The sequence below is a fragment of the Streptomyces sp. C10-9-1 genome, from assembly GCF_024497955.1.
Taxonomy (GTDB): domain Bacteria; phylum Actinomycetota; class Actinomycetes; order Streptomycetales; family Streptomycetaceae; genus Streptomyces; species Streptomyces sanyensis.
Genome location: NZ_JANHKP010000011.1, coordinates 115,343 through 173,013 on the forward strand (window position 1 = coordinate 115,343; position 57,671 = coordinate 173,013).

The 57,671-nt window shown below is 72.3% G+C and carries 41 protein-coding genes and 4 pseudogenes (2 of these 45 running past the window's edge); 20 read left to right on the forward strand and 25 right to left on the reverse strand.

The genetic code is table 11. From position 1 onward, the window contains the following. The 8 genes from NPS70_RS17465 to NPS70_RS17500 form a co-directional block, all read left to right on the forward strand. A protein-coding gene (locus tag NPS70_RS17465) for an ABC transporter ATP-binding protein (RefSeq protein WP_256525210.1) crosses the window boundary here: on the forward strand, window positions 1-498 show its 3' portion. Its footprint begins 324 nt before the window's first position; only the last 498 of its 822 coding nucleotides appear in the window; its start codon lies beyond the left edge, outside the window; it ends in the stop codon at window positions 496-498. Window positions 499-556: 58 nt separating this feature from the next. Continuing rightward, window positions 557-670 (forward strand): streptamidine family RiPP, encoded by a 114-nt coding sequence (amiA, locus tag NPS70_RS17470; RefSeq protein WP_256525211.1) that lies wholly within the window; start codon window positions 557-559, stop codon window positions 668-670. A 94-nt stretch (window positions 671-764) separates the two neighbouring features. Further along, window positions 765-1,619 carry a hypothetical protein gene (locus tag NPS70_RS17475; RefSeq protein ID WP_256525212.1) on the forward strand — a complete coding sequence of 285 codons (855 nt, stop codon included), beginning with the start codon at window positions 765-767 and terminating at the stop codon, window positions 1,617-1,619. Further along, window positions 1,616-3,097, forward strand: coding sequence for a CocE/NonD family hydrolase (locus NPS70_RS17480; RefSeq protein WP_256525213.1), 1,482 nt, complete (start codon window positions 1,616-1,618; stop codon window positions 3,095-3,097). Before NPS70_RS17475 ends, NPS70_RS17480 begins: the two co-directional genes overlap by 4 nt. Then, complete coding sequence (locus NPS70_RS17485) at window positions 3,094-4,473, forward strand: YcaO-like family protein (protein WP_256525214.1); 1,380 nt, start codon at window positions 3,094-3,096, stop codon at window positions 4,471-4,473. The genes NPS70_RS17480 and NPS70_RS17485 overlap by 4 nt, the downstream gene beginning before the upstream one ends. A 152-nt stretch (window positions 4,474-4,625) precedes the next feature. Beyond that, window positions 4,626-5,795 carry a SagB/ThcOx family dehydrogenase gene (locus NPS70_RS17490; protein ID WP_256525215.1) on the forward strand — a complete coding sequence of 390 codons (1,170 nt, stop codon included), beginning with the start codon at window positions 4,626-4,628 and terminating at the stop codon, window positions 5,793-5,795. Further along, window positions 5,792-7,531 carry an ABC transporter ATP-binding protein/permease gene (locus tag NPS70_RS17495; RefSeq protein ID WP_256525216.1) on the forward strand — a complete coding sequence of 580 codons (1,740 nt, stop codon included), beginning with the start codon at window positions 5,792-5,794 and terminating at the stop codon, window positions 7,529-7,531. Before NPS70_RS17490 ends, NPS70_RS17495 begins: the two co-directional genes overlap by 4 nt. Continuing rightward, a complete protein-coding gene (locus NPS70_RS17500; protein WP_256525217.1) occupies window positions 7,528-9,291 on the forward strand; it encodes an ABC transporter ATP-binding protein in 1,764 nt (587 codons plus the stop codon). The genes NPS70_RS17495 and NPS70_RS17500 overlap by 4 nt, the downstream gene beginning before the upstream one ends. Before the next feature lie 34 nt (window positions 9,292-9,325). Here the strand turns inward: NPS70_RS17500 and NPS70_RS17505 are convergent, their stop codons facing one another. From NPS70_RS17505 to NPS70_RS17540, 8 genes and pseudogenes are all read right to left on the reverse strand, one after another. Beyond that, complete coding sequence (locus NPS70_RS17505) at window positions 9,326-10,237, reverse strand: M56 family metallopeptidase (protein ID WP_256525218.1); 912 nt, start codon at window positions 10,235-10,237, stop codon at window positions 9,326-9,328. Then, window positions 10,234-10,602: a BlaI/MecI/CopY family transcriptional regulator gene (locus tag NPS70_RS17510; RefSeq protein WP_256525343.1), complete on the reverse strand. Its 369-nt coding sequence runs from the start codon at window positions 10,600-10,602 to the stop codon at window positions 10,234-10,236. Before NPS70_RS17510 ends, NPS70_RS17505 begins: the two co-directional genes overlap by 4 nt. 317 nt (window positions 10,603-10,919) lie before the next feature. Continuing rightward, the gene (locus NPS70_RS17515) at window positions 10,920-12,152 is read right to left on the reverse strand and encodes a DUF1015 domain-containing protein (RefSeq protein ID WP_256525219.1); all 1,233 of its coding nucleotides are present in this window, start codon (window positions 12,150-12,152) and stop codon (window positions 10,920-10,922) included. A gap of 69 nt (window positions 12,153-12,221) precedes the next feature. Next, window positions 12,222-13,517 carry an MFS transporter gene (locus NPS70_RS17520; protein ID WP_256525220.1) on the reverse strand — a complete coding sequence of 432 codons (1,296 nt, stop codon included), beginning with the start codon at window positions 13,515-13,517 and terminating at the stop codon, window positions 12,222-12,224. After that, window positions 13,517-14,647, reverse strand: coding sequence for a PLP-dependent cysteine synthase family protein (locus NPS70_RS17525; protein ID WP_256525221.1), 1,131 nt, complete (start codon window positions 14,645-14,647; stop codon window positions 13,517-13,519). The genes NPS70_RS17520 and NPS70_RS17525 overlap by 1 nt, the downstream gene beginning before the upstream one ends. Before the next feature lie 81 nt (window positions 14,648-14,728). Beyond that, window positions 14,729-15,121, reverse strand: a complete 393-nt coding sequence (locus NPS70_RS17530; RefSeq protein WP_256525223.1) for a hypothetical protein — start codon at window positions 15,119-15,121, stop codon at window positions 14,729-14,731. A 1,061-nt stretch (window positions 15,122-16,182) separates the two neighbouring features. Next, window positions 16,183-16,611: pseudogene (locus NPS70_RS17535) on the reverse strand (C40 family peptidase); the annotation flags it as partial. Window positions 16,612-16,754: 143 nt separating this feature from the next. Further along, window positions 16,755-17,138 carry a helix-turn-helix transcriptional regulator gene (locus NPS70_RS17540; protein WP_256525224.1) on the reverse strand — a complete coding sequence of 128 codons (384 nt, stop codon included), beginning with the start codon at window positions 17,136-17,138 and terminating at the stop codon, window positions 16,755-16,757. A 92-nt stretch (window positions 17,139-17,230) separates the two neighbouring features. Between NPS70_RS17540 and NPS70_RS17545 the strand changes: the two genes are divergently transcribed. Beyond that, window positions 17,231-19,213 (forward strand): heavy metal translocating P-type ATPase, encoded by a 1,983-nt coding sequence (locus NPS70_RS17545; RefSeq protein WP_256525225.1) that lies wholly within the window; start codon window positions 17,231-17,233, stop codon window positions 19,211-19,213. A gap of 397 nt (window positions 19,214-19,610) precedes the next feature. Here the strand turns inward: NPS70_RS17545 and NPS70_RS17550 are convergent, their stop codons facing one another. Beyond that, window positions 19,611-20,681 (reverse strand): DUF4765 family protein, encoded by a 1,071-nt coding sequence (locus NPS70_RS17550; RefSeq protein WP_256525226.1) that lies wholly within the window; start codon window positions 20,679-20,681, stop codon window positions 19,611-19,613. A 666-nt stretch (window positions 20,682-21,347) separates the two neighbouring features. On the opposite strand from NPS70_RS17550, the gene NPS70_RS17555 reads away from it, so the two are divergent. Both NPS70_RS17555 and NPS70_RS17560 read left to right on the forward strand, forming a co-directional pair. Next, complete coding sequence (locus NPS70_RS17555) at window positions 21,348-22,052, forward strand: hypothetical protein (protein WP_256525227.1); 705 nt, start codon at window positions 21,348-21,350, stop codon at window positions 22,050-22,052. Between the two features lie 1,070 nt (window positions 22,053-23,122). After that, entirely contained in the window at window positions 23,123-23,563 is a 441-nt protein-coding gene (locus NPS70_RS17560; RefSeq protein ID WP_256525228.1) for a peptidoglycan-binding protein, read from the forward strand. 658 nt (window positions 23,564-24,221) lie between these two features. Here NPS70_RS17560 and NPS70_RS17565 read toward each other — a convergent pair. The 6 genes from NPS70_RS17565 to NPS70_RS17590 all read right to left on the reverse strand — a co-directional run bounded on the left by NPS70_RS17565 (window position 24,222) and on the right by NPS70_RS17590 (window position 32,969). Next, entirely contained in the window at window positions 24,222-25,379 is a 1,158-nt protein-coding gene (locus tag NPS70_RS17565) for an RNA polymerase sigma factor (RefSeq protein WP_256525229.1), read from the reverse strand. A 328-nt stretch (window positions 25,380-25,707) separates the two neighbouring features. Then, a complete protein-coding gene (locus tag NPS70_RS17570; protein WP_256525230.1) occupies window positions 25,708-26,652 on the reverse strand; it encodes a hypothetical protein in 945 nt (314 codons plus the stop codon). Window positions 26,653-27,226: 574 nt separating this feature from the next. Next, the gene (locus tag NPS70_RS17575; RefSeq protein WP_374212018.1) at window positions 27,227-28,426 is read right to left on the reverse strand and encodes a sugar ABC transporter permease; all 1,200 of its coding nucleotides are present in this window, start codon (window positions 28,424-28,426) and stop codon (window positions 27,227-27,229) included. Further along, window positions 28,423-29,202, reverse strand: coding sequence for an ATP-binding cassette domain-containing protein (locus NPS70_RS17580; RefSeq protein ID WP_256525231.1), 780 nt, complete (start codon window positions 29,200-29,202; stop codon window positions 28,423-28,425). The genes NPS70_RS17575 and NPS70_RS17580 overlap by 4 nt, the downstream gene beginning before the upstream one ends. Window positions 29,203-29,227: 25 nt before the next feature. Beyond that, on the reverse strand, window positions 29,228-30,352 hold the full coding sequence (locus NPS70_RS17585; RefSeq protein ID WP_256525232.1) for a sugar ABC transporter substrate-binding protein: 1,125 nt from the start codon (window positions 30,350-30,352) through the stop codon (window positions 29,228-29,230). Between the two features lie 13 nt (window positions 30,353-30,365). Then, a complete protein-coding gene (locus tag NPS70_RS17590; RefSeq protein WP_256525233.1) occupies window positions 30,366-32,969 on the reverse strand; it encodes a SpoIIE family protein phosphatase in 2,604 nt (867 codons plus the stop codon). 303 nt (window positions 32,970-33,272) lie between these two features. Here NPS70_RS17590 and NPS70_RS17595 point away from each other — a divergent pair, with 303 nt between their 5' ends. Continuing rightward, window positions 33,273-34,433 (forward strand): PP2C family protein-serine/threonine phosphatase, encoded by a 1,161-nt coding sequence (locus NPS70_RS17595; RefSeq protein WP_256525234.1) that lies wholly within the window; start codon window positions 33,273-33,275, stop codon window positions 34,431-34,433. A gap of 300 nt (window positions 34,434-34,733) precedes the next feature. Here NPS70_RS17595 and NPS70_RS17600 read toward each other — a convergent pair whose 3' ends face one another. Together NPS70_RS17600 and NPS70_RS17605 are read right to left on the reverse strand one after the other, a co-directional pair. Further along, window positions 34,734-35,843: an SPFH domain-containing protein gene (locus tag NPS70_RS17600; protein ID WP_256525235.1), complete on the reverse strand. Its 1,110-nt coding sequence runs from the start codon at window positions 35,841-35,843 to the stop codon at window positions 34,734-34,736. Between the two features lie 28 nt (window positions 35,844-35,871). Further along, the gene (locus NPS70_RS17605; protein WP_256525236.1) at window positions 35,872-36,309 is read right to left on the reverse strand and encodes an NfeD family protein; all 438 of its coding nucleotides are present in this window, start codon (window positions 36,307-36,309) and stop codon (window positions 35,872-35,874) included. Between the two features lie 368 nt (window positions 36,310-36,677). Between NPS70_RS17605 and NPS70_RS28730 the strand changes: the two genes are divergently transcribed. After that, window positions 36,678-36,902 carry a transposase gene (locus NPS70_RS28730; RefSeq protein ID WP_256525237.1) on the forward strand — a complete coding sequence of 75 codons (225 nt, stop codon included), beginning with the start codon at window positions 36,678-36,680 and terminating at the stop codon, window positions 36,900-36,902. An 86-nt stretch (window positions 36,903-36,988) separates the two neighbouring features. Here the strand turns inward: NPS70_RS28730 and NPS70_RS17615 are convergent, their stop codons facing one another. Both NPS70_RS17615 and NPS70_RS17620 read right to left on the reverse strand, forming a co-directional pair. Continuing rightward, window positions 36,989-37,312 (reverse strand): hypothetical protein, encoded by a 324-nt coding sequence (locus NPS70_RS17615; RefSeq protein WP_256525238.1) that lies wholly within the window; start codon window positions 37,310-37,312, stop codon window positions 36,989-36,991. Between the two features lie 211 nt (window positions 37,313-37,523). After that, window positions 37,524-38,177 (reverse strand): hypothetical protein, encoded by a 654-nt coding sequence (locus NPS70_RS17620; protein ID WP_256525239.1) that lies wholly within the window; start codon window positions 38,175-38,177, stop codon window positions 37,524-37,526. 106 nt (window positions 38,178-38,283) lie between these two features. On the opposite strand from NPS70_RS17620, the pseudogene NPS70_RS17625 reads away from it, so the two are divergent. Continuing rightward, a pseudogene (locus NPS70_RS17625) lies at window positions 38,284-38,765 on the forward strand (transposase family protein); the annotation flags it as partial. A 1,179-nt stretch (window positions 38,766-39,944) separates the two neighbouring features. Here the strand turns inward: NPS70_RS17625 and NPS70_RS17630 are convergent. The 4 genes from NPS70_RS17630 to NPS70_RS28735 all read right to left on the reverse strand — a co-directional run bounded on the left by NPS70_RS17630 (window position 39,945) and on the right by NPS70_RS28735 (window position 44,137). Beyond that, window positions 39,945-40,844, reverse strand: coding sequence for a DUF4765 family protein (locus NPS70_RS17630; protein WP_256525240.1), 900 nt, complete (start codon window positions 40,842-40,844; stop codon window positions 39,945-39,947). Between the two features lie 827 nt (window positions 40,845-41,671). Further along, the gene (locus NPS70_RS17635; RefSeq protein ID WP_256525241.1) at window positions 41,672-42,193 is read right to left on the reverse strand and encodes a hypothetical protein; all 522 of its coding nucleotides are present in this window, start codon (window positions 42,191-42,193) and stop codon (window positions 41,672-41,674) included. Between the two features lie 130 nt (window positions 42,194-42,323). Further along, window positions 42,324-42,770, reverse strand: coding sequence for a MarR family transcriptional regulator (locus NPS70_RS17640; RefSeq protein WP_256525242.1), 447 nt, complete (start codon window positions 42,768-42,770; stop codon window positions 42,324-42,326). Between the two features lie 1,034 nt (window positions 42,771-43,804). Further along, the gene (locus tag NPS70_RS28735; protein ID WP_308315023.1) at window positions 43,805-44,137 is read right to left on the reverse strand and encodes a transposase; all 333 of its coding nucleotides are present in this window, start codon (window positions 44,135-44,137) and stop codon (window positions 43,805-43,807) included. 191 nt (window positions 44,138-44,328) lie between these two features. Between NPS70_RS28735 and NPS70_RS17650 the strand changes: the two genes are divergently transcribed. Beyond that, entirely contained in the window at window positions 44,329-48,210 is a 3,882-nt protein-coding gene (locus tag NPS70_RS17650) for a response regulator (RefSeq protein WP_256525244.1), read from the forward strand. A gap of 23 nt (window positions 48,211-48,233) precedes the next feature. Continuing rightward, window positions 48,234-48,761, forward strand: coding sequence for a response regulator (locus tag NPS70_RS17655; protein ID WP_256525245.1), 528 nt, complete (start codon window positions 48,234-48,236; stop codon window positions 48,759-48,761). Window positions 48,762-48,882: 121 nt separating this feature from the next. Here the strand turns inward: NPS70_RS17655 and NPS70_RS17660 are convergent, their stop codons facing one another. Continuing rightward, a complete protein-coding gene (locus NPS70_RS17660; RefSeq protein WP_256525246.1) occupies window positions 48,883-51,744 on the reverse strand; it encodes an AAA family ATPase in 2,862 nt (953 codons plus the stop codon). A 264-nt stretch (window positions 51,745-52,008) separates the two neighbouring features. Here NPS70_RS17660 and NPS70_RS17665 point away from each other — a divergent pair. The 4 genes and pseudogenes from NPS70_RS17665 to NPS70_RS28565 form a co-directional block, all read left to right on the forward strand. After that, a pseudogene (locus NPS70_RS17665) lies at window positions 52,009-52,179 on the forward strand (transposase family protein); the annotation flags it as partial. A 188-nt stretch (window positions 52,180-52,367) separates the two neighbouring features. Next, window positions 52,368-52,940, forward strand: a complete 573-nt coding sequence (locus tag NPS70_RS17670) for an ATP-binding protein (RefSeq protein ID WP_256525247.1) — start codon at window positions 52,368-52,370, stop codon at window positions 52,938-52,940. Window positions 52,941-53,296: 356 nt separating this feature from the next. Continuing rightward, window positions 53,297-53,785: a hypothetical protein gene (locus tag NPS70_RS17675; RefSeq protein WP_256525248.1), complete on the forward strand. Its 489-nt coding sequence runs from the start codon at window positions 53,297-53,299 to the stop codon at window positions 53,783-53,785. A gap of 548 nt (window positions 53,786-54,333) precedes the next feature. Continuing rightward, on the forward strand, window positions 54,334-56,886 hold the full coding sequence (locus NPS70_RS28565; RefSeq protein ID WP_305886002.1) for a LuxR C-terminal-related transcriptional regulator: 2,553 nt from the start codon (window positions 54,334-54,336) through the stop codon (window positions 56,884-56,886). 383 nt (window positions 56,887-57,269) lie between these two features. Here NPS70_RS28565 and NPS70_RS28915 read toward each other — a convergent pair. Then, a pseudogene (locus NPS70_RS28915) lies at window positions 57,270-57,671 on the reverse strand (DDE-type integrase/transposase/recombinase); its annotated part runs 153 nt beyond the window's last position; the annotation flags it as partial.

A 57,671-nucleotide genomic window follows, 5' to 3' on the forward strand; every position in this document is an offset into this window, starting at 1 on the left:
CGCGGCCCGCTGGGCATGCTGCGCGAGGGCGACGATGCGGTCGTGCGCCGGGCGCTGCGCGACGTCGGGGTCGGGCACTGGGCCGACCGGGACGTCGACGCGCTGTCCGGCGGCGAACGGCAGCGGGTGCGGCTGGCGATGGCGCTCGCCCAGGACACCCGCGTCCTGCTGCTCGACGAGCCGACCACCTATCTGGACCTGCACCACCAGCTCGACGTGCTGCGGACGGTGGTGCGCCTGCGCGAGGAGCGCGGACTCACGGTGGTGATGGTGCTGCACGACCTTGCGCACGCCGCCCGTTTCGCCGAGCGGATCGTCGCCCTGCGCGAAGGCACCGTGGTGGCGGACGGATCGCCGAAGGAGGTCGTCACGCCCGGCCTGCTGGCCGACGTGCTGAAGGTGGCCGGCCGCGTCGGTGCGGACCCCGAGCGTGGCTGGCCGGTGTGTTACCCGGATCACCCCCTCCCCGAACTAGAAAATGAAAACCAGTTCCATTAGTGTTCGGTTCGGGGCGCTCACCCGAACGCCCCATCTCCCTTACGAACAAGGAGAGTTCATGGACAACGAGCAGATCTTCACTCCGATCGCCGACCCGGGCCAGCTGGCACACGCCTCGGCCACCCACTCCAACGCCCTCGTCGAGAACCCCTTCGAGGACACCGAGGAGTAAGCGAGGGCCCCACGCCCTCGACCGTGGGCCCGCCCGTCGCCTGGCGGGCGGGCCCACGCCCGTATCCAGCCCCACTTCCGTCAGGAGGACCGCCGTGTCCCGCAGCCGGCTCGTACCCGGTGTCGACGTCGTCGCCGTGCCCGGGCGGGGTCTCGCCGTCCGCACCGCCGCCGGGGAGTACCTCCGCGTCAGGACACCCGAGGCGCACCAGGAGACCCTGCTCTCCGTACTGACCGGGGCGGACCCCGCCCCGCCGGACGGCGAGGTGCACCGCGTCGCGGCGGCCTTCGAGGCTGCGGGCTACCTGGCGGCCGAGTCGCGGCCCCCGCAGTGGCCCGCGGAGCGTCGGGACGTCCGCCTCCTCGGCGACCCGGTGCTGACCCGCCCGCTGGCCGCGCAGCTGGCCGCCCTGGGAGCCGAGCCCCGGACCGCACCGGCCGGGACCGACCCCGCCGCGTCGCCGCCGGAGATCGAGGACCTGCTCGACGGAGACCCCGCCGCCGTCGTGTGGTGCCTGGACGGCCCCGTACCCGACGGCCTCTGGGCAGCCGCCGACAGGCTCCCCGAGCACGGAGTCGCCTGGCTTCGCTGCCACCGTGAAGGGTGGCAGGCCTACGTCGAGCCCCTCGCCGCCGCCCCCGGAGACGTCACCGCGGCCCACGTCCGGGCACGCCGACTCGCCGCCACCCCCGCCCACCGCGAACTGGCCGCCTACTGGAGCGGCCCCCGTGCGTCGGGTGCGCCGGTCCGCCTCACGGTTCCCGCCGCCGCGCTGCTCGCCGCCCTGCTGGCCGACGACCTCGGCCGGTGGGCCACCGACACCGCCGACCCGGCCGGGTTCCCGGCACGGCGCCGGCTCCGGCACGTGGACCTGCGGACGCTGACCGTCACCGAGCACCCTGTCCTTCCGGTGCCCGTCGTCGCGTCGATACCGGGGCAGGACGGATGACGTCGTTCCCCGCGACGGTCGGCGGCCTCGCCACGGAGGTGCGCCTCCCCGCCGGCGCCGGCCCCTTCCCCGCCGTCCTCATCCGTACCCCGTACGACCGCGCCCGGCACCGGGCCGAGGCGGAGGGCTGGGCCCGGTGCGGGTTCGCCGCCGTCGTCCAGGACGTCCGGGGCCGCTTCGCCTCACCGGGAGCATGGCACCCGTACCGGAACGAGGCCGCCGACGGGGCGGCGGCGGCCCGGTGGATCCGGCGACAGCCCTGGAACGACGGGCGGTTCGTCGCCGCCGGTGCCTCCTACGCCGCCCACTGCGCCCTCGTCCTCGCCCTCGAAGCGCTCCCGGAGGCCCGACCGGACGCCGTGATCGCCGCCGTGCCCGCGCTCGGGGCGGCCGAGACCGCGCGCGAACCCTCCGGCGTGGAAAGGCTGCTGGCCCGTGCCGGATGGTGGGCCGCCCACGGCGACCGGCCGGACTCCGACGAGGCGGCACTGGACAGAGCCCTCGCCGCGGATCCCGGCCTGCTCACCCACCTGCCCCTCACCGGCCTCCCCGAGCGGATCGGCCGGGACCTGCCCTCCTGGACGGGCCTGTGGCGCCACCGGGAGCGCGGCCGGCTCTCCTCGCGCGCGCCGCACGCCGGCATGCCCTTGCTCGCCGTCGGCGGCCACCACGACCACTTCACCGAGGACACCGTCGCCCTCTGGCGCACGTGGGGCGGCCCCTCGGCCCGCCTCCTCCTCGGCCCCTGGGGGCACGGCCTCGTCGCCGCGCCCGGGGCCGACGCCGGACCATCCCACCGGGTCGCCCTCGGCGCGCTGTACGCGCGCTGGGCACGTCGCGCCCTGACCCGTGACCTGGCCCCCGGCCGCCACGGCGCACTGGCGCTGGGCGGCGGCGACCTGTGGCTGCCGGCGGGCACCGAAGGCGAACCGCGCAGGCTGCGGCCGCGGCTGCTGCACGGCACCGCCTTCACCGCCGACCCCGACCGGCCCGTCCGCTCCGACGGCCTCACCGTACCCACCGGGGGAGCCCCCGACCGCTGCGTGCTGGCCACGCCGCCGCTCCCGCGCCCGCTCGACGCCGTCGGGCCGGTGCGGATACGCCTGCGGGCCACGGCCGACACCCCGTCCGCCGACTGGGCCGCCCGCCTCGTCGCCCTCCCACCGGACGCCCCCGCCGAGCGGCTGGCCGTCGGGGTCCTGCGGCGCGGGGAAACGGACGACCGCCGGGCGGAGTTCACCGTCGAACTGGGTCGGCTTGCGCGCCGGCTCCGGGCCGGCACGCGGCTGCGGCTTGAGATCGCCGGCCACCACTTCCCGGCCCACGCCCGCAACCCCCACACGGGGGACGACCCGGTCACGGCCGACCGGCTGCTCGCCTCCCGGCGGGACGTCGACCCGGCGAGCGTGACGCTGACCCTGCACGTCCTCACCGCCCGCCCCACTTCCACCGACCCTGCCAAGGAGCTCCTGCGATGACGGCGCTGCCGCCGGAAGCACTCGTCGACCCCGTCTGCGGCATCGTCCGCGCCGTCGGGCCCGTCGACCACCCCGCGGGCGCCCCGCCCCGCTACACGGCGTTCACCGCCGAGGTGTCCGACGCCCGCCGGCTCGGCCTGTGGCCCGCCGACCGTGTCTCCCTCGGTACCTCCTTCGGCGACCCGGAGCAGGCCCGGGTGGCCGCGATAGCCGAGGGGGTCGAGCGGTACTGCGGAAACCGCGTGCCGCCGGCCGGCCACCCCGACGCCCCGCTGCGCGCCACCGCCGCCGAGCTGGAGGCGAGGGGCCTGCGGCTCTACGGCCCCGACGACCTGCCCTCGTACGCGACGTGGCAGTACGGCCGGGACGGGTTCCCCTACCGGCGCCTCACCGCCGACACCCCGTCCCTGTGGACGCGGGGCACCGAGCACCTGCCCGGCGGTGGCACCACGGAGGTCCGGGCACCCGTCGCCCTCACCCACCTCAACTGGCGCCAGGGCGATCTGCGCGACCTGCCGCGCACCCACCACCTCAACTACGCCGGAATAGCCACCGGCCGGGGCTTCGAGGACGCCGTCGAACGCGGCCTGCTGGAGACCGTCGAGCGCGACGCCCTGGAACTGTGGTGGCACCTCGACGGACCCACCCGCGGCATCGACCCGGCCAGCGTTCCCGGCCTCACGGACGACCTCGCCGGAACCGCGCTCGACGTCCACCTCGTCGAGATGCCCTCCGAGTTCGCCCCGTGCGTGGCCGCGCTCGTGCACGACCCCCGGAGCGGTCTCCACGCCGCCGGCTTCGCCTGCAAGTACGACCCGGCCGAAGCCGCCCGCAAGGCGGTCCTCGAAGCAGTCCACACCTGGATCTTCACCCAGGGCCTGACCGGCCCCGACGGCTGGGTCTTCCAGGCCGTCGAGGCCGGCCTCCTCGCCCGCGGCCTCTACCTGGAGCACCGCGCCGACGGCCGGTACCTCGACGCGTGCGGCGAGCAGTTCGCACACGTACGGGACCTGGGCGCGCACCCGCAGGTGTGGCTCGACGAACGGATGGCGGCCGAGGCCCGCCGGTTCACCGCCCCGGCCCACGGGACGGTGCCCGTCGACGCGGTCGGGCCGGGCAGCCGGGAGCGGCTGGAGAAGGCGCTGCACGCGGGCGGCCACCGCCTCATGACCTTCGACCTCACCACCGAGGACGTGGCCGAGACGACCCTGCGGGTGGCGCGGGTCCTCGTGTCCGGCCTTCTTCCGAACGCCCCCGCCGCCTTCGGCTACTTCGGCTGCCCGCGGCTCGCCGAGGCCGCCGTGCGACGGGGCTGGCGCACGACCGCACCACACGCGCCCGAGGATTTCACCCTGGCGCCTCCGCCGCACATGTGAGGGCGGCAGTGGAACCTCTCGACCACCACCCCCCGACGGCCGGAGACCACCGCTCCGGGAGCCACCGCCCCGAGATCCCGCGAGGCCCCGGCGGCGGCCCGGGGCATGCGGACCGTCTCCGGGACGCCCGTCCGGCGGGCCCGGCACGCCCCGTGGACGGCGGCCGCCCGGCGGATGCGGACCACCCGGGGGAGGAGGACCCCCGGGTCGGCCTCGCCGCCGCTCTGCGCGCCGCCCGCTCCGCGCGGTGCCCCGGCCCCGACACACCCGCGGGCCCGGCGGTACCGGACTGGGCGGGACCGCGGCTGCCGATCCCGCACGCCGGCCCGGCCCAGCTCGACCTGCGGGCTCTGCTCCGGCTCTCCCTCGCCGCCTCGGACGGCTCGGGGCGGCTGCGCCCGGCCCCCTCCGCCGGTGCGCTGCACCCGGTGGACACCGCACTCGTCGTCGGCTCCGGCTGCTCCCTGCCCCCCGGCCGCTACGGCTACGACCCGCTGCGCCACCGGGTCCACCGCCTCGGCCGGCAACCCGCAGCCACGCCACCGGGCGTGACCGTCGAACTCTCCGTCACCGCACGCCGTACCGCCTCCCACTACGGTCACCGTGCCTGGCCGCTGCTGCTGCTCGACACCGGGCACGCCGTCGGGGCACTGCTCCTCGCGGCCCGTGCCCTGGGCTGCGAGGAGCCCGAACTCCGGCTGGAGGGAGAGGCCCGGAGCCCGCTCGCCGCCGTACGCATCCGCCCGACCGGCCCCGCACAGCGCCTCCAGGCCCCCCGGAGCGCCCCGCCGTCTGCGGGCACGCCCACGCCCGGTGAACTGCTGGCCCGCCGCAGCACCCCGCCGCCGCTGCCCGGGACCCCGCCCCCGTACGCCCTGCGGGCGGTCCTCCGCCGCGCCTCGCGGGCGGGGGGCGGCGACCTGCGCTGGGCGGCGGCCGTCGGCCCCCCGCGCCCCGGCCTGACGGAGCTGACTCCGGACGGCACGGCGCTGCGCAGGTGTGCCGCGGGCGAGACCCGCCCGACACTCGCCGCCTGGGCGGCGGGACAGGCGTGGATCGCGGACGCGGGCGCCGTCCTGCTCGCCCGGGGCTGCCCCGGGGACGCCGGTGCGGCGCACATCCGCCGCACCCACCTGCGGGCCGGACTCGCCGTCCACCTGGCCCACGTCACGGCACTCCGCCACGGCCTGACCGCCCGGCCGGTGGGCTCCTGGCAGCAGGCGGACCTCGGCGCCGCCGTCGGCGGCGCGCCCGACCGGGACTGGATCGTCCACGGGCTGGCCCTCGGGACCCTTCACGCCGCAGAGGAGAACACCGCATGATCGTCCACCCCGAGCTGCGCCGGGCCGCGCGCCGCGCGCGCCGTCCCCTGCTCACGGCCACCCTCCTGCACGCCGCGGTCACCCTCACCCACCTGGCACAGGCCGCGCTCCTGGCCCTCGCCCTGGCCGACCTGTCCCGGGGCCGCGCGGGGCACCTGCCGTGGCTGATCGCCGGGGTGCTCGCCGTGGTCCTCGCCCGCGCGGGGCTCGGCGCATGGCAGCGGCGGACCGCGACCCGCGCCGGGGCCCACGTGAGGGTCGCACTGCGGGACGAACTCCTCGCCCACCTCGGGCGCCTGGGGCCCGCGCACCTGGACACCGCGCGGGCCGGGGCCGTCCGCACCACGCTCGTCGACGGCGTCGAGGGCGTCGACGCCTACGTCTCCCGCTACCTGCCCCAGCTCCTGGTCACCCTGGCCGTGCCGCCCCTGGTGCTCGCCGCCCTGGCCGCCGTGGAACCGGCGGTGCTGCTCGGCCTGGTCCCCGCCCTCCTCCTCGCCCTGTTCGGCCCGCGTGCCTGGGACCGGCTCCTCGCCGCCCGCGGCAGGGCGCACTGGGACACCTACGAAGCGCTGGGCGCCGACTACCTGGAAGCCCTGCAGGGCATGCCCGCTCTCCGGGCCGCCGGTGCGGTCGGCCGCACCCGCGCACGCCTGGAGAGGCGCTCGGCGGCGCTGCACCGGGCAACCGTGGCCAAACTCCGTGTCTCCCTGGTCGACACCGGCATCACCGACCTCGCCGTCCAGGGCGGCACCGCCGCCGCCGCGCTCCTCGCCGGCTGGTCCGCCGTCGGCGGAGCCACGACGGCGACCGGCACGTACCTGGCGCTGCTGCTCGCCTCCGAGTGCTTCCGGCCGGTCCGCGACCTCGCCCGCGAGTGGCACGCCGGATACCTCGGCGTGTCCGCCGCGGACGGCATCGCGGCGCTGCGCACCGCCGCACCCGCGGTCCAGGACACGGGCACGGCGCCCGCGGACTGGCCCCACCCCCCGGAACTGCGGTTCGAGAAGGTGCGGTTCGCCTACCACGGCGCCCGGGCGTCCGTCCTCGACGGCGTCTCCTTCACCGCTCCCGCGGGACGCACCACCGCCATCGTCGGTCCGTCCGGCGCGGGCAAGTCCACGCTGCTCGCGCTGCTCCTGCGCCACCACGACCCGGACGAAGGCCGGATCACCCTCGACGGGCGCCCCACCACCGGGTACCGCCTCGACGCACTGCGGCGGGGCGTCGCCGTGGTGTCGCAGGACACGTACCTGTTCCACGCCACCATCGCCGACAACCTGCGCATGGCCCGCCCCCAGGCCACGGACGCCGACCTGGCGGCGGCGGCGCGCGCGGCCGGCATCCACGACGAGATCGCCGCCCTTCCCGACGGCTACGCCACGGTCCTCGGCGAACGGGGCGCCACCCTGTCCGGAGGGCAGCGGCAGCGGCTCGCGCTCGCCCGGGCCCTGCTGGCGGACGCCCCGGTGCTCGTCCTCGACGAGGCGACGAGCTCGGTCGACGAGCGCCGCGAGGCGGACATCGTCCGCGAACTGGTGAACGCCGCAGGCGGCCGCACCGTCCTGGTGATAGCCCACCGGCTCGCCGCCGTCCGGCACGCCGACCACATCGTCGTCCTCGACGGGGGACGGGTCGAAGGCATCGGGGAACACACCCGGCTGGTCGAGGCCGGCGGCGTCTACGCCCGGCTGGTCGAGGCGGGCCGGACCCACCGGGGAGAGAGCGCCGCATGAGCCCTGCCACCGACACCCCCACCGGCACGGCCGGGGAGAGCGTGCCCGAGCGGGGATCGCTGCGCGCCCTGCTGCCGGTCCTCGCCGGCCACCGAGCCATGACACTGCGCACCTGCGCCGCCGCACTCCTCGAACAGGGCTCCCTCGTCGCGCTGGTCACACTGGCCGCCCACACCGTCGGCACGGCCGTCGTCGAGTCGACGGCACCCTCCTTCGGAACCGTCGGCGCACTGGCCGCCCTGGTCCTCGTACGGGCACTGACGACCTGGCGCGAGATGGACCTCTCGCACGATCTGGCCTACCGGGTCCTCGCCGCGCTGCGGGTCCGCGTCTTCGACGGTCTCGCCCGCAGCGCGCCCGCCCGCGTGGCCGGCCGCCGCAGCGGGGACCTCGCCGCCACCGCCATGGCCGACGTGGAGGCGCTGGAGTTCTTCTACGCCCACACCACCGCCCAACTCCTGGCAGCGGGGGCCGTCTTCACCGGCGGCGCGACGGTCCTCGCCGCGGTGGAGCCGTGGCTGCTCGCCGCCGTGCTGCCGGTCGCGGCCCTGCTCGCGGCCGCTCCCTTCGCCGACGCGCGCGGACGTGCGGTACGCGGCGCACGGACCCGTACGGCCGTCGCCGCTCTGTCCGCCGACACGGTGGAGACGGTCGACGGACTGCGCGAGCTGCTCGCCTTCGGCACCCTCGCCGGACGCCGGGACCGGCTGGCCCGACGCGGACGCGACGTCGGCCAGGCCCAGCGCGCCGAAGCCACCTGGGAGGCCCTCACCGCCGGGGTCCGCGACCTCCTCATCGTCTCGGCCGTCCTCGGCGTGGTGACCGCGGCGGCACAGGCCACGGCCTCCGGGCGGCTGCACGGGGCGTGGGCTCCGGCGGCGACGGCGCTCGCCCTGGCCGTCCTCGGCCCCGTCGCGGAGTCGGCCCGGTCCCTGAGCCAGGCCGTCGCCCTGCGGGCGGCCGCCGCCCGCGTCGGTGCGGCCGTCCGGGCTCCCGCCCTCGCCCCGCCGCCCGCCGTGCCCCGACCGCTGCCCCCCGGCCCGCTGGGCGTCCGCCTGCACCGGGTGGGGTTCGACTACGGCGGCGGCCCCGTCCTCGACGGCGTCGAGCTGACCGTCCCCGCAGGGCAGACGCTCGCCCTGGTCGGCGCCTCGGGCGCCGGCAAGTCGACCTGCGCCCACCTCATCGCACGCTTCTGGGACCCGTCCGACGGCACGGTGCGGCTCGTGGGGGCCGACGGGCAGGCCGTCGACCTGCGGGACGTGGACGATGCCGAACTCCGCAGGGCCGTGGCACTGGTGGGACAGGAGGCACCGCTCTTCCACGGCACCCTCGCCGAGAACCTGCGGCTCGCCGCCCCCGAGGCCGACGACGAGCTCCTCACCGAGACGGCCCGCCGGTGCGGGGTGGACCGGATCGCCGCGCTGAGCACCCTGCTCGGCGAGCGCGGCTCCACCGTCTCCGGAGGCCAGCGGGCCCGCATCGCCCTTGCCCGCGCGCTGCTGGTGCGGCCGAGGGTCCTCGTCCTGGACGAGTCCACCGCCCACCTGGACAACGCCAGCGACGCCCGGCTCGCCGCCGCGCTGCACCAGGAAGGCCGTACGACCATCGTCATCGCCCACCGCCGCGCCACCGTCCGGAGGGCCGACCGCATCGCCGTCCTCGAAGCCGGACGCATCGTGGAGGAGGGGACCTGGGAGGAGCTCACCGGCCGCCCCGGCAGCGCGCTCAACCGCAGCCTCGCCGAAACCGCTCCCTGAGGCCGCGGGCCGTGCCGCGGTCCGCGGGGACGCGTCAGACGCCGGGAGGGCAGGCGACCAGCAGGGGAAGCAGCGGGACGGCCAGGGCGACCGCGGCCACCGAACCGCGGAGTGCCGGGTGGGTGGCACGGCGCGGGCCGAGGATGCGCCGGATGCGGAGGAGGGCCGTCGCACCGCCGGCGCCGAACGCGCCCTTCGGGGTCCGGCCTGCCGCCATGGCGTACATCGCGGTCGCCAGGGCCTCGTGCGAGTGGCTCCGCAGTGTGCGGTCGTCCGCGATCATCTCCAGCAGTACAGCCGTCTCCTCCCGCGTCCGGCGTGCGAGCGGCAGCCAGGGGAAGACGGTGGCGAACGCCTCCGCTGCGGCGACGACCAGATGGTGGCGGCCGACGACGTGCGCCCGCTCGTGTGCGAGGACGGCGTCGAGCTGTTCCTCCGTGAGCAGCCGCACGGCCGCGTCGCTGACCACGATGCGGGAGCGGAGACCCGGCAGGCAGTACGCCGCGGGGGTGCCGTGCGCCAGCACGGTGGCCCGCAGGCGGTCGGAGCGCACTCCCACCTTGTCGAGCCGGTCACGGTGCCGAGCGCGTGCCAGCCCTGCCCGGGCGAGGTGGAAGAGGAAGGCGCCGACGACCGCGGTGACGACGGAGAGGGGCATCGCCAGGGCCGGTCCGCCGGCGGTGGTCGGGTCCGGCACGGCGGGGGTTCCCGCGCCGAGGCCGCAGGCGTGCAGCAGGCCCAGGAGTCCGGCGTGCAGATGCCCGGTCGGAGCGGCCAGCTGGGAGGCCGCAAGCACGGTCGCGAGCGTGAACGACGCCAAGAGGGCGAACCACACGGCCGCTCCGAGGGCCGGTACCCGGTGGCGCCATGCGCCGCGTATCACCAGGCGCGGCGCGGCGACGCCCACGACGGCCGCGTATCCCAGGAGGACGGGGGCCGCGTTCACTGCTTCGCCCGTCGTCCGACGTCCCGCAGGGCCTTCCGGAGCGCCGCGATCTCGTCGTCGTCGAGGTTCTCCACGAACCGCATGAGAGCGGCGGGCCGGTCCTCGCTGGCTTCGAGGCCGTCCTCCATGAGCGCGGCCGAGTACGCCTCACGGGATGCGGCGGCCTTGTACAGCCAGATCCGGCCGCTCCTGGCCCGTGTGAGGTGGCCCTTGTGGAAGAGGATGGTCGTCACCGTGGTCACGGTGGTGTAGGCGGCGTCCCGGTGCAGGTTGATGTCGTCGACGACCTCGCGCACGGTGGCGGGGCGGTTCCATCTCCAGAAGCGGTCCATGATCTCCGCCTCGAGTTGCCCCAGCCGGCGCATCGCCCGTTCCTCTCCGCTGATCCGCACTCCGTTTCATACTAGACGGGCGTTCAGGGCGTGTTCCGCGCGCGACGGCCCGCGTGGTTCCCGGGGCGGGGGCAGGCGCTCCCCCTCGCCGCCCGCCACGCAACGGCGCCGCTCCGCGGGGGCGCGTCCCTCCGCGCCGCCAACGGCCGCCACGGACGTGCCGGTGACGGCCGTGGCGGCCGGGCCGGGAGGACGCGCCCCGGGCGGCCGTGCCCCGCCACCGCGCCGGGCCCTCTCCGGCAGGTCCCGCCTGGCCCGGCGGGCGGACGGCGCCCTGTGCCCGCCACGGCCTAGGCGCGCGGCAGGACCCTCATGACCAGGCCGACGGCGGGCTTCGGGCCGAACGAGGTGGACTTGCGGGGCAGCAGAACGCCCTGCTCGGCGAGGTCCCGTATCCCGTTCTCGGTGGGAGTCGGCAGGAGTACGGCGGTGCCGGTGCCCTGGCGGGCCACGGCTGCGACGGCCCGGTCGGCGTCGTGCACGTGGACCACTGCGCCGGGCAGGTCGGGAACGGACCAGCAGCGGGTGATGAGGAGCCGGTCGGTGACGGCTGCGGGCTCCCCGTGCCACTGATCCGGCAGTCCCGCCAACGCCTCGGACAGCGCCGACGGCTGCGGGTCCGTCACGCTCCAGGCACCTCCCTCTCCGGCGAGCACCAGTTCGCCGGGCCGGGGCAGCCGCGGCCCGGACGGAAGCGACCGGACGCGTGCGACGCCGCCCGCCGCTCGCGCGGCCTTCGCCGCGTCCAGACCCGGCAGGAGCCGGTGGATCGGCCTCAGCCGCAGCGGGGTGGAGGCCGAGTCCACGAGCAGCACCAGGTTGCGCAGCCAGGGGAGGCCCCCGGGCCGGCGGCTGAGCCGCCGGGCCGCCGCGAGGCGGTGGTGGCCGTCCGCGAGGAGCGGGATCCGGCCTGCGCCGAGGCCGGAGGTCAGCACCTCCTGGTCGGCGGGGTCGGCGCACCGCCACAGGTGGTGCGTGAGGCCACCCAGCCGGACGGCGGCGACGCGGCGGTGTTCGGCGGCCCACTCCGCGAGGCGGCGCCCGGCCGCCTCGTCGGAGCGGTGGGTGAGCAGCAGCGGCTCCAGCTGGGCTCGCAGGCCGTTCAGGTGGGCGGCGCGCTGCCGTACGACGTGCTCCTGCACGTCCTCGTGCGGGAGGACGGGACCTGCGTGGGCCCCGGCGACGGCGAGTTCGCCGATGATGCCGCGCTGCAGGAGGCGCGGGCCGAGCCGCTGTTCGTAGACGTACAGCGAGGGCTCGGGGTCCCGGCGCAGCACGCCGCGCTCCAGCCAGCGGGCCAGCTGCCCGGCGGCGTCCCGGGGGGCGGGCGAGTAGAGCAGGCGGGCTATGTGGTGGGGCCGGGCTCGCTGCGCGCGGGCGTGCGCGGGACTCATGTCGTCGTGCGGGGGACTGAGTACGGCGGACAACTGGCCGGCCTGTGCCGGGTCGTAGCGTACGGCGCGGAACGGAAGGAGCCGCACGCAGGCGCGGGCCTTCCACGAGGGGACGGTCGTCACGTTCACTCCCGAAAGTGGGCACGGCGGTACGGGGGCGGGCGCCTCCGGGCGCCCGCCCCCGCCGCGGGTGTCAGGTCAGGCGGTCACGGGCTTCGGCCGGGCTCCGGTGTGCGGTGCGGCGAGCCGCCCGGTCCGGTGCAGCCCGTAGAGGGCGGCGGTGCACACCAGGCCGAGCGCGGTCAGCGCCAGCCAGGGCAGCGCGGACAGCCCCGCTCCGCGGGCGGCGTCGAGAGCCGCACCGGTCAGCAGGTTGCCGAGGGTGATGCCGACTCCGCAGACGGTGTTGTAGAGGCCGTAGTGCGTGGCCACGAGCCGGTCGCCGGAGAGCCGGACGATGGTGTCCATCTCGAAGGGGTAGGCGATCATCGTGCCGACCGCGAGGAGGAGTGCCGAGAGCGTCGGCGGCACGCAGGCACGCAGCCACAGCCCGACGCCCTCGTCGGGCACGGGAACCGCCGCCGCGAGGAGCAGGGGCACGAAGGCCGTACCCATCGTGAGCAGCCCCCAGGTGAGGGCGCGTCCCGGCTCCATACGGGCCTTGCACCACGCGGTCACCCGCGTCTGGAACAGGATCGTGCTCAGCCCGGACACGGCGAACAGGACGGCGACGCCTGCCGTGCCGGACGCGTCCTCGCCGCCGAGTCGCCGCACCTCCAGGGGGAGCGCCAGGTACACCTGGAAGGACATGACGTACGAGCCGATCATGGCCACGGAGAAGAGCAGGAACGGGCGGTTGGCGAGGATGCCGCGCCACTCGGCGAGCACGCTCGGCCCGTCCTTCTGCTTCGTCTCCTTGGCCCGGCGGGCCGGGAGGGCGCGGATCTGCACCGCGCTCAGGACGGCGAAGGTGCCGGCCGCGACGAGGCAGGTGACGCGGAAGTCGACCCCGGTCAGCACCATGCCCACGAGCGGCCCGAGCAGGATGCCCGCCTGGTAGAAGACGTTGAAGAGCGCGAACGCCTCCACCCGGCGCTCGCCCGCGTCGGCGGCGAGGTAGGCGCGGGTGGCCGGGTTGAACAGGGCGCCGGCGAGGCCCGTGGCCGCGGAGGCGGCGATCAGGGCGGGTACGGAGTCCACCAGGCCCAGGGTGGCGAACCCGGCCGTGCGCAGGACGAGTCCGGCGATGATCATCGGCTTGTAGCCGAGCCGGTCGGCGAGGGTGCCGCCGACCAGGAACATGCCCTGCTGGCTGAAGTTGCGTACCCCGAGGATGAGCCCGACCAGCCAGCCGGCGAGCCCGAGGGGTCCTGCCAGGTGGGTGGCCAGGTAGGGCATGAGCATGTAGAAGCCCAGGTTGATGGTGAACTGGTTCACCATCAGCAGCCGTACGCTGCGTTCGTAGGAGCGGAAATCGGAGAAAGTCCCCTTCATCAGGCCTGCTCCTCCGCTGCCTCCGCCGGCCCGGGGACGTCGGATGCGTCCTCCCGGCCCAGGGTGAGGGGGTCGACGACGGTGGTGCAGCGGGTCCAGCGGAGCACCTCCTTCTCGTCCAGGCGGCCCAGGACCTCCGGTTCGGGCGCGGGCGGGCCGTCGAGGAGGCCGTGGGCGGCGCAGTAGTCGTCGTCGTACACGGTGCCGAGGTAGCGCTGCGGCCCGTCGGGGAAGATCGTCGCGATCCGGGTCTCCCGGGGGAGCGACCGGGCGAGCCAGCCGGAGACGAGGGCGACGGCGCCGACGCTCCACCCGCCCGTGGCGTAGTGCGAGGTGGCGAGCTGCCGGCAGGTCCACACCGCCTCGCTCGGCGCGACCCAGTGCACCTCGTCGAAGCGGTCGTAGGCGACGTTGCGCGGGTAGATGCTGGATCCGAGTCCGCGCATCAGCCGCGGCCGGGCCGGCTGGCCGAAGATCGTCGAACCGATGGTGTCGACGCCGACCAGGGTCAGGTCCGGATAGAGCTGCCGCAGGACGCGGGAGACGCCCGCCGAGTGCCCACCGGTGCCCACGCTGCACACCAGCACGTCGATGTGGCCCATGTCGGCGGCCAGTTCGAGGGCGAGCGGGGTGTACGCGGTGGTGTTGTCGGGATTGTTGTACTGGTCCGGGCACCAGGAGCCGGGGTGCTGCTCCAGGAGCTGGGAGACCCGGTCCCGGCGGGCCTGCTGCCAGCCCCCCGTGGGGTGCGGCTCGGAGACCACGTTGACCCGGACTCCGTACGCGGACAGCAGCCGCGTCATGGAACTCTCCAGCCCCGGGTCGGTGACCAGGGTGACGGGGTGTCCGTAGACCATGCCGGCGAGGGCGAGGCCGAGGCCGAGCGTGCCGCTGGTGGACTCGATGATCCGTGCGCCGGGGCGCAGGTCGCCGCGGGCGCGGGCCCGTTCGACCATGTGGAGGCCCGGGCGGTCCTTGATGCCCCCGGGGTTGAAGCCCTCCAGTTTCGCCCAGAACCCGCGGCCGGTCGGGGCGAGCGGCTCCGAGACGTGGAGGAGGGGGGTGTTGCCCACCAGCCCGGGCAGGGCGGGTCGGGTAGGGGGTGTGACGTCGGTGGTGGGGGAGTGCATGGTCCGCTCTCGTTTCGGTGGTGGGCGTCAGGTACTCGTTCGGGAGGCGGCCGCGCCGTGCGGCCGGAGAACCGAACGGGTCTAGACGCGCCACCGGCAGACGCGGATCTGCGTCGAGCGGCCGGATTCCGCCGTCGGCGCCCGGCCGTTGGGCGGACTCGGGGCCCGGGACACGGAAGTGGCCGGGGCCTCCTCGCAGGACACGCGGACCTCACCGGCGTCCGGTGCGTGCCTCGTCGCGAGGTGGGTGTCGGCGGTGAGGCCCGGGGCGGTGCAGGAACCGGTGTGACCGCGATGAGGGTGCCGGGGGGAACGGTCCTCGGAGTGGTCGGTCCCGAAGGAGGCCGCGGCGGCGGTCCGCGTCCCGGCGTGGTGGTGCGCGGCTTCGCCGAGGGGGGTGAAGCAGAGCACCGCCGCGAGCAGGAGGGCGTGGGCGACGGCGGCGAGCAGAGGGATACGGGGATGGCGGGGCATGGTTCCTCCGGGTGGCACGACTCCTCGGCTCCGTGGAGGAGCGGGAGGGACGGGCACCCGCGGCGGATCGCGGGCGTGGGGGCATGCGGGCCTTGTCCGCCGCGCGGGCGCGTGCGCGGTCGGCGGGGTCCGGGGGTGGGGGCGTACTACACCCGGAGGACCGTCGAGGTTCTGGAGAAGGCCGGCCCCGACGCGACGGGCGTGGCCGTTCCGGTGCCGGCCGCGTCGCGGATTCCGGCGGCCCACGGCGCACGGGGCTGCGGCGAATATCCCGGCGCACCGGATACCGGTGCCCCTTCCGGTGTCCGTGGCGAGCATCCGTGCGTCGGTTCCGCCGAATCGTCCTCGCCGTCGGCTCCGCCCGTGGTGTGGGAGACGACGGACATGGGGGCGGGCGCGGCAAGGGCCGGCCCGTGCGGGTCTGCCCCGTGACCGGCCAGAAGGGCGAACAGCAGCCCGGCCAGGCCGAGTAGACGCCGTAGCCCCGCCGAAACGCGGGACCGCGGCGCACGCGAGCGCGGCTGGACCGTAATCACGCCGTTATGTTAGCCGCCTCTTGGAGTGAATTCGAGTTCCCTCCGGAACGTGGCGCGAATAAGTCGTGCGGGCGCTCGGTTGATTGTCTGGTTTGGAAGGGTCGGTCATAGTCTTTACTAAGAAGCTAAAAAATAAATACACCCCTCAACCACGCCCATGCGGCACGAGCCGGGTGCGGCCCCGGACCCGCCGTCCGGTCCGCGGGCCGGACAGCGTCGGAGCGCGCCGGTGGCGGCCGTCCGCCGGAGGGCCGGGGCCGCGGCAGCGGTCCCCCGCTCCCGCGCGACGGCAGGCGCCTTCCCGGTCCCGCCCGGTCGGGGGTGAGTGCTTTCGTCCTCGCCGCCGGCGGCTGCGCCTTTCTGCCGGCGGTCACCGGGTCCGCAGGGCTTCGCCGCTGCGGCCGTCCGCGGTTCCGCTCCCTTCCTTCGGGGTGCGGGGTCCGCCGGGTTCGGCCTCGGCGTCCCGGTCGGGCGGCCGGTGCGGACGTGAGGGACCGGGGCCGGGGCGTCGTCTCTGGCGCAGCGTCAGGCGGGAGGGCGCGGTGCCCGGCCGGGTCTCCCGCCTGACGCGCGGCGCCAGCCGATGCGCACGCCCCGCATGAAGGGCATGCCGCTGCGGGCGATCGACTCGTGGCGGACCTGCGTGCCGGGCTTGGGTGCGTGGAAGATCTGTCCGTTGCCTGCGTAGAAGCCGACATGGCTCTGGTCTCCGCGCACGACGACGAGGTCGCCGGGCTTCAGCGCGGCGAGGGGGTCGATGCGCGTGCCGGCGCCGGCCTGCCCCTGGGGGGTGCGCGGTATCGCCACGCCGGTCTGCCGGTACGCCCAGGACGTCAGGCCGGAGCAGCCGAACGAGGACGGGCCGCTCGCGCCCCAGACGCAGGGCATGCCGACCCGGCTCCTGGCGGCGGCGAACGCGGCGGCGGCCCGCTCGGAGGTGCTCGCCTCGGTCCCCGGGGCGGCCCGCGCGCCCGGGGCCACAGCCGCCGCGGTGCCGGCGGCGCCGCGTCGGGTGCCGGGTCGGCCGCTGCGGCCGGAGCGGCGCCGCACGGTGTCGGTGTCCGGTCGGCTCCTGCCGCGGCGGACCCGGGCTCAGGTCACCGGCCGACTCCCGGTGCCGCGCCGAGATCGGGGGGCAGGTCGCGGATGCCGCGGCGCAGGTGCTCGACGTGGTGGAGCGCCTGGTCGAGGAGTTCGGCGACGTGGTTGTCGTACAGCGCGTAGACGATCGACCGCCCCTGCCGCTCGCCGGTGACCAGGCCGAGGTTGCGCAGCAGGCGGAGCTGGTGGGAGCAGGCCGAGGGCTCCATGTCGACGGCGGCTGCGAGGTCGCCGACCGAGGCGGGCCCCTGCCGGAGCCGGGCCAGGATGTACAGCCGTGACGGCGTGGCCAGGGCCTGGAGGGTCGCGGCGACTTCCGCTGCGCCCACCGTGTCGAGCCGTTCGCGCGTACTGCTGCCGGCGTTCGTTCCATGGCCCATGAGGCCATGATACGGACGACACGTGAAGACCTGTTCAGATATTCAGCTATCGTGGCCGTGTCGTCCGTCCGCCCGTGAAGGGTTGCGCTGTCATGCCTCCTGTCCTGGAACGGCCCTCGCCGCCCGTTGCCGACACACCGTCCGCCGTCCCGCGGCGGCGCACCCGCATCCTGGCTCTCCCCGAGGCCAGGCAGGCGCTCGCGGCCCTCGTCCTGTTCCTCGCGGCCCTCCCGCTCCACCTGCTGGATGCTCCCGTGTGGCTCTGGGGCCCCCTGCTCGCGGCCACCTACGTCACCGGCGGATGGGAGCCCGGCCGGGAGGGGCTGAAGGCCCTCAGGGAGAAGTCGCTGGACGTGGACCTGCTGATGGTGGTCGCGGCCCTCGGCGCCGCCGCGATCGGCCAGGTCCTCGACGGCGCGCTGCTGGTCGTCATCTTCGCCACCTCCGGCGCCCTGGAGGCCGTCGCCACCGCCCGTACCGCCGACTCCGTGCGCGGCCTGCTCGACCTGGCACCGGAGACCGCGACGCGGATCGCGGACGACGGCACCGAGGAGTCCGTACCGGCGGACTCCCTCGCCGTGGGCGATGTCGTCCTCGTACGGCCCGGCGAGCGGATCGGCGCCGACGGCCGGGTCCTCGACGGCGCGGGGGAGGTCGACCAGGCCACCATCACCGGCGAACCGCTGCCCGCGGCCAAGCAGCCCGGTGACGAGGTGTTCGCCGGGACCCTGAACGGCTCCGGCGCGCTGCGGGTGAGGGTCGAGCGCGACCCGTCGGATTCGGTGATCGCCCGGATCGTCGCCATGGTCGAGGAAGCGGCCCGGACGAAGGCGCCGACCCAGCTGTTCATCGAGAAGGTCGAGCAGCGCTACAGCCTCGGCATGGTCGCGGCCACGTTGCTGATCTTCGTGATCCCGCTGCTCATGGGATCCGCGCTGGAGCCCACGCTGCTACGGGCGATGACCTTCATGATCGTGGCCTCGCCGTGCGCGGTGGTCCTCGCCACGATGCCGCCGCTGCTCTCGGCGATGGCCAACGCGGGCCGCCACGGAGTGCTGGTCAAGTCCGCCGTCGTCATGGAGCGGCTCGGGCAGATCGACGCGGTCGCACTCGACAAGACCGGCACCCTCACCGAAGGGGCCCCGCGGCTGACCGATCTGCGCCTCCTGGACGCGCCCGGCCTGGGCGAGAGCGGGCTCCTGCGCCTCGCGGCGTCGGCCGAGCACCCCAGTGAGCACCCCCTCGCCCGCGCGGTGGTGGAGGCCGCCCAGGCCCGTGGGCTGGACCTGGCGCCTGCGGTCGGCTTCTCCTCCGCCCCCGGCACCGGCGTCACCGCCACGGTCGACGGCCGCGCCGTCGCGGTCGGCAGCCCCGCCCGCCTCCTCGACGACCCCGCCCACCCGGCCGCCGCTCTGGTCGACGAACTGGAGGAGGAGGGGCGCGCCGCCGTTCTCGTCGTCCTCGACGGCCGCCCGGCCGGTGTGCTCGGGATCGCCGACCGCCTCCGCCCCGAGGCCGCCGCCGCCACCCGCGCCCTGGCCGAACTGACCCGCCGCGCCCCGGTCCTGGTCACCGGCGACAACCCGCGCGCCGCCGCCCGGCTCGCCGCCGAGGTCGGCATCACCGACGTGCGGGCCGGTCTCCTGCCCCAGGACAAGGTCGCCGTCGTCCGCGAACTCCAGGGCGGCGGTGCCAAGGTCCTGGTCGTCGGCGACGGCGTCAACGACGCCCCCGCGCTCGCCGCCGCCCACACCGGCATCGCCATGGGGCGAGCCGGATCCGACCTCGCCCTGGAGACCGCCGACGCCGTCGTCGTCCGCGACGAACTCGCCACCGTCGCCACCGTGGTGAACCTGTCCCGCCGCGCCCGGCGCCTCGTGATCCAGAACCTCGTCATCGCGGGCACCTTCATCGCCGTCCTGGCCGCCTGGGACCTCGTCGGCACCCTGCCCCTGCCGCTCGGCGTGGCGGGACACGAGGGGTCCACCGTCCTCGTCGGCCTCAACGGCCTGCGGCTGCTCGCCGACGGTGCCTGGCGTCGTGCCCGCCCGTCGGCTGGCCCGGACGCGCCGTGAGCGGGCGCGTGAACCGGTGGAAGGGGACCGCCCCCGCGCGGGCGGGGGCGGCCCCCGCCGAACGCTGATGGAGGGGCGGGCCCCGGCCGGACCGCGTTGCCGACCTGTTCCCGGGACGGCCCTCGGGAGGAGGGGCCCCTCCTCCCGGCCGCCATGCCCGCGAACACCGGTGCGGCACGCGGTCCGCGACGCGGTGCCGGCACTCCTCCGCGCTCGCCCCACCCGTGGTGGCCCCCGTCGCGCCACGCAACTGCTGTGCGGCGCGGGGAAGAGACGGGGGCCACCACGCGCGGGGGCGCCGCCCGGATGCCGTGGCGTCCGGCCGGGCCCCGCTCGGATCCTCCCGCAGGGCCCGGCGCCGCCGCCTGCCGTGCGCCGAGGCCCCGGGCGCAGTCGTTCAGGAGGTGTTGGGCTGTGCGCCGCCTGATCCGTGGCCGGTTCGGTCGACGATGGCGCGGACCGTCACGGGTGCGGTGCGATCGGCGATCCAGCCGCCCTCGCTGTGGCTCCCCTGGGCCAGGTACCTCGCCTGGACGTCCACGACGACGAGCGCGTTGTTGTAGCTGAAACCTTCGGCGATGCCGGGACTGGTCGTGAATTCCGGCAACACGCCGCCGAGGCCGACCTGGTCCTGGACAGCCTGCCTGGAGGGACGGCCCGTCTCCGCCGAAGCCGTGTCTCCTGACGCCGACCCGTTCCTCGCCATGGCCTCGGCCACGCCGATCCGCGTTCCCCGCCAGAGCGTGACGGTCCTGTCCGGGGCGACGGCCACCGCGTCCGCGACCTCCGCTTGCGGCGTGGGCTGCGGAAGCCTGTCGCGGTAGTACTCGTCGAAGTCGTCCGTGTCCGAGTCGTAGTTGGGATCGCTTTCGGGGAGCCGGGTCGGGCCGGTCGAGTAGCGGATCGGGCCGTCGGCAGCCGACTCGGTTCCCTCGGTCACCAGCGTCTCGAAACCGAGCGCGTAGTCCGACGCGGCTCCGGAGGACGAGGGCACCGTGTACGCCACTCCCCGGTCCAGTTCCGTCGGCCGGTTGACGACCTCCGGGGCTTCCCGCGCGCCGGCGTCCGCGACGGCTCCCGCCGTCCCTGCCACCTCGGTGCGCCCGGCGCCCGACTCGCGCGAGCCCTCCCCGCCGCGCCCGCCGCTCTCGCTGTCCACGACCCGGACCTCGCCGCCGCGCCCGGCGCCGGCCGGCCCTTCGACGGCGCCCGGCCCGAACTCGCCGCCCTCGGGCAGCCCCGAGAAGACGGCCGACAGGATGCCGAGACCGAAGTTGACCTTGTCGACGGTCGTCTCCGGGGGCGGCGCCGCGTCGGGGTCGGTGAACGGAACGTACGGACTGGTGCAGTTCGGCCCGACGCACGCGGCGGAGGCCGTGGAAGCCAGGAGGAACTGGCTGCCGAGCAAAGCCGCTGTTACGGCCCCCACCGTGGCAACGGCCGTTCTGCGGGTTCTCGTGTTCCTCACGAATTATCTCTCCTTCTGGTTGGTGTCATCCGAATCGTGGGCAACGGCGGTCTTGGGGATGCGCCTTTGCGTGTGGGGCCGAAAGGCGTGCCGTTGCGGACGCGCCCGCGGTCACCGGGCGGCTTTGTCGCTTCAGAAACGGCTGTGACGGTGCGGCCTTCGTGCGTGGGGCCGAAAGGCGTGCCGTTGGGACTGCCCGCCCGCGGTCACCGGGCGGAGAGTTGGCTCGACAGTACACGCCAAGTCCCTTCTAGGTAAGCGTTGTTGGCTTCTCTTTCCGGCGTCGTCCCCCGGTCCGGACATGGCGGAGGCGTCGTGGTGATTGCCCGAGTCGACCGCGAATCAGAGGCGGGAGTGTTACGTCCCGGCTGGGCTCCGCGGTCGGCGCGATGCGTTGGAGGCTCTCGTCCTCCTCGCCGAGGGGTTTCGGCTCACGGCCGGATGCGACGGGCGGATGGCGGGCCGTTGTCGCGCTCGCAGTCCGCTCGTGTGCGGTCAGCAGGAGCGTCCGTAACTGCCTGAGCTGCGAAAACACCGGGTCATGTGGTCAGGGTGAACGAGCCCCGCCGGGCCGGAATGCAAAGAGTGGGTAAAGCGCCGGGATGGCTGGGCGGCCGGAGTGTCTCCCCTCGCAAGACGCAGTCGACTGAGGGAGCGCAGGTCGGGATGAGGGCCGGATTCAGACGGGAAGCGACCGCCGCGGCGGTTCTTGCGGCGTTATTCGCGAGCGCCGGCGCGACGGCCGCGCCGGCTTCGGTGGACCGTTTGCACAAGAATCACGTCCTGGTGGTTGGTGTGCATGCGAAGGGCAGGGCGCATGTCGGCCCCGATGCGGTCGAAGTTGCTTTAGCCGACCGCCGCTTCACTCCCGGCATTTCGCTGAAGTCCTCCGCAGGAAACGTCTCGTGGGGGCGCTTCGAGCATCTTTCTGCGGTGCGCAAGAAGGCCGTCTGCCCTGTCGGGCTGCCCGTGGACTCACTCCCGCGCGATTCTCGCGAGAACAGGCCCGAAACCGTGCGTCTGCTGAACTCGGAGGATTTGGGGAAGGGCAAGGTCCAGGACAGCCCGCCCGCGCGGTTGCCCGGGCTTTTCTGCGGCTGGAGCGGACTGTCCGCCCCCGGTGCCTTCTCCTCCCGGCTTCAGACCGCGAGGAACACTCCGGGCGGCCCGGTCCACGCGCTGAACGCCCCTCTCGGCCTGCACCCGCGGACGCCGGCGCACCGCCGCCCGGCGGACGACCCGGACGGCAGCCCCGACGGCGTCTCCGACGATCGGGTCGCGCGCTGCGGGCACCGCGAGGCTGTCCGGTTCCGTGCGGGCGAGGACGAGGGGCACGGTGCCGTCACCTCCTCGCGGACGGCCGTCAGTTGACGGTCCCGGTCGTCCCCCGTGGCGCCGACGGCGCGGGGCCGGAGACGGCGCCGGCCGGGGAGGCCCCGGCGGCGGGCACCTCTGCCGCACCCTCCACGGAGCCCGTTCGCTCGGCCGGGCCCGTCGTGGTGGGTGACGGCGCGGCGCGGGCGGCGACGCAACCCCCGCTCCGGGTACGCCGCTCGACGACGGGCGGACGCGATGGGCGCGGGTCCCGGAGAGACGGCCGCGACCCGGCTGCCACCGGCGGCGGCACCACCGCCACCGCGCTGGACGTCACCGATGCCGACCTGGTGCCGGTCGGGGTCGTGGCACTGAAGCACACCCGACGGAAGCGCTCACGGCACCGGCGCATGGCCGGGCATGACACCGCCGTGGTGCTCGCGCGGGGTTCTGGCCACCTCGCAGGAGGCCCTGGAACGAGGCACTCCACGTCCGAGCAGGCGTCGGGGCGAAGCCGGCGTCATCTTCGAGAAAGGGACCGAATGTCCGGAACGGTCTGCCCAGATTGCTGGATCCTCATGCCGACCGAGGAATCGGCATGCCATTGCCCCGGGGCCGGGGCGAACGCGTACGAGGACCAAGACCCCTTCGCCGAGACCTGGGTCCGTCCCTATGTCAACCTGGGTGAAGGCCCCGAACACACCTCAGCCGTCCACGAGGAGCGGCCGTCGGGGGAGGCAGGCTCCGCCGGAGAGCAACGCACCGCCCCGGGGCCGGCGGCCGGCGCCATGCAGGGGGGTCTCCCGGGGCAGTCGAGGTGGTGGGCGACCCCGGAGCGAGGCGGCACGGACCCGGTAGCGGAGTCCCTGCACGGGCAGGAACCGACGACCGCCCCCCTTCCGGAACTTCTCCGTGACGACGTGCACGGGGCTCCGTGGTACGTGGAGGCGCAGCCCGTGGAGGAGGGGCACACCATCCGGTTGCACCGGGTCGACGCCAGCCGACCGCACCCGGATCCCGGTGCCGGCGCACCGGCAGACCGCCGTTCCCGGGGCAGGCACTCCTCGCACGCCCGCCCCGCCCGGTGGGGAGCGCCGGGCAGAGGCGTCGGGCTGTCGGCCGCGATCATGGCCGTGGTCGGTACCGTGGCACTGGCCCACGTGATCGCCGAACGGGCGGAAACGTACCGGCGGGTGGCGCCGATGGCGCCACCCGAATCGGTTCCGGTCCGTGACGCGTCCGCGGCGCCGACCGGTGGTCCGTCTCCCGAGACCGGCACCTCCCGGAGTCGTTCAACGCCCGGGCAGCACGACACGAAGCGCCCCGCGCTCCAGGTCACGGCGCTGTGCTGCGGTGCCCAGGGACCGGAGATCGCGGAGCTTCAGCTGTGGCTGAGGCAGATCAGGCTCTACGACGGTCTTGTCCACGGAACCTACACCCGGCGAGTGGAGCGCGCCGTGGCCGAGTACCAGAGGAGCCGGGGGATCACCGGGGACGCCGTCGGGGAGTACGGACCGGCGACCCGGGAGGCGCTACAGCGTGAGGTGCGTGCCTCCATCGGTCCCTGAACCCCGGATGCGCGCCTGCCGGAGCCGCTCGGCCTGACGCGGCGGGCACGGGCCGTACACCCGCCCGCCGGTGCCGGGAGGGTGTACCACCGGGACCGTCCGGTGTCGCAGGGCCGCGGATCCGGCACGGTGCTCGACCGCGTCGCTCATGCCCCGCCCCGTGCCGGCAGGACGGTGCACGGCCGAGGTGGGTGCGCGTGCCCCCGGGCTGATCACCGGCCGGTGCGGACACGCGGTGACGCCGGCGCGCAGCCGTGGCGGGTCGTCCCGGTGAGCGGGTCGTGCGGCTTGCCCCGGCCCGCCGGGTCCGCTGCTTCGGCCCCGGTCCCAGGGCGTCACCCGTGGGGACTCCCGCCGTGCCCCTGCCGTCGTGACGGTTCATCGTCCGGACCCGGAGAGCGCCGGTGGGGGCGCCAGCACCCTCCGTCAGCGGCGCCCCGTACCGGGCCGTGCCCGTGCGCGACGGGCACCGTCCCGCGACCGCGCTTCCTCGGCACCCCCCTTCTCCGCGCCTCCTGGGACGTCACCGTCCGCAGCCGGTGCGGAGCGCTGGGAGGCCGCACATCGCTGCGGCCGTAGGGGATCTCCGTGCGCCGTCCCGTCGGGCCGGTCCGCAGCCCGGCGCTGGTCCCCGGTGGGGTCGACGACGGGGCCTCGGTCACGGTGCGGGGCGACGGTGATGCGGATGCGGTGACCCCTCGGTCGAGGCGGACGGTGACGGACAGGAGACCGGCCCGGGCACTCGGCTCGGCGGCTGCCTCCAGGACATCGGACCGTCGGCAGCAGCTGCGCAGGCAGGCTCGCCGGAAGCCCGCGTGGCCACGGGCCCTTCGGACCTCCCGGGGACCTGGCTCCCCGGGGCGACGGCGTAGAGGGCCAGCCCGACTGCGGAGGCGACGGCCAACGACGCCCCGGCCGCCGTGACGGCGTGTGCCGCGACCACCGGGTGAGCGGCTCCGGTGGCGGACGTCGCGCCGCCACCCCCGACTCCGGCCGCGGGGGTGGCGGCCGTCGTCGCGCAGGAGGAGACGTGCCGCTGGGCACCCCAGAGCATCAGGGTGCCCGGGAGTACGGCCCGCAGCCGGGAGTTGACATCCTTCAGGTCGCGGAACGCCCTGCGGCAGGCAGGGCACTCCGCGAGGTGGTGGTTCAGGGAACGTCCCGTGGGCCTGCGTCGGCGCAGGGCGGCGGCCATGAGCGCGGAGTGTCTTCGGCACTGGTCCGACGCGTTCGGGCCGTGGGCGTGCTCGGCGAGGTAGGCCTCCCGCAAGCCCTCGCGCGCCCGTTCCGCCAGAGACCACACACCGCTGGGGCTCAGCCCCAGGACGCCCCCCACGTCCGTCGCGCTCTCCTCCTCGACGAGGGTGAGCCAGAGGACGGCCTGCCATCGGGCCGGCAGCGAGCGGAAGCAGCGTACGACGAGATCGTCCTCCAGGCCGCGCAGCGCGAACACTTCCCCGCTCTCGTCCGCGGGGGCCTGACGCCCTGCCTCGACATCGTCCGTCAGCTCCGCGCGCCGGGCGGTCTGCGCCCAGTTCATCGCCGTCGTGCGCACCACGGTGAGCAGGTAGGGCCGCCAGGGACCGGTGGGCCCCCTGCCCGCGCGCACGGCCTCCAGCGTCCTTGCGAAGGCCTCGGCGGCCAGGTCCTCCGCGGTGTGCGCGTCACGGCAGCAGGTCCGTGCGTAGGCCAGCACGGCACCGTGGTGGCGGGCGTAGACCTCGGCCATGGCCGAGGCCCCGGAACCGCAACGAATCGCTGCGGCCAGGTCCGTGTCCGGGCGGTCGGCGAACGGCCGCTCCGCGTGCTCACTCATCGTGCTCCTTGTTCGACGGATGTGGACACGCCGGCCGGCGCCGGCGGTCGCCGGGGAGGCGGGACCCGCCCGACGGGTCCGACGCGCCGCGGCCTTCCGGGCGGAGGGGCGCTCCGCGAGAGGAACGCCGGTGGCGTCGGTCCACTGCGCGAAGGAGCCGGGTCCGGGCCCGGGTGGGCAGCCCCGACGTGACGGTGCCTGCCTCCCCCGCCGAGTCGTGCCCTGCCACCTCCTGCGTGCTCCGTCCGGGCCCCTCGGACCTCCGGGGCCGAGGGCCGGGTGCCGCACGTCCCGAGGGGGAGGCTCCGCGACGACGGCACCCCGGGGCTCAGCCGGTGCCGGTTCGGGACCTGCGCCGGAGCGCCAGCACTCCGCCGCCGGCTCCGAGGAGGATCAGCCCCGCCAGGGCGTACGGGCCGACGGCACCGGCACCGGTGCGTGCCAGTGCGCCATCCTGCTCCCGTGCCGGCGCCCCGGCGGCCTGGGCGACGCCGTTCGCCGGCGTCTCGGACGGGGGGACCGAGAGCGTGGCGCTCGTACTCGGCGAAGGGGCCTCGTCCCCGGCGGCTGACGGCGAAGCGGGTGCGGCTTCGCTCGGCACGGCGCTCTTCTCCGCCGGTGCGCTCGGGGAGGAGCCGGGGGCGGGGGTCTGCTGCTCGGTGCAGTCGCGGGTGCCTCCGTTCCACGCAGCGATCAGCCTGCTCCTGATCACCGGGCGGTCCGGCCCCTTGGGAAGCAGGCCGTGCTGCCAGCCGTCCTCGGCGCCGAGCAGTCCGTCGTACTTCACATTGCTGCGGTAGAGGTCTATCTGGGCGTAGCACCCGGCATCCGGCACGGCGGTGCGGAGCGTGCCCACCGTGCCGGCCGCCACCGTGGTGGTGTCCCAGGCGTGGAAGACCTGCTCGCCGGATTCCTTCCAGCTGGGCCCGTGGGTGCGGTAGGAGGCCAGGGACGCGGTGCAGGTGCCTTCACCCGCGCTCGCCCGGACGTGGATGCGGACCGTCCCGTCGTGCTCGGGACGCAGCTTCGAAGGCCCGACCCTGACCTTGCGCTGCCATGCCCGGCCGTCGAGTGAGAACTCGCATGCCCCGGGGGGGACCACCGTTCCCTCACCCTCGCCGGGTGCGTAGCCCGCGGCACTGTCCTTGTTCCAGCCGTCGCCGCCCGGGGGGCCGTCCGCCCGGGCCGGGGCGGACAGCGCGGCCGTGAAGGTCAGCGCGATGGCACCGCAGGCGAGTGTGCGCAATGTCGTGCGGCGGCGTAGCTCGTACATCGGCTTCCTCGGGTCCTTTCGTTTCGCCGTAGGGGTTCACCGGGAGGGAGGCGCGTGCTCCGCGGGGATCCCGCGACGTTGCGTACTCGTTACCTGTGGGCGACCGGGAGGCCCGGACGCCGCAGGTCTGCACGCGGCAGTGGCTCCCGGGGCCGAACGGCCAGGCCCGTGCGCCGCCTTGCTCGTCGGGCCTGCACGCGGGCGGGTCGCACCGCGCCGGCGTCGTTCACCGGCGGCACGCTGCGGGGCGTGGCTGCCGCCTGTTCGTGTGGGGGTGGGCCGGCGTTCCGGGTCCGCCCTCCGGCACCGTCGGCCGCGGAATCCGGTGCGGGCCCGACGGGCCGGCGACGAGACCCGGGGCCCGTGCAGGAGCCGATGCACCCCGCCCGCTGCGCAGCTCGCGCAGGGGTACCGAGCGGCGCTCGCGCCCGCGGGGCACCGCGGCTGCCGGAGCACCCCGGAGCAGGTACCCGCTCCGGGGGCCTGTCCTCACTCCCGCAGGGAGGTTCCGGTGCGCCTTCCGCCTCTGGGGCCCCCGCCGCCGGGGTGCCGGGCGGGGCGCAGGCGTACCCGCTCAGGCCCTGCCGTGCGCCTTCTGGGCCTGCCGCACCAGGGAGTCGACGACCACGGCGGCCAGCAGCACTCCTCCCGTGATCATGAACTGCACGGCGGCCTGGATGCCCAGCAGGGCCATGCCGGAGGCGATCGACTGGATGACCAGGATGCCGAGGAAGGCGGACCAGGTCGTGCCGTGCCCGCCGAACAGGCTGACGCCGCCGATGACGGCCGCGGCGATGGCGTTGAGCAGCAGCAGGCCGGTGCCCGAGGTCTGGCTGGCCGACGTGATGCGCGAGGCCAGGAACAGGCCGCCGACCACCGCCATGGACGCGGAGACCGCGAACACCGAGATCCGCACCCGCACGATGTTGACGCCCACCCGCCGCGCCGCCTCGGCACCGCCGCCGACGGCGTAGACCCGGCGTCCGTACGGTGTGCGGCGCAGCAGGAGGTCCAGCCCCGCCACGACGACGAGGAAGATCAGGAGGGCGAGCGGCAGGCCCCGGAACTGGTTGAGGACATAGGCGGCCCCGAACACGATCAGCCCCACCACGCCCGTGCGCAGCGCGATCTCGGCGAGGGAACGGCACGGCATCCCGGTGGCCCTGCGGTGCCGCCTGTCCCGGTACGAGGCGAGGAAGTACACGGCCGTGCCGAGCGCCGCCACGCCGTACGCCACGGCGACGTTGCCGAAGTAGTGGCTGGTCAACGTGGCGACCAGGCCCTCGTCGTCGAGGTTGACCGTGCCGCTGGTCCCCAGCAGGTACAGCATCAGGCCGCTCCAGCCGAGCAGTCCCGCCAGCGTCACCACGAACGCGGGCACACCGACCCTGGCGAAGAAGAACCCCTGCACCAGTCCGATGGCCGTGCCGCAGAGGACCGCCACGATGACGGCGAGCCACTCCGCCATGCCGTTCTGCACGTTGAGCACGGCGAACACGACCGCCCCGAAGCCGCTGACGGAGCCGACCGACAGGTCGATCTCGCCGACCAGCAGCACGAAGACGATGCCGACCGCGATCAGCCCGGTGCCGACGATGTCGACGCTCAGGTTGGAGAGGTTGCGCGGCGAGAGGAAGTTGCTGTTGAGGCTCTGGAAGATCACCCAGATCAGCAGGAGCCCCAGGACGACCGGGACCGAGCCGAACTCGCCGCTGCTCATCCGGTGACGGACGGTCTCGGCGTGGCCCTTGAGGTCGATCCGGCGCCCGCTCACCGCTCCGCCTCCCCCGGGCGCGGGGTGCGGCGGGTCACGGCGTCCCCCGTGGCGCCCGTGATGGAGGCGATGATCTGCTCGTGGGACGTGGTGTTCACATCGAAGAGGCCGTTGTTGCGCCCCAGGCGGAGTACCGCGGCGAGGTCGGCCACGGCCTTGACGTCGCCCATGTTGTGGCTGATGAGGAGCACGCCCAGGCCGTGGTCGCGCATCCGCTCGACCAGGTCGAGCACCTGGGCGGTCTGCTGGACGCCGAGGGAGGCGGTGGGCTCGTCGAGGAGCACCACCCGGGGATCGCCGAGAAGCGAACGGGCGATGGCGACCGTCTGCCGCTGGCCTCCGGAGAGGGCCGCCACCGGGACGCGTACGTTGGGGATGCGGATGGCCAGGGTGCTCAGCAGGTCGCGGGTGCGGCGCTCCATCTCCACCTCGTCGAGGATGCCGATCCGCCGGATCTCGCGGCCGAGGAAGAGGTTGCCGACGACGTCGAGGTTGTCGCACAGCGCCAGGTCCTGGTAGACGGTGGCGATGCCCAGGTCGGTGGCGTCGCGCGGGCGCCTGACGTGCACGGGCTCGCCCTGCCACTCGACGACGCCCCGGTCCGCCAGGCTCACTCCCGCGATCACCTTGACGAGGGTCGACTTGCCGGCGCCGTTGTCGCCCATCAGGGCGACCACCTCACCGGCGCGGATCGTCAGATCGACGTCCGCGAGCGCCTGGACGGCGCCGAAGTGCTTGGAGACGCCGCGCAGGGCCAGGAGGGGAGGAACCGCCACGGGTACGCACCTCCTTCCCGTCCGATTACGACGTGAGTCCGGCCCTCTCGCAAGCCGGGGCGTACTTCGGGGTGCAGATCTGATCAATCGTGTACATGCCGTCCCTGACGAGGGTGTCCGCGATGTTGCCGACGTTCACGGCTACGGGGGTGAGCAGGACGGCCGGGATCCCCTCGTCGGTCGTGTTGTCGATCTCGTCCCCGGCGACGGCACCGACGGGCTCGCCGCGGCTCAGCGCGACGGCTATCGCGGCGGCGGCACGGGCCTGCGGGGCGAAGGGCTTGTACACGGTCATGGTCTGCTCGCCCTCGACGATCCGCTGTACGGCGGCGAGCTCGGCGTCCTGGCCGGTGACGGGGGGCAGCGGGCTGATGTGGTTGGCCTTGAGGGCCGTGATGATGCCGAACGCGAGCGCGTCGTTGGCCGAGTACACGCCGTCGATGCTGTCCGGCCCGAGGGCGGCGACGGCACCGGTCATGTTCCTGTGGGCGTTCTCCGACCGCCAGCCGACGGTGTCGTACGACTTGCCGATTCTCACCTCACCCGCCAGGACGGACAGCGCACCCTCCTCGAACCAGGCCGAGTTGGGGTCGGCCGGGTCCCCGTTCATCATGACGATCTGCGGTCGGTCGGCCTTGTCGCCCATGGCCTCCAGCAGCGCCTCGCCCTGGAGCCTGCCGACCTCCGCGCCGTCGAACGAGACGTACGCCGCGATCGGGCCCTCGGCGAGCCGGTCGTAGGAGACGACCGGCACGTTCGCGTCGGCCGCGTTCCGCACCGAGCTCTGCAGCGCCGCCGAGTCGACGGGGTCGAGGATCAGCACGTCCACCCCCTGGGTGATCATGGTCTCGATCTGCCCCTGCTGGGTGGCCACGTTGCCCTGGGCGTTGGCGTACTCGATGGTGCAGTCGGGACAGAGCTCCCCGACCCGGTCCTCGATGAGGGGCCGGTCGAAGTTCTCCCAGCGGGCCGTGTAGGAGTCGGGCAGCAGGAGGCCGATCTTCGCTGGTCCCCCCGCACCGCCGCCCTGTTCGGGAGCGGAGCCCGAATGCGCCGCCTGCCCGCAGGCGGCCAGGCCCGTGACGAGCGTCAGCACGGCCAGGAGGGCGGCGGCCCTGCCCGGACGGCTCCGCAGCTCTGGGTTGCGCACGCGAACCACGCCCTCACTCCGTCCGGCCGCCCGGCCGCTGCTCCGGCTCCCCGGTGCCGGGCTCGTCCTGGGGCACGACGATCTCGCTCCACACCTGCTTGCCCCCGCTGACCGGCACCGACCCCCAGGCCGCCGACATCGCCTCGACGAGGAGGATGCCGCGGCCCCCGGTGGCCTCCCAGTCCACGATCACCGGCTTGGCCGGCGCCCGCGGCGACGAGTCCGACACCGCGATCCGCAGCCGGTCCCCGGCGCGGGTGAGGTCCAGGCGCACCGCGCCGTGGGTGTGCACCAGAGCGTTGGTGACCAACTCCGAGACGATCAGCAGGACGACGTCGGCGTCCTGCGTCACGTCCCACGCGCGCAGGGTGCGCGCGGTGAAGCGGCGCGCGTGCATGACCGCGTCCGGCAGCCGCCACGCCGTCCAGCCGACCCGGACCGGCCGGACCTTCATCCCGTCGTAGCGCAGGATCAGCAGCGCCACGTCGTCGTCGCGCCGGCCGGGACCACCGAGCAGCGCGTCGGCCACCCGGCCGGCGTCGGACGGGTCGGTGGCGGCGAGCACGTCGCGCACGCGGCGGGTGCCCTCGTCCAGATCAAGGCTCGCGGACTCGACCAGGCCGTCGGTCATCATGGCGACGACGGCGCCCGGGGCGAGCTCGACCGAGGTGAGGGGGAAGTCGGCCTCGCCGAGCACTCCCAGCGGCGGCCCGCCCTCCGCGGCCACCTCCTCGGTGGTGCCGTCCGGATGCCGCACCAGCGGCTGCAGGTGCCCGGCCCGCACGATCCAGGCCACGCCCTCCTCCATGTCCAGCTCGACGTAGCAGCAGGTGGCGAACAGGTCGGTCTCCATGCCGACGAGCAGCCGGTTGGCGTGGGAGAGGACCACGTCGGGCGGATGGCCCTCCACCGCGTAGGCCCGGATCGCCGTGCGCATCTGGCCCATGATCGTCGCGGCTCCGGCGCTGTGCCCCTGCACGTCCCCGATGACCAGGGCCGCCCGGCCGTCGGTCAGCGGGATGACGTCGTACCAGTCCCCGCCCACTTCGAGCCCGGTCATCGCCGGCAGGTAGCGGGCCACGGCCACCCCGCCGGGGAGCGTCGGGAGGCTGCGGGGCAGCAGGCTGCGCTGCAGCATGGTGGCGAGCTCGTGCCTGGCGTCGTAGGCGTGCGCGCGCATCAGGGCCTGGCCCACCAGACCCGCCGTCGCGGTCAGCAGCGACCGCTCCTCGGGGCTGAACGCGTGCTCCCGGTCCCAGCCGACCAGGCACACGCCGACCACCCGGCCCTGGGCGGGCAGCGGAAGGACGGCGAGACCGCCGGGCCCGACACCCGCGAGCCCGGGCTCCAGGTCGGTTCCCGCGGCCCACAGGCTCGTACGCCCCTCGCGCAGCACGGTCTCCAGCGTGGGCAGGACGCGGGTCGGGGCGTCCGGCCACTCGCCGCGCCACTCGGACCGCCAGGATTCCGGCCAGGCCCTGGGGTCCGGCGGGTCGAGCACCGTGACCACCATCCGATCGGCCTCGATCTCCGCGAGCGCCATCCGGTCGGCGCCCAGCGGCTCACGCAACGCGGCCACCATCGCCCGGCTGACGTCCCGGACGGTCATCGCGTCGGCGAGCACGGCGGACAGCCACTGGACCCGCGAGACCTCGTCGGCCCGGGGCCGCAGGTGCGAGGCGTCGGCCACCACCCCGAGCACGCGCTCCGGCCTGCCGGCGGCGTCGGCGAGCACCCGGCAGCGCAGCCGCAGCCAGCGCAGTTCACCGGTCGGCCGCCGGACGCGGAACTCCAGCTCGCGGCTGCCGGAAGCCATCCGACCGGGCTCGACGACGGACATCAGGGCGGGCACGTCGTCCGGGACGGTGTGCGCGAGCAGGGTCGCCACCTGGCCGTCGAACGCGTCCGGGGCGATGCCGACCAGGCTGAGCAACCGTGCGTCGGCGTTGATCCGACCGGTGCTCAGGGCCAGGGTGAACGAGCCGACGTCGAGGTGGTCCAGGGCCGACTGCGCCCCTGACGACATCGTGGGACCGCGGGCCGGGGGCTCCTCCGGCGGGCGGTCCGGCCGCTCCTCCGGGTGGCCACCGCCCGGTCCGCCCGGGCCGCCGCCCGCATGGAGGCGCGCGGCGACCTGGTCGGCGTACAGCTCCAGAAAGCCCCGGCGGTCGCCGTCGAAGCCGTCGGCGTCGTCGTCCACGACGACCAGGCAGCCCAGCCGCCTGCCGTCCGCGCCCAGGGGCACCACACCCAGTGACATGCCCGGCGGCAGGGCCCCGGGACCGCTGTCGCCGTAGGCCGCGAGCTCCGCGGAGCCCAGCCACAACGGCCAGCCCCGCTGGTAGGCATCCGCCACGGCGGACCGCCCCGTCAGGGTGTAGCCCGTCGGCAGCCCGTACCGGGCGACGGGGCCGCCGACGGTTCCTGCCAGCCGCAGCTCGTCCCCTTCGCCCACCGTGTAGACAGCCGCCAGCGCCGTCCCCGCGAAGGTCCGAACCTGCGCGGGGACGGCCTGCTCCGCCGGGTGCGGCCGATCTGCCCCGGCGTCGCGCGACCCGGCCCTCAGTCCCGACCGGGGCCCGGGAACGCCGGCCCCGGCACCGTCATCATTGGGCATCTCGTCATCCCACCGTCACCCCCCGCTGCGAGTCCTGGCAGGCAAGGGCGTGAAAGGCGCTCACACCTCTCAGAATGGCACAGCCCTGGGAACCCGCCACGGCTCGCGCGGCACCGCGGGCGCCGGGCACCACCGCGCAGCGGCGGTTCCCGACGCGGACGCTGCCTGCGGTCCTTCGCCCCCGGGACCGCCGCGGTCTGATCCAAGCCGCGAAATGCCCTCGACCGGCCGCTCGGCCGCCCGGACGCGACGTTGACGGAGCGAAGGGTGGAACACTCGATTCCGGAGAGGCAGGCTGTATCCATGCGAGCGCGCTTTCGCAGCACAGCCGCACCGCCAGGCGTGGACAGCCGCAACCGGTCCCTCGTCCGATTCGCGCGGTGGGTCCCGTTCGCGGTCGTGCTGATCGCGCTGGTCATCGAGTTCTCACCGGCCAACTTCCTGGTCACCGGCACCTTCCTCACCGCGATGCCGGCGGTGGCCGCGTTGACGATGGGGCCGAAGGGCATCCTCTCGGTGACCGCTCTCGCCCTCTTCACCGACCTGGTCTCGCCCGCGTACGACCACGCGTACTACAGCAACATCGCGAGTCTGCTCCTGGTGTCCCTGGCCAGCGTCACGATGAGCAACGCCATCCGCACACGCAGGGAGGACGAACTCGACCAGGTCCGCCGGATCGCCATGGCAGCCCAGGAGGCCATCCTGCATCCGGTACCCGCACGGCTGGGACCGGTGCGGGCGGCCAGCATGTACCTGGCCGCCGAGACGGGGGCGCAGATCGGCGGCGACCTCTACGAGGCCGTGCAGACGAGGTACGGGGTCCGGCTGATCGTGGGAGACGTCCGGGGCAAGGGGCTGCCTGCCGTGCGTGCGGCCGCAGCCGTGCTGAGCGCGTTCCGGGTGACCGCGCACTACGAGGAGGAACTCGCTCAGGTGATGAACCACTGCGAGGCCGCGCTGCGCCAGGAGCGTGCCGTGCCCGGTGCGGTCGGCCAGGAGGTCCTGCTGGAGGGCTTCGTCACCGTGCTCATCGCCCAGGTGTCCGACACACCCGAGGTCCAGGTCGTCAACCGCGGCCACCCGCCACCACTGGTACTGCGCCGGGGCAAGGTCCGGGCCCTGATGCCCGCCTCACCGCTGCCGCCCCTCGGCCTGGACGACCTCTTCACCGCTCCTCCCGCGAGGGCGGAGAGCCACCCCTTCGCACCCGGCGACCGCCTGCTGCTGTACACGGACGGCGTGATCGAAGCCCGCGGCCCCGACGACCACGACTTCTTCGCCCTGCCCGAGGCCATGGAGGCCGTGCGCCCCTGCACCCCCCGGGAGTTCCTGGAAGAACTCCACCGCGGACTGATCCGCCACACCGCCGACCGCCTGGCGGACGACGCGGCGATGCTCCTCGTCGACCGTCTCGGCGAAGACGAGGCCGACGAGCAGCCGGCGCAGCCGCCGTCCCCCGGGTGACGGGCCGGCAGCTCCCGGGCCCCGTCCCGCGCCTGGCGGGATCCGCCCCCAGGGGAGGCGCTCCCTACCGTGTCGGCGGGTTGATTCTGGTCCTTCGCACGATCGGAGACCCGGGGGGCCCGGGTGTGGCCGGAAGCACGGGATGTGGTCGCCGTACCCGTCGGGCAAGCCCCTCACTCCGCCGCAAGGCCGGGGGCGATCCGCAGGGGGGTGCGGAGGCGGAAGGACCCGGGTGGCGGGCGGAGGGATCCCGGTGGCGCCGATCCGCGCCCTCACCGGCGTCATGGACGCCGTGGACGCTCAGCCGCCGGAGGCCGGTCCCCGGCCCGTCATCTGGGACGCCCTTGCGGCCGCGGCTTCGGCCTTCGCGTCGCTGACCACCTCGGCGGCCTGCTTCGCGACCTCGTCGGCGGCCGCGGCAGCGTCGAGCGACGGCGGCAGGCCCGCCTCCAGCTCCGGAGCTCCGGCTTCGTCCGACGTGCTGTCCGCGTCGAGGGCTGCCGCGTCCTCCGGTCGCGTGGAACCGGGAAGACCCATCGCCGACGTATCACCGAACGCGTGGGTGACGGCGCGGACGGCCTCGGTCAGCTCGCCCGGGATCACCCAGAACGTGTTGTTGTCGCTCTTCGCGAGAGCCGGGAGCGTTTCGAGGTACTTGTAGGCGAGGACCTTGGGGTCGGCATTGTTGTGGTGAACGGCCCGGAAGACGCGCTCCACCGCCTTCGCCTCGCCGTCCGCCCGAAGGATCATGGCTTGCTGCGTGCCCTGCGCTTCCAGGATGTCCTTCTGCTTCGTGCCCTCTGCCGTGAGGATCTTGGCCTGCCGCTCCCCTTCGGCGTGGAGGATGGCCGCGCGCTTGTCACGCTCGGCCCGCATCTGCTTCTCCATCGCCTCCTTGATGGTGTTCGGCGGATCGATTTCCTTGATCTCGACGCGGTTGACCCGGATGCCCCACTTGCCGGTGGCGTCGTCCAGGACGGCCCGGAGGCGGGCGTTGATCTCCTCGCGTGAGGTGAGCGTCTCTTCCAGGTCCATCGAACCGATGACGTTCCGCAGCGTGGTCACGGTGAGCTGATCGATCGCCTGCAAGTAGTCGGCGACCTCGTAGGCAGCCGCCCGCGGGTCGGTGATCTGGTAGTAGAGCACGGTGTCGATGTTCACCACGAGGTTGTCCTCGGTGATCACCGGTCTGGGGGCGGACGAATACACCTGCTCCCGCACGTCCAGCTTGGTGTTGACACGGTCGGCCACCGGCACGACGAAGTTGAGGCCGGGTTGCAGCGTCCGCCGGTACCGGCCGAACCGCTCGATGTTGTAGCGGCGCGCCTGCGGGACGATCCGCACCGTGGCGGCCACGAGGAAGACGACAACGATCGCCGCCACGAGAATCGGGATGACAACCGGATCCACAGTTCCTCCCTCGGGGTGGCTCAGCCGTTCACGGAAGGAGGTCGTGGGGGTAGACGACAGCGGTAGCGCCGTCGATCTCCATGACGTCCACCAGCGCCCCCACGGGGATTACCTGGCTTTCGTCGATGGCCCGGGCAGACCAGTCCTCACCGGAGACCCTGATCAGGCCGCTGGTGGCGGTGACCTCCTGCTTGACCTCGGCCCGCCTGCCGATCAACGCGTCGCTTCCCTCACGGACGAGGGGTGCTTGTGCCATGTGCCGCAGCGCGACAGGACGGACGATGACCAGGCCCGCTGCCGCTGCCACCCCCAGCGCCACGAGCTGGCCCAGAAGGCCGACTCCCAGGCCGGCGACCACGGCGGCGAGCAGGGCGGCACCCGCCAGCAAGCCGAGGACCAGCGTCAGGGTGAAGTACTCCGCGACACCGAGCGCCGCGGCGGCGAGGAGCCATACGAACCACGGCATCGAATCAGCCTTCCTCAGCGACCCTACCCGTGGCATACCCGAATGAACCCGGACAGAACATGCGTATCCGTGCCGGTCTCGAGGAAACAGGCGAGGACCCCATCGCCAGGTGCCCGCCGCCGCCCGGTCCCCGTGCGGCCCCGTCGTGGGGAACGAGAGCCGGGACGGTCACCGGAACCTCCCCGGACGGCCAGGGGCGCCCCGATCGGCCCGCGGCGGTGAGCGCGGTCCGGGCGGGCCTGCGTGCGCCGCCTGGTAGTGCTCTGCTGGCTGGCCTTGTCACTTTGGGTGTGTGGCAGTGCGCTGGCTGTACGAGGGCTGGGGAGCCTGCCGCGGTGCGGGGCCGGCCGGAGGAGGTCGCTTCGGAGGTGTTCACGCCGTTGGTGCGGCGGGACCAGCGGCAGAAGGGTGCTCTGTATCTGCGGGGCCTGCCGCTGGACGGTGGCAGGAAGTCGATGCAGCCGACGGCGGAACGGCTCGGGGTCGATCACCAGCAGTTGCAGCAGTTCATGACGTCCTCGACCCGGCCGGTCGGGGACGTCCGGACCCGTCCGGCGTGGCGGGCGGTGGCAGCGGTGCGACGGCAGGCGTGAGTGGTGGACGGCACCGGCTTCCCGAAGGACGGTGCCTTCTCGCCGGGCATGGCCCGGCAGCAGTCCGGCACTGAGCCTCCCCGCCGCTACTTCTCGTAGCCCGTGTCGGCGGCGAGCCGCTCGATGTCCTCGCGGGCCTTGTCCATCTCGTCCGCGATGGCGTCGTCGGCGCTCTCCGCGAAGGTCTGGTCGCGTTCCCTGACGGGGAGGCCCTGGCAGTGCGGGGGGAGGCTGGTGCTGAGTTCGGTGCCGTCGGCGACGGCGGCTTCGACCTCTGCCGTCGACTCCTCGCGGCATTGACCAGACCGAGCACCTGCCAGACCGAGCGCCTGCCAGGCCGAGTTGGAGGCCGGCCCGGCCGCGCACGGCTGGTGGCCGCGAGACCAGGCTGATCTACCGGACCCAGACATACCGGGGCCGAACCGGTGAGAAGAAGGGCTACCGGGCCCGCGAGTTCTCCGACCTGCTGACCTCTGCACGTCGGCAGCTCGGCGGTGCCCCGCTGGTCGTGGTGTGAGGCTGGCCAGGGACTTCTTCAGGTGGGCCCATACGCCTTCGACGGGGTTGAGGTCGGGTGCGCAGTGGCTGTCCCGCAACCGCGAGAAGGGGTGAAGGCTGGGCTCAGGATGCGTCGCGGTGTGCTGCGGCGGCCCAGCGGCGGATGCTCAGGTCGGGGTGGGCTCGGGCGGACTCGACTGTACTTTCGAGCAGCTCGCGCAGATGAGTCGGGTATGCCGCGCGGGAGGTGGGCAGGCCCAGCAAGACACAGTGGCGCATCCGCAGTTCGGTGGCCTCGGCGAACGCTCGCATCGAGGCATCAAGCCACGCGTCCTTGATGTCCTGCGCCTCGTCCAGAGCGGGATCACGTACCCCATGGGGTCCGTACGCAGGGGAACGATCTGCGCGCAAGGGCACATGGGCGGAGTACCACGCCCGTACGGCACCCGTTCGCTCGGCATCCGTGCCGATCCGTAGGTAGTCGACCAATGCTGCCATCACACGGCGGCGTCCGAACGCATAGACCGCCGGCTCGACGAACCAGCGGCAGAAGCTGGGATCGGGGTCGTATACGGCTGCAGCCATCAGCGGGGCGAACACCTCCTCGGGCAGACTTGCGCGTTCGAGCAAGGGCTTTCGCATCGCATGGGCGAGGTGGCGGGCACGCCGGTCGTTCGGCTCCATGACGACGTCGTCGACGCCCAGGAGGCGAGCCACCTCGGTCGCGCATGTCAGGAATGAGCGCGGTTCCATGCTGCTCCGTCTGCCTTCGGCCACGACAGCATTCTGGACCGGCCGTCGGCAGGCACGGCACCAGCGGTGGCTGGCCTTTGCGCGGAAGGGCACCCGCTCAGACTCCCCCTCGCCGCGGAACGGTCATGGTGTGGTTGGTGTGATCACGGCGTCAGAGCCGTCCTGGACGGCCCCGTTCCCCGGGCTGGGCTCTCGTGCCTCGGGAAGCTGGTGACGGTTCTGCGGCGCCAGGGCGCGGACACGCTTCGCAGGGGCGTTCGTGGAGCCTTCCGCTGAAGGAACGGACCCTGTCGGTCACGGCGTACTGGCGCGCGAACCTGACCTTGCTGCAGCTCGACCCATGGTTCGGGGTTTCGATGTCGGCAGCGGACCGGACCAACGACCGCCTCGGGCCGATGCTCGCCTTCCAGTTCCGCAAGCGGTCCGCGAAGGGCACCGTGCTCACCGTGGCCGGCGCCCTGGTCCCCACTTGTGACACACGCCATCGCGGAGCGGTCGAAGAACTACCGGTACCCCGACGACGACCAGGTCGTCCTCCTACCCGACACCCGCCGGGCCGTCGTGGGCGGCCGGCCGCTCGCCGGAAACCGCAACGACTGCATGGCGTGGGAGGTTGACTGACCGGCCCGGCGTAGGAGACGTGCCCGCTGCGGATCTGATCGGGTGGCCTTCACCGAGCTTCTTCAGCGTTGAGCAGATCCAGAGTGGGGACTGCCTTGGCGGTTGAGCCCGTTCCTACGTGCGCGTGAGCGGCCCGGTGGAAACTCCCCGGATTCCCCCCCAGGGCTGACGGGGCAGGACTCGCCCGGTGCGGGGTTCTCGGCCGTTCCGTGGATTGCCAGGATGGTGGGCCGTATAGCCTGGCGAAATTCTCGCGCAGGGAACGCGGATGGTAGCCCCTCCCGACAGCAGCCCGAACCGGGACACCCCCGCTTGCGCGGGGAGCACATCTACTACGACCCCGACACGGAGGACGGCTTTGGGACACCCCCGCTCGCGCGGGGAGCACAAGGAACTACGGGCGAGAGAAACCGTGATCGGCGGGACACCCCCGCTCGCGCGGGGAGCACACCCACGGCCGTGACCGGGGTGGAGTGGTCGCCGGGACACCCCCGCTCAGGCGGAGGTGAACCGCCACACGCGACGAAGACACACGCGAGCTCATCGTCCGCTCCGCGCAGCCGGAGGTGAACCGCAGTTCGTGCCAGGCGCTGGCCTCATCCAGCAGTCTGGACGCGCAGGCGGAGGTGAACCGAATCGCCTGGAGATCGACACCGACTAAAACGTGGCTGCTCTGGCCAGGTAAAGGTGGAGGGGGGAGGCTTCAGGCCGCACGGCTCCTGTCCGCCACGCGCGGGCCGATGTTCACCCCAGGAGCGGCTCTGGGGGTCGAACGAGGAGCGGTCGGACACGCGCGTAGTTACTCTCTGGGCTCGGCGGCCCCTACTCCCGAGACCGCTGGGGCGGCATGGCTGATCCGTATGAGGTCTGCTGCCCGCTGCCGTGGTTCCCCTGCGGCCGTGATTTCGACGAGGCTGCCCGACGCGCGGTGGCTCCCGTTGCTCCCCCACCGCCAGCCTGGCGGTGGGGGAGCAACGGAGCTTGGTCGCGCCCGGGTGCCATGCCCGACCGGGCAGGCCCCCGAGTGGACCCTCCCTCATGGCCTGGCGCCGCGACCTGCCGTCCCCAGGGGTTCCGGCGCCCGTTCCCCGGTCAGCCCCAGGGAACGGACAGCCGGACCGCCGCGGCGGACAGGTGGCGCCTGCCGCTCGCGGTACAGGGCCGGATCGCTCAGGAGGCGTTGGGCCTGGCGCCGCCTGATGCGCCTCCGGTTCGGTCGACGATGGCGCGGACCGTCACGGGTGCGGTGCGGTTGGAGATCCAGCCGTCCTCGCCGTGGCTGCCCCGGGCGAGGTACCTCGCCTGGATGTCCACGACGACGAGCGCGCTCCCGTGGCTGAACCCTTCGGCGATGCCCGGACTGGTCGTGAACTCCGGCAGCACACCACCCCGGGCCACCTGGTCGCCGACGATCACCGGAGGGCCCGTCTTCGTGTCTGCCGTGTCCCCTGACGCCGACCCGTTCCTCGCCATGGCGTCGGCCACGCTCACGCGTGTGCCCCGCCAGAGCGTGACGGTCTTGTCCGGGTTGCCGGCCACCGCCTCCGCGACCTTCGCCTGAGACGTGGGTTGCGGAAGCCTGTCGCGGTAGTACTCGTCGAAGTCGTCCGTGTCCGAGTCGTAGTTGGGGTCGCTCTCGGGGAGCCGGGTCGGGCCGGTCGAGTAGCGAATCGGGTCACCGGCGGCTGTCTCCGCCCCCTCGATCACGAGCGTCTTGAGCTCTAGCGCGAGGTCAGACGTTGCGCCCGTCGATGCCGACGGCACGGTGTATGCCACTCCCCGGTCCAGTTCCGCTGCCTGGCCGGTGGCCCCCGGGGCCTCCGACGAACCACCGTCGGTGAGTACTCTCGGTGATTCCGCCACCTCGGGGCGCCCTGCGGGGCGTCTGCCGCCGGACTCGCCCGAGCCTTCACCGCTGCGCCCGGCGTGCTCGGCCTCCACGGCTCGGACGTCGCCGGCTCCTCTGGTGCCGACCCCTCCTTCAGTGACGCCTGGCCTGAAACCGCCGCCCTCGGGCAGCCCCGAGAACACGGCCGACAGGATGCCGAGTCCGAGGTTGACCTTGTCCACGGTCGTCGTCCGGTGCGGCTCCTCGGCGTTGTGGAAGTGGACATACGGGCTGTAGCAGTTCGGGCCGGAACATGCTGCGGAGGCTGAGGATGCCAGGAGGCACTGAGCTCTTTCCAGCCCGACAGGTTGGAAAGAGCTCCATGCCCGCCATCGAGACCCGGCCGGACCCCCGTCTATGGACGCGGACGACGGGCGTGTGCCCGATGCGGCCCCAGGTCCTGGCACGCGGCGGCGTCATCGACTGCCCGGCTTCGCCCTCGAAGAGGATCGGGCCTTGACCCGGAAGCTGAGACGGTGCGGGTGGGTCGGGTCGGTCAGGCAGGTGTGCACGCGCATCTGGCCGCGGCCGAGATAGACACCGACGGGATCGATGACTCCCGGTCATCCGTCCGGTCCTCGATGGGCATCCAGCTTCGTGAGCCCAGTCGCACTCCCATTGCACCCGGATCAGTCCCCGCGCGGACGCCTCCGCGTCGAGCTCGCTCTCGCCGCACCGCCCCACCGCGAGCAGGAGGTCGCGGGCCACCTCGTCGCGGATGGCCGCCTTGGAGAACCCGGGTCGGCTGCGGCGGGCCCATGCGAGGGCGTCGGCGTCGGTTCGCTGCAACAACAGCGCGGAGACCGCCAGCGCCTACTTCCGGGTACGCCCGGGGCGTGGAGCCCAAGGCGGTCTCGGGGGGGCGGTCGGCCCCTCCAGCACCGAGATGGCCATCGGTGCGGGTCTCGTCGCCTCGGCAGCGGTGGACGGCAGCCTGTTCGTCGCCCGTCGTCGCACGGTGCGGCGGCCGCGTCCGGAGGGCCGCCGCACCGCGGGCCGCGGGGACGCGTCAGTGGCGCCGGTCGGCCGTCCGCCTGCGGACGACCAGGACGGTCGCCGCCGCCGCGGCCGCCACCAGGGCGCCGCCCGCGGCGATCTCCGCGGTGCCGGCTCCGCCGATGCTCCCGCCGACGCCGCCGCTGACGCCCGAGGGGGCGATGGTCACCGCGGAGCGGGTGGAACTCGCGGTCGGCGTGGAGGAGCCGCCGGCGATCCTGAGGTCGAGGGTCCCGATCCGCCCGGTGCAGTTGAACTGGACCGAGTACACGGCGCCGGGACGGGCGTCCCAGTCGACCACGGCGGTGGCGGCGCCGTTGCGCGGGATCGTCACGGTGTCGAACACGCCGGACGTGACGGTCGTGGTGCTGGGGCAGCCACCCGCCGTCAGGGTGACCCTGCCGCCGGCGGACACCGTCGACGGTGTCACCGAGAAGTCGTAGGGGGTGTTGTTCACGGCGACGGCGGGGGCGGATGCGGTCAGGGCGAGTGCGGCCGCTCCAAGAGCGGCGGATGCGGCACGTATCGCACGCATGGGCGGACCTCCGGGTCCCCGAGGAGCATCCGCGGGAACCGTTTCCGCGCAGGTCGGGGTGTGCTCCTCGATCACAGGAACGCTACGAGCGGCCACACTGCGCCGCGATCGCTGTAGGGCATTCGGGTCATCATGCGGGGCCGACCGGGTTCCGTACCGGCGTGGCGGGCCGACCGCGGCGCCGGAGCGTGAGATGGGGCGCGATCCCGGCGATGCGGTCGCGCAGCGGGCTCCTCCCCAGGACGGCGATAGCCTCCTCCACCAGCTCGCCGAGCGCGTGCGACAGCTCCGCCTCGAAGGCGGCGGCCGCCGCGGCCGTGGCCTGCCACTCGGCGTCGAGCGGCGGCAGCATCCCGCGGGCCCGTGAGGTGAGCCGCGCCAGGCGTTGCCGGGCGTCCTCGCCGCGTCCGACAGTCACCAGCCCCTCCGTCGCGAGCTGGGCCGCGGTCTGGCTGGCCGCCGAGTGCGTGACGCTCGTGGCGGCGGCCAGGTCGCGGATGGAGCAGGGACCCCGGTCCGCGAGGGTGCGCAGGAAGGGGGCGTAGCGCGGGCGCATGCCCTCCAGCCCGAGCGCCATCTACACGGCGGCCACGTCGGCCTCCAGGAGGTGGAGGAGGGTGCGCAGGCGGGTGCCGAGGATCTCGGGGCCTGCGGGCGGGGGTGGCGGGGTGCTCATGGCCTCTGATCTAACAGTGCTGTCGTACATAGCTCCCCCTGTTCGCCGGGGCGTGCGCGCCGGGGGCCTCTATGTCTTTCGTCAAGGCGTCCGCAACCAACGTCCCGTCAGGGACTGCCGTTCCCCCGAGATGTCTGCTGGACACGGGCTTCGGCCCTGCCCACCCGTTGGCTTGATCAGCAGCTTGTCCCCTTCCGGCGTGACTCATCACGGTTCCGCCACGTGGTGACTCCACCCAGGCCCACGCCGTTACGGACGTCCGCCCGGAGGAGAACAACCGCATGACCATGCTCGCACAGCGAACCGCGCATCTATTGCTGCAGTCGCAGTTGTGGGGGCGGTGGCCGTGGCGTCGATAGTGGCTGAGGCGGGCTCGGTGCTGGTGGCAGCGGCGCCAGTGCGACGAGTGCAGGATGTGTCTGGTCTCTTGCCCTCCGGTATGGACGATCTTGGCTGGAAGGCAGCGGATTTCGTTCACGCTCAGTCGGATCTGGTCGCGGCCGGTTTCCCTTCTCCGTCGATGTCGTCCCGCAGGGCGGCGAGGTGGGCGGCGGCCATGGCCCGGGTGATGGGCCGTTACTAAGCCCGGTAGTGGGGGACCTGATAGCGGTCAAGGCCGGCCTCGTTCTTGGCGACCTGGAAGCGTTCCTCAATCGCTCAGCGGGCGCCTGCGGCTCAGACGATCTCTGTGTGCGTCGTCTCCAGCGGCGCGTGCACCACGTAGTACGCCCGCTCGCCAGTGGTCGGGTTGCGGCGGATCAGCAGTGAAACGGCGAACCCGTCGGCGGCCTCGCGGTCCTCAGCGGAACAAGCGCCCAGGCGTAATCGCGCGGTCCGTGGGCGCCGTCGCCTGCTGAGCAGATCTCCCAGACCTCCTCGGGCAGGATCGCCGCCAGGGTACGGACGTTCTCTCCGCACGGCCCGAGCCGGTGCCGTTAGCCGATGGCCAGCACATACGACAGCCGCAGGCCGGTCAGGCAGGATCGCAGAGCCGGGTTGTCGCCGTAGACCTCGTCCGCAGCCACCCGCCGAAACGGCACCTTCGCCTGCACGGCCCGCTGAAGCATCGCTATGGCCAGGGCTGGCCTATTGTGTGTATGGGGCCTGGTGAACTTGGTGGTGGTCTGCTGTGGCCTTGGGTGGAGCACCGGGATGTGTGCCGCTGCTGTGCCTGCAGCGCCTGAGTGCGGGAGCGATGTCGCGCTTGGCGAGCGCGGGACGGGGGCGGATGACCGTCTGGCCGGCCGGCGAGGTGGTGGCTTACTCACCCGCTACGGGTGACAGCCCACAGGCCGCATTCGTCACTTACTACGTGGAAGCTTGGCGTAGGCAGCTGCGGCCCGTTGGCCGAAGGGCTGCCACGGCCCTGATCCAGCCGACTACGGAGTGACGCATGCGTCGCACGAGAAGGACAGCGGAGGACACGGCCGAGCGACCCGGCGACGCTACGAGGGCGCGGATGAAGCAGCGCGTGCGTATCAGGCCGCGCATCTGGCACAAATTGGCAGCCATCTGCCTCGCCTTTATGATTCCGCTCGGCTTGACGGCGACCTACCTAATCCGCGAGCAGAACGCCAGAATCGAAATCACCAGAAGCGAGATCACCGGACTCAGCTACATCCAGCCCTTGACCACCTTGCTGCGAGACGTCTCCCATCATCGTTCCCTGTCCAGCCGCGAAAGCAGAGGGCAACCGGTTCCTCGTAACGAGGTCGCAAGCACGGAGAGGGCCATTGACCAGGGCTTCAATATGCTGCTCGCCGTGGACCCAGCCTCGAAATCAAGGATCTCGGTCCAGAAGAACGACTTCGCTCAGAGAGGAGAGTCCGATCTGAACCCGGAGGTACTTGCCGCCGACTGGGAGAACATCAAGATCAGGCAGAAAAACCCCGACACCGATGTCTTGTACGACCGCCTGATCCTCAATTTGATCAATCTTGCTGGGTACGTCGGTGACACCTCCCAAATGGCGCTCGACCCTGAGTTGGACAGCGGCTACGCATTGAGCACGCTGACACAGTGGGAGCCGCAGATCACCAATCGCCTATACCATCTCGGAGACGCCACGGAGTCCGTACTGGCGCAAGGGGCTTCTCCAGATGATAAACGCACGATCGCGCGTCTCAGCGAACTTGTCGCACACGACCTCGAATTCCTGAGCGTCAGCCTGTCCCGGGCATTCACTGAATCTCCGAAAGTCGAGCGGTCGCTCAGTCCCCTGCTGCAAGAATTGAACACGGAGGCCGAGGGCCTGGACACGATGGGCGAGCAGTTGTTCGCTGCGACTGGTCGCGAGACCGGGCCGCTTGAGGCTTACCTCAAGCAGCTGGAGAATACCAAGCTCACCAACAACCAGCTGACGGAAGCCGTAATCAACCAGGCGGAGGACGTGCTGCAGGAGCGCGAGAACACCGAGATGAGAAACAGAGCGACAACGCTGGCGAGCATCGGCGGCGTACTCGCCCTGATCATCGTGTTCACCGCATTGGTCAGCCGGAGAATGGTGAGTGACCTGTCCAGCGTGGAGCGTGCCGCGCAGTCCGTCAGCAGTGGCGATCTGGGGCAACGCGCACGCGTCAAGAGCCGGGATGAGATCGCAGCCTTGGCGCACGCCTTCAACGCCATGGCTGAATCACTGCAGGAGAGCTACACCGCCATCGAACGCAAGGTCCGGAAACGCACGGAAGAGCTGAGTCGGCAGAACGCCTCCCTGGAACTGCTGGAGGGCGTCGCCTCTGCGGGGAACGTTGCATCGAAGCCGGCAGAGGCGGGCCGTACCATCGTGGAACTGGTGTGCTCCTACATGGGATGGCCAGTCGGGCACGTACGCCTGGTCCCAGCTCCTGTCTCATCCGGGCACGATGCTCCACTGCACAAGGACTCAGCTCCGCCCATGGTCTCCTCCGGCGTCTGGCACTTCGACGATCCGGCGGCTGCGGATGATCAGAAGGCCCTGATCGAAGCCGTCCACAGGTTGTCACTGGGAGCGGCGGCCCAGCAGTCTCTGGAGAGTGACAAAGCATGGATCACAGACCTCGACGACGATCCTGACCTTGCGAATCAACGGCAGGCCGCAGGAGTCGAACTCCGAACCTATCTGGCGTTCCCCATCCTTCAGGGCCAGCAGGTCAGGGGAGTGCTCGAGTTCCTGGCGCCCGCACACACGGATCCGGACACAGCACTGCGCAAGCTGATGCAGAACGTCGGCACCCAACTGGGATGGGTACTGGAACGCTCGCAGGCTGCTGAAGATCTACGGCTCTCGAAAAGCGAGGCAGAGGCGGCCAATGAGGCCAAAAGTACCTTCCTCGCTACGATGAGCCACGAAATCCGCACCCCGCTGAACTCCGTGATCGGTATGACCGACCTTCTCCTTGATACCCCGCTCGAACAGGAGCAGCAGAACTTCGCTCAGATAATTCGCGACAGCGGCGAAACCCTCCTGGCAATCATCAACGACATCCTGGACTTCTCCAAGATGGAGGCTGGAAAGCTCAACCTCGACAACAAGCCCCTCAACCTGCGCCGCTGCATCGAATCAGCATTCGACCTCATCGCCAGCCGAGCGTCCCAGAAGGATCTGGATCTCGCCTATATCATCACTCCAGGAACACCGGAAGAGGTGCTGGGAGACCCGGTCCGCCTCCGGCAGGTCATCAGCAACCTTCTCAGCAACGCTGTGAAGTTCACACAGTCGGGTGAAGTCGTCCTCACAGTCACAGCGGAGGCAGAAAACGAGGTCAGTCCTGCCGGCAACGAGGCCGCGCCCGCCAAAGCGGCCGATGACGACACTGCGGACCGCCCGCTGATGCTTCACTTCGCAGTCCGTGACACCGGAATCGGCATTCCCGCCGACCGTATGAAGCTGCTGTTCCATGCCTTCGAACAACTCGACGCCGCCAGCAGCAGGCGCTTCGAGGGGACCGGGCTGGGGCTCGCGATCAGTCTCCGCCTCACTGACCTCATGGGCGGCACCATGTGGGCCGAGAGCACTGCAGGCAAGGGCTCCACCTTCCACTTCACCATACAGACACGGCAGGTCCCCGCCGCCATGCGCGCAGCTCCCCTGGAACCTGGAGGAACAGAGCTTGAGGGAAAGCGCCTGCTCGTCGTCGACGACAACGCTACCAACCGCATGATCCTCACTCTCCAGGGAGAATCGTGGGGCATGGTCGTCCGGGCTACGGAATCACCTCAGGAGGCCTTGGCCTGGATCCGCCAAGGCGATCCATTCGACGTCGGCATTCTGGACTACCACATGCCGGAGATGAACGGCGTGGCGCTTGCCAACTTGATCCGCCAGCGGCGGGACAAACCCGCGCTTCCACTCATCCTGCTCACGTCGGTCGGCCGTCAGGACTCCGAGACGCTCGACGAATTCGACAGTTGCCACACCAAGCCGATCAAGGCCGACCACCTGCACGCCGAACTGTGTCGGCTTCTGGGTGTGCGCCGCCCCTCCACCGAGCCCTCACCGGCCCAGCCGTCCGCGCCCTCCGTACCGGTGACGACAATGCCGAGCCTGCGCATCCTTGTCGCGGAAGACAATCCGACGAACCGACTAATCACACTGCGCATGCTCGGAAATCTCGGATACGACGCAGAGACGGCGGAAGATGGCCTCCAGGCCCTGGACGCACTCCGGCACGGCAGGTACGACGTGGTCCTGATGGACGTCCAGATGCCGCGGATGGACGGGCTCGAGGCATCACGCCGCATCCATCGGGAATGGGCACCCGCAGCCCGGCCGAGAATCATCGCCATGACAGCCAACGCCATGGCCGGTGATCGCGAACGATGCCTGGCCGCAGGCATGGATGATTACGTAAGCAAGCCTGTGCGCCTCGAAGAACTCGCACGCGCGCTTGAGCGGTGCCGGCGGCGCGAGGAGGAACCCGGGCGGCCGCCGGCACAGGGCCGGACATCGGCAGGAACGTCGGCGCATGGCCCCGGTCCGCCGAGAAAGGAGGAAGTAGCGCCACACGACAGCGACCGGATCCTCAAGGCCGAGACGGTGCACAGCCTCGTCGGCTCCCTCAGCGGGCCCTTCGTCGCTGAACTCATCACCGCGTTCATGGAGGACTCTCCCGCGCTGGTCGCCGCTATCCGTGGAGGAGTACCAGCAGGCGACCCCGATGAAGTCCGGCGTGCAGCCCACACCCTGCGATCCAACGCCAGTACCTTCGGAGCGTCAGTCCTGGAATCCCTGTGTGCAGCAGCCGAGGACAAGGCCCGGGCCGGAAGGACCGTCGACGTGGCACCGCTCATACCACGCATCGAGGCCGAATACGACAGGTGCCGGAAGGCCCTGCAGAAGCTGAGAGCCGAGCTCACATCATGACTCATGAGACAGAGCATGTACTGGTGGTTGACGACGACCGGACCAACCGCATGATGCTGACCTACCGCCTGGAGATCAACGGAATCGACTGTGCCGCTGCCGAGAACGGGCAGCAGGCACTCAGCATGATGCGCACCGATCTCTTCAGCGTCGTACTGCTCGACATCCTGATGCCGGGCCTCGACGGCTACGCCACATTGGAGATCATGAAGAACGATCCCGCTCTGCGGGACATCCCCGTGATCATGATTTCACAGCTGGACGAAATGGACAGCGTCATGCGCTGCCTTGATCTCGGTGCCGAGGACTACCTTCCCAAGCCACTCAACTCCAGGCTCCTCATGGCCAGACTCGACGGCATATTGCTGCGCAACCGGCTCAAGCAACTCGAGGAAGATCATCAGGAGCAGCTGGACCTGCTGGCAGATTCCGTCACCGCTGCCGGGAAGGGCCTGTTCGATCCCGCTTCGCTGAAGACCGTGGCCGACCGGGGCGACGGCTTCGGGGAACTCGCACGCACTCTGATTTCCGTCGCAGGCAAGTGTTTCTGATCATGCGGAGTGCCCTATCAGCGTCCACGTCGCCTGGATCACGGTCAACCGGCCTGGACACGACGAGACCTGATGTGATGGGGCAGGGGTTCGGCTCGGAACTTTCCGCTGTGGGACTCGTTCATGCGGGCGCAGGAAGCTTCTCACCCAGCTGTCGCCGACTGCTGATGTCGAGCTTGCGGTAGGAACTGGCCAGGTGAGCTTCGACGGTTTTTGGTGTGACGAATAGGGCTTGGGCGATCTCGCGGTTGGATCTGCCGGCGGCGGCCAGTTCGGCGACGCGACGTTCGCTGGGGGTCAGGGCGTCGATTCCGGCAGCGAGCGGGCTACGGGGGCGGGCTCCGCCGGCTCTGAGTTCGGCGTTGATCTGCTGGACGAGTGGCTGTGCGCCGCAACGTCGGGCGATGTCGCAGGCCTCGGTCAGCAGCCTCCGAGCGTTCTTACGCTGGCCAGCGCGGCGCAGGGCGGCACCGAGTTCTGCGGCTGTCTTGGCGTACTCCAGGCGGGCCGGCCCGGACCGGAGCCGGTGCGCCGCCTGTTGGAGGAGTGCTGTGCCCTGCTCGTCGCGGTGGACGAGCCCGGCGACGCGCAGTGCCCGTCCCCGGGCAAGGGGCGCACCCCAGTCGTGGGCCAGTCGTACTTCCTCCAGAGCCAGTGGTTGGGCTTCCTCATCCCGGTCCAGCAGGTGAAGGCACAGTGCTGCCTCGGAATGCCAGGGCAGGATTGCGGGGTTCTGTCCGCCGGCCGCGAGGAAGGCGTCTCCTGCAGCCAGGGCGGCATCAAGGGCGTCGCTTGGCTTGGCCTGCAGGCGCAGGAGTTGCGCGCGGCGCAGCAGGAGGTGGTAGATGAGACCCGTGAGAGGGAGAGCGTCGCCTTTCAGGGCCCAGTCCAGTGCCTGCTCTGCTTCGTCCAGGTGGCCTTGCTCCATGAGGATGTCGGCCAGGAGCGGGCCGAGGATGAGGCGGTGCAGGCTGATGCCTGCGGTCTCGGTTGCTTGGATGGCGTCGCGGGCATCGGCTTCGGCTTCGGTCAGGCTGCCGCGTCGCAGCCAGGCCAGGGCGCGGTAGGTGAGGGCTGTCGTCAGGCTGCTGGTTGATCCCTCTCGGTAGGCTTGGGTGACCGCGTGGTCCAGGCTGGTGAGTGCTTCTGGCCGGTCAGCGCAGATCAACACCCACCAGGCCAGGGCCAGTGGTGTTGCACCGATGGCCCGGTGGAGCAGTTCCCCGTCCTGTACAGCCCGCAGCGCCCGCGGCACGGCGCGTGGGTCGCCGACCACGGCGTCGTGCACGGCGATCACGCAGTCCAGGAACTTTCCTCCCAGAGTCGATCCCGGCCTCAGCAGCCGCTGGCGACCGACCTCGCGGAGCAGGTCCTGCCGCAGATCGGGAGCAGCTGGCTCGAAAAGTGGAATGCAGAGAATGTCCGCCTTCAGCCTGGCGGTGAGATCCGGCTCACCGGGCGGCAGTTGCGCCAGGGCCTGTCGCCACACCTCAAGCGCCTCCGGGATGCGCTGGGACAGCAGCAGCCCGTTGCCCAGCAGGCTGGCGACCGCTGCACGGTGGTGGACGTTACTGGCGAGCGGCAGGGCTTCTTGCAGGTAGCGCACGGAAGCATCAGTGTCGGTGAGCCGCAGGGTCCGCCCCAGTTGGTGCAAGACTTCTAGGCGCTCGCGGGGGGCAGACGCCTCCCCCAGCCCCCGCCGCAGGTAGGTCGCGGCCGCGTGCGGAGAACCCCGGCTATGTGCGTCACGGGCGGCTCGCATCAGGATCTTCAACAGCTGCGGATCCCCGGCCGGCGGCAAGCGCAGCAGATGTGCAGCCGCCTTCTCGGCCTCGGCGCCTGCCTGGGATAGCAGGTCGGCAGCTCGACGATGCGCGGCCCATGCCCGTTCTGGGGTCATGGCGTGGTAGACAGCGGCTTGGACCACCGGATGGGCGTAGCCGGTCGACGCGGACGGCCCTTGGCCGCTGCTGGGCCGGAGGAGTTCTATGCGCTGCAAATCTGCCATGGCTTGCATCGCTGTGGTCAGGGGTACGTCGGCCAGCGCCGCTGCCTGCTCCAGCGGAGTGTCCTCGCCGAGAACGGCTACCGCCCGAGCGAGAGCCAGGTGCCGTGCCGGAAGGCGATGGATCCAAAACGATACCCAGCGGGCGACAGCGCGCGGTCCCAGGCTGGTCACCTGCCCGGCGTTCACCGCTCGGGGCTCGACGCTCTCGGCAAGCAAGGTGGCGGTCGTCTCTTTGAGCAGCAGGGGGTTGCCCCCCGTGGCGCGGTGGCAGGCAGCCAGGAATGCGTCCTCCACCTCTTCCCCCGGTGCAGCTCTGGCGAACTCACGGCGCACGAGACTGCAGGCGGCATCGGCACTCAGTGCCTTGGGGCGTAGCACCTGGCAGACGGGGTCGCTGATGATCCGATCTAGCAGGTCACGCTGAGCAGCAGGCTGGTCCGGCCGCAGTGCCAGCACCACGCACAGCTTGAGGGGGCTCAGCCGCGGCTGCAGGTAGAGGAGGAACCGCAGCGAGGCGATGTCTGCCCAGTGGGCGTCGTCCACGACGAATACCACAGGCCGCTCCTCGCACAGATTGCAGGCTAGCCAATACAATCCGTGACGAACTGCGAAATCGCGGTCGGCAGTGGAGGCGTCACCCGGAACGGGCCCGAAGACAGGAGCGGCCTGGCCGGCCGCGCCGGACAGCAGGTGTTTGTGTTCTTCGGGACCGCCGACAGCCAGGAGCGGCTCAAACAGCTGCCTCACGATACCGAAGGAGAACTCCTGCTCCAGTTCGGTACCACGGGCGGTGGCGATAGAGAACCCGGATGGCACAGCGATATTGCGAACCTGGGTGAGCAGGCTGCTCTTGCCGATACCCGCCGGTCCTTCGACAGCGGCAAACCTTCCCTGTCCCGTCTGGGCCAGCGTGATCAAGCTGGCGAGAGCGCTGACTTCGGAATCGCGCTCATACAGGGCGCTGGTGCGCTCCATATGTCCAGTATGCGCCCGGCCGCACGCTGCAGCCTGTCACCGCCGAGTCTGGCGGTGTATCCGGGTGAGTGACGAGGCAGCGGGATAGTGACGTCGGAGATCGGCGTCCGTGAGACAGCGCGGGCGTCGAGGGCACTCACATGGTGTGCGCTGTCGGTGCCCGGTCCAGCCGAGGTGAGAGCCCCTGTGATTGACGGCGGACGTCGACGCCCTCACCGAGGCCGGCATCCCGTGCCACGCCGACAAGGCATAGGGACCCCTCTCTCAGGGCAGCAGGCGGTGAACCGGTCCCACACGAAGATCCGAGCCCTCGTCGAGCAGGCCGTCGCCACCCTCAAGTCCTGGCGACTCCTCCGCAAAATCCGGTGCTCGACCACCCGGATCGCCAGCCTCGTCCAAGCCGCCCTCACCCTTCATCTGACCAGCTCAGAGTGAGGATGGAAAAAGCTCAATGCTCGACTGCTCCTGGCGTCGCACAGCGCTTGGGCCGGGGTGGAGCAGAGTTAGGGTCCGGCGCGGGCAGAATCTGTTGGGGCCAAGGCTAGGGGAGTTCCCTAATGTGCCGCAGCTGGGGCGGGGCCTAGAAAGGATCACGTCAAGCCATTTCCGCCCCGCACCCCCGGATGATCGTCATGACCGGCTTCCGCGTCCCCCAGCCCACCGATGACACCAGCGTTCCGGCGCACACCCCAGAAGAATCCCAGGCGAGCCGCTACCCGGACGTCGTACACCAGGACGAGCATGCTCTGCCGCACCACCCGACCTCAGCCGGCACAGCCAGGCGCCACGCACGGCAGGTGCTTGCCAGCTGGGGAATCCAGGAGGACGAGGTCTTCGACGCTCTGCTGGTGGTCTCGGAGCTGGTCACCAACGCAGTCGAGCACGCTCTGCCGCCCGTCGCCCTGCACCTGAAGACCACCTCCGAAGCGGACGGCAGCACCAGGCTGCACATCGACGTCATCGACGGCGGGCCGGCTCCGCAGGACGGGACATGGACGAGTAGCTGCTCAGCCGACGAACACGGCCGCGGCCAGCAGATCGTTGCTGCCCTCGCCGAAGACACCACTGCCGGCCCCTGCCACAGCGGGACAGATCACGGGGCGACGCTGCCCGCCAACCGATCCGAAGAGCGGCGTCAACCTGGGACCTGGCAGCAGCCCACACGAAACACAGTCCCGGACCGCGCGGCCGCATAGCTGCGTTGCTACCCACACGAGGTCGGGCAGATGCCGTGACTCCGTGAAGGGCGCCCATGGGCTCCCGGCGAGAACGCAGAGCGCTTGACCCCGTACACCACGCCGTGGCAGTGGCGCCCCTGTGCGGCAGGGGCGGGGGGCGGGGAGGCCAACGCCCGACCACGCAGTCGCAGCCGGCAGGCGCGCGCTGCCGGGCACCGCGCGTCCGCCTTGGCGACCTGTAGCCGAACCGCTGCCTCCTGCGGGAGGGGCTACCTACGCATCCCCCTTACACCACCTATGCGCCCCTGCGGGTTCGGCGCGGACTGCTCTTATGAATCCCTCTCGACCGGTATGAGATGTTACCGATTTCGGCCTTGGAAAACCTGGACCCGGGACCGCGTCTAACCCTTCTCCTCAAAGAGGAGGAAAGTGTATGCATATCCGGCATTTCGGACCAAATGACTCTCAGGAAGGACTTGTTGATCGTCATGAACCGCCCGGAGGAAAACCGTGAGAGCATACGGATGGCGATATATCTGCGCTGCCATCCCTACGACCGGTGGGAAATGATCAGCCACCGCCACGCCCTGCTTATGTGCGCCCGGGTCATGGGGTTCCCGGAACCGGCTGTTTTCTTCGACAACGGCCCGTCTTCGAGGGAAACACGACCTTTTCTGGAATGGCTGATCCAGAGGGTCAACCAGGGCGAGTTCAATACCGTCCTGATCCCAGGACCGTTCGTCTTCTCCATCGACGACCTGGAAGCACGCGCCGTGATCGCCTACCTCCAGGACGCCGGGTGCGTTGTCCTGGAAATGCCTTACCGGTCGACCTGCGACACACACCAGACGAGGCCGTCATGATCCGCTTGAATCCCGCATGGAACGAATGGGTGGGCAAGGACATCACTCTTCCCAACGGAAGGCCTGCAGTCATCCGAATGGCTCGTAGAGAAGCAGCGTCGGACACCCTATGGGTCGTCGACGATCGGGGCACCATGCGACAGTTCAGTGCCCGCCGCGTCCTCAGAAATTGGGCAGTATGAGCTGCAAATCCCCCTCCGGAGGACCGGGCGAGCCTCGCCGCCCGCGGCGCGGGCGACAAAAGGAAAGGCCGCTGGCCACGGGCGCTCAATTCCGAAGAAGCGCACGTCCGCCCGGCACCGCTTATGGCCAGACCACGCTCCCACGCTCCCTGCCGTCGATCGCGGGCGACTGGAGGCGCATTCGGTCGGCGACGCCGTTCTGCGTCACCGCCTCGCCCTGGGCTCCGCGACACCGCCCCGCCATCACTCAGACCCTCTTGAGTTCTCATGCACATGCACCCCCCCACGCATCCGGCATCACCCCTGGCCGGCCGGCATAGCGACACCCCTGCCGCCGATCCCCCGCTGACCGGCCGTGCGGATGTCATGAGCCGGCTGCAGAGCCTGCTGCACACCGACATACACCGCGGTCTGGCCCTCGCCGGCGCCGCTGGCAGCGGGCGCACACGGTTGCTGCGCGAGGCCGCAGCCCTGGCCTCAGCCCGCAGCATGCGCCCCCTGACCGTGGCCCCGGACGACACCGCCACCCCGCAGCCCTTGCACGCACTGGCCGTCGCCATGGGCGCCGCCCGCCTGGACGTGCCTGAACGGCCAGCCCAGGCGGCCGCGATCCTGGCCCGGGAGAACGATCGGCGACCGCTGCTGCTGTGCGTGGACGAGGCACAGCGACTGGACTACGCCTCCCTCGCCGTGGTGCGGCACCTGCTGCAGAACTCCTCCTGCCGTGCCGTCCTCGCCCTCCCCGAAGGTCCCGGGCACACCGACGCACCCGGCCCGCTCGCCGCCCTGTGGCACGACGGGCTCGTCGACCGCATCCCCCTCACTCCACTCAGTCACGGCCACATGACGGCCATCTGCAACGGCCTTCTGCCCCAGCCTGTCCACTACGGCGCCGCCGCGCGCCTGGCGTTCCTCGCCGACGGAAACCTGGTGCACCTGAAGGAACTCGTCGCCGACGCGGCCGAGTCCGGCGCTCTCACCCTGCGCGACGGGCTCCACCACCTGCGCGAGCACGACGCGCCCGCCCCCCGGGTCCTGCACCTGCTGCGCCCCCGGCTGCACCGCCTGCCCCGCGCGAGCCGCACCGCCCTGGAATACCTGTGTCTGAGCGGCCCGCTCCCGCTCACCGCGGCACTTCGGCTGGCGCAGGAGGCCGCCTGGGAAGAACTCGAACGCCGCCGCCTCATCCACACACGCCACACCCACCCCACCGGGCACACGCTCGCCCCCGACCCCCTGACCACCCACGCCATCACCCCCCACATGCCCGCGCTGCGCCGGCGCCGACTGCTCAGCACCCTCCTCGCCCTACTCGACGGCACCCCCGCCACCCACGACGCTCTCCACCTCCAACGCACCACCTGGCACGCCGAACTGGGCACCCCCCTCGGCGAGGACGAACTCCTGCACGCCGCAACCACCGCATGGTGGTCACTGGACTGGGCAACCGCCCTGCGCCTGGCACGCCACGCCTGGCACACCCACCACTCCCCCCGCGCAGCACTCCACTACCGCGCCCTGCTCACCCAGCACGGGACGACCAAAGACACCGCCGCCCCGGCGGGCGAACCGGCCCCGCACGACGCCCCTCCTCCGAGGCAAGTGCGCGGGAAGCCCACACCGGCCACCGACGCGGCCCACCCGCACCTGCCCCACCAGCGGAACCGCCCCCGGGCCACCGCCGCCCCCCGCCCCACGCCCTCGGCGGAGAAGCTCCTGGACAACGGGGCCTGCCGCGCCGCGCTCGCCGCCGCACAACTGCACCTCGACGACCCCGACCCCGCACGAGTGGCCGCCGCAGGCCCGACGGCACTGCGAGCACTGCTGCTGATGGGACGCCCCCAGGACTGCCTGGCCCTCGCACCACGCCTACACCAGGCCACCGGCAAGGCCCGGAGCAACGCCCCGGCCAGCCCGGGCACCCTGCTGATCCCCGCATACCTGGCCCTCGCCCGCGCACAGACAGGACAGCCCACCCAGGCGATCGAATCCCTCAGGGCGTACATCCGCGACGCCGCGGCGGCGAACAACCCCGCCCTGGTCAGCCACACCGGCATCCTGCTCGCGGGCCTCCTCGCCGAGTACGGCTCCCTGGCCGAAGCACACCACATCTACCGCACAGCCCACCTCAGCCCCGCACACGCCCACACCATCCGCCTCGCCCGCGCCGGAGCCCTGGAAACCGCCACCCGCCTCGGCTCCCCCGAAGCCGTCCGCACCGCCGCACACGGCCTGACTCCCGCCGCCCTGCGCACCTACGCCAGCGACACCACCGTGCTGTCACACGCCGCACACGAAGCCTTCCTCGGGCGCCGACAGCACGCAGCGACCCTCCTGGCCAAGGCCGCCGGACACGCCGCACACCACGACGCCCTCGGACAACTGGCCCGCATCGTCCACGAACTCACCCGCATCGGCCACTTCGACACCGCAGCACAACTGTGCGGCCCCTGGACTCACCGCCTTCAAGGAACCCTCGACCGCCTGCGCACCGACTTCGCCCGCGCAGCCGCAGCCGGCTGCCCGGACGCCACAACCCAATCAGCCGAACGCTTCGAAAACGCTGGAACACCGCTGTACGCCGCAGAAGCCTGGGCCGTGACCTGGCGCCTGCACACACACGCAGGCCACACCCGCCACGCCACGGCAGCTGCCCGACAAGGCACAGCAGCCCGCCAAGCACACGAAGGCAACACCACCCACCTCCTCGACACCATGACCACGGCGGAACCACTCAGCCCCCGCGAACGAGAAGTCGCTCTCCTCGCCGCCGCCGGCCACAGCACCCCAGAAATCGCCCGACGACTCACCCTCTCCCCCCGCACCATCGACCGCCACCTCTCCAACACCTACCAAAAACTCGGCATCACCACCCGCAAAGCACTCCCCCAAGCCCTCCACTCCCCAACCACCTCCTGACCCCACCACCCCAAGCCCGCAGACGCGCTGCGGCGCGTCGGCGACGCACTCGCCGATCGCCGTGATCGAGGCAGCGCCTGACAGAACGGCAGCAGCCGCAGAGGCAAGGAGGGCCGTTCATGGATGACGGATGCCGCGACGGGCCCGCGGGCCAGGAACCGTGGCCGGATATCGCCGCAGGTCAGCGGCTGTCGCCAGCGAGTCTGGGCCGGAGGCTTCCTCCAGTCGCCGGAGGCATGACGGCATGAAGGAAGGCGGGTGCGCAGGCATGGACCCGCTTGGTGCTCATACGGACACGCCACCCACATGACCACCAGTGGCCATGCCTGTTCTGCGTCCAGGGGCGCTTCCGGCAGAAGACGACAAGCCATCACATCCGTTTCTCAGCAGGGGAGCCACCCACCTCGGCACTTCTCAAAGACCCTGATGCCAACCCGGCCAAGTCCGCCGCCGCCGGTCAGTACCAGGCCGCCGAGAAGCTGTTGGTCTCCGATGTGCCCGTCATCCCGCTCTGATACCAGAACGGCACAGTCGGTTGGTCCTCCGGTGGCGACAACGTCAGGCTCAATCCACTCAGCGTCCCCGTCCACACCCAGATCACCAAGAAGCAGGCCGTCGGAACGTCTGCTTCCGTTCCTCACATCGCCCCGGGAGGGGGCGACGATGGCATCTGTCCAGCCGACGGGGCTGCTCGAGCCGATCCGGTCCATGCTTCGGTGGATGCCGTGCCGGCGGCAGATGTCGGCGAAGGCAGCCGCGCTGTACCGGACAGATTCAACTGATCG

Excerpts from the sequence above, each read along its gene's own strand:
- amiA (WP_256525211.1), top strand. The coding sequence starts at position 557 with ATGGACAACGAGCAGATCTTCACTCCGATCGCCGACCCGGGCCAGCTG.
- NPS70_RS17480 (WP_256525213.1), top strand. The coding sequence starts at position 1,616 with ATGACGTCGTTCCCCGCGACGGTCGGCGGCCTCGCCACGGAGGTGCGC.
- NPS70_RS17485 (WP_256525214.1), top strand. The coding sequence starts at position 3,094 with ATGACGGCGCTGCCGCCGGAAGCACTCGTCGACCCCGTCTGCGGCATC.
- NPS70_RS17495 (WP_256525216.1), top strand. The coding sequence starts at position 5,792 with ATGATCGTCCACCCCGAGCTGCGCCGGGCCGCGCGCCGCGCGCGCCGT.
- NPS70_RS17500 (WP_256525217.1), top strand. The coding sequence starts at position 7,528 with ATGAGCCCTGCCACCGACACCCCCACCGGCACGGCCGGGGAGAGCGTG.
- NPS70_RS17510 (WP_256525343.1), bottom strand. The coding sequence starts at position 10,602 with ATGCGCCGGCTGGGGCAACTCGAGGCGGAGATCATGGACCGCTTCTGG.
- NPS70_RS17520 (WP_256525220.1), bottom strand. The coding sequence starts at position 13,517 with ATGAAGGGGACTTTCTCCGATTTCCGCTCCTACGAACGCAGCGTACGG.
- NPS70_RS17525 (WP_256525221.1), bottom strand. The coding sequence starts at position 14,647 with ATGCACTCCCCCACCACCGACGTCACACCCCCTACCCGACCCGCCCTG.
- NPS70_RS17530 (WP_256525223.1), bottom strand. The coding sequence starts at position 15,121 with ATGCCCCGCCATCCCCGTATCCCTCTGCTCGCCGCCGTCGCCCACGCC.
- NPS70_RS17540 (WP_256525224.1), bottom strand. The coding sequence starts at position 17,138 with ATGGGCCATGGAACGAACGCCGGCAGCAGTACGCGCGAACGGCTCGAC.
- NPS70_RS17545 (WP_256525225.1), top strand. The coding sequence starts at position 17,231 with ATGCCTCCTGTCCTGGAACGGCCCTCGCCGCCCGTTGCCGACACACCG.
- NPS70_RS17555 (WP_256525227.1), top strand. The coding sequence starts at position 21,348 with ATGAGGGCCGGATTCAGACGGGAAGCGACCGCCGCGGCGGTTCTTGCG.
- NPS70_RS17560 (WP_256525228.1), top strand. The coding sequence starts at position 23,123 with ATGGCCGTGGTCGGTACCGTGGCACTGGCCCACGTGATCGCCGAACGG.
- NPS70_RS17565 (WP_256525229.1), bottom strand. The coding sequence starts at position 25,379 with ATGAGTGAGCACGCGGAGCGGCCGTTCGCCGACCGCCCGGACACGGAC.
- NPS70_RS17570 (WP_256525230.1), bottom strand. The coding sequence starts at position 26,652 with ATGTACGAGCTACGCCGCCGCACGACATTGCGCACACTCGCCTGCGGT.
- NPS70_RS17590 (WP_256525233.1), bottom strand. The coding sequence starts at position 32,969 with ATGCCCAATGATGACGGTGCCGGGGCCGGCGTTCCCGGGCCCCGGTCG.
- NPS70_RS17595 (WP_256525234.1), top strand. The coding sequence starts at position 33,273 with ATGCGAGCGCGCTTTCGCAGCACAGCCGCACCGCCAGGCGTGGACAGC.
- NPS70_RS17605 (WP_256525236.1), bottom strand. The coding sequence starts at position 36,309 with ATGCCGTGGTTCGTATGGCTCCTCGCCGCCGCGGCGCTCGGTGTCGCG.
- NPS70_RS17615 (WP_256525238.1), bottom strand. The coding sequence starts at position 37,312 with ATGTCTGGGTCCGGTAGATCAGCCTGGTCTCGCGGCCACCAGCCGTGC.
- NPS70_RS17635 (WP_256525241.1), bottom strand. The coding sequence starts at position 42,193 with ATGCGTGCGATACGTGCCGCATCCGCCGCTCTTGGAGCGGCCGCACTC.
- NPS70_RS17640 (WP_256525242.1), bottom strand. The coding sequence starts at position 42,770 with ATGGCGCTCGGGCTGGAGGGCATGCGCCCGCGCTACGCCCCCTTCCTG.
- NPS70_RS17650 (WP_256525244.1), top strand. The coding sequence starts at position 44,329 with ATGAAGCAGCGCGTGCGTATCAGGCCGCGCATCTGGCACAAATTGGCA.
- NPS70_RS17660 (WP_256525246.1), bottom strand. The coding sequence starts at position 51,744 with ATGGAGCGCACCAGCGCCCTGTATGAGCGCGATTCCGAAGTCAGCGCT.
- NPS70_RS17670 (WP_256525247.1), top strand. The coding sequence starts at position 52,368 with ATGATCGTCATGACCGGCTTCCGCGTCCCCCAGCCCACCGATGACACC.
- NPS70_RS28565 (WP_305886002.1), top strand. The coding sequence starts at position 54,334 with ATGAGCCGGCTGCAGAGCCTGCTGCACACCGACATACACCGCGGTCTG.